Source organism: Devosia algicola, from assembly GCF_028816455.1.
Lineage (GTDB): Bacteria > Pseudomonadota > Alphaproteobacteria > Rhizobiales > Devosiaceae > Devosia > Devosia algicola.
The window spans coordinates 3,115,113-3,170,260 of record NZ_CP118246.1 but is presented as its reverse complement, the minus strand read 5'-3'; the positions used below and the strand labels follow the sequence as shown (position 1 = coordinate 3,170,260).

General features: G+C 58.2%; 57 protein-coding genes, 1 other RNA gene and 6 pseudogenes (2 of these 64 cut by a window edge). 26 read left to right on the top strand and 38 right to left on the bottom strand.

The window, feature by feature from the left end; translation table 11 throughout:
• Positions 1 to 484, top strand: the 3' portion of a protein-coding gene (locus PSQ19_RS16890; protein ID WP_282218692.1) for an N-formylglutamate amidohydrolase. Its footprint begins 338 nt before the window's first position; 484 of the gene's 822 nt are visible here — the last part of the coding sequence; its start codon lies off the left edge, out of view; the stop codon is at positions 482 to 484.
• Positions 485 to 489: 5 nt separating this feature from the next.
• On the opposite strand, the gene PSQ19_RS16885 is transcribed toward PSQ19_RS16890, so the two are convergent.
• On the bottom strand, positions 490 to 1,983 hold the full coding sequence (locus tag PSQ19_RS16885) for a mannitol dehydrogenase family protein (RefSeq protein ID WP_282218691.1): 1,494 nt from the start codon (positions 1,981 to 1,983) through the stop codon (positions 490 to 492).
• Positions 1,984 to 2,141: 158 nt separating this feature from the next.
• On the opposite strand from PSQ19_RS16885, the gene PSQ19_RS16880 reads away from it, so the two are divergent.
• On the top strand, positions 2,142 to 3,020 hold the full coding sequence (locus tag PSQ19_RS16880) for a sugar kinase (protein ID WP_282218690.1): 879 nt from the start codon (positions 2,142 to 2,144) through the stop codon (positions 3,018 to 3,020).
• On the opposite strand, the gene PSQ19_RS16875 is transcribed toward PSQ19_RS16880, so the two are convergent.
• The 3 genes from PSQ19_RS16875 to PSQ19_RS16865 are packed head-to-tail and all read right to left on the bottom strand — an operon-like array spanning position 2,971 to position 4,529.
• Complete coding sequence (locus tag PSQ19_RS16875) at positions 2,971 to 3,312, bottom strand: DUF924 family protein (protein ID WP_282218689.1); 342 nt, start codon at positions 3,310 to 3,312, stop codon at positions 2,971 to 2,973. The two genes, PSQ19_RS16880 and PSQ19_RS16875, sit on opposite strands and share 50 nt — an antisense overlap.
• Entirely contained in the window at positions 3,312 to 3,563 is a 252-nt protein-coding gene (locus tag PSQ19_RS16870) for a DUF924 family protein (protein ID WP_282218688.1), read from the bottom strand. Before PSQ19_RS16870 ends, PSQ19_RS16875 begins: the two co-directional genes overlap by 1 nt.
• A gap of 42 nt (positions 3,564 to 3,605) precedes the next feature.
• Positions 3,606 to 4,529, bottom strand: coding sequence for a VOC family protein (locus PSQ19_RS16865; RefSeq protein WP_282218687.1), 924 nt, complete (start codon positions 4,527 to 4,529; stop codon positions 3,606 to 3,608).
• Between the two features lie 185 nt (positions 4,530 to 4,714).
• Between PSQ19_RS16865 and PSQ19_RS16860 the strand changes: the two genes are divergently transcribed.
• Complete coding sequence (locus tag PSQ19_RS16860) at positions 4,715 to 5,041, top strand: YARHG domain-containing protein (RefSeq protein WP_282218686.1); 327 nt, start codon at positions 4,715 to 4,717, stop codon at positions 5,039 to 5,041.
• 51 nt (positions 5,042 to 5,092) lie between these two features.
• Positions 5,093 to 5,515: an organic hydroperoxide resistance protein gene (locus tag PSQ19_RS16855; protein ID WP_282218685.1), complete on the top strand. Its 423-nt coding sequence runs from the start codon at positions 5,093 to 5,095 to the stop codon at positions 5,513 to 5,515.
• Positions 5,516 to 5,576: 61 nt separating this feature from the next.
• On the opposite strand, the pseudogene PSQ19_RS16850 reads toward PSQ19_RS16855, so the two are convergent.
• A pseudogene (locus PSQ19_RS16850) lies at positions 5,577 to 7,387 on the bottom strand (ABC transporter ATP-binding protein).
• 398 nt (positions 7,388 to 7,785) lie between these two features.
• On the opposite strand from PSQ19_RS16850, the gene PSQ19_RS16845 reads away from it, so the two are divergent.
• A complete protein-coding gene (locus PSQ19_RS16845; RefSeq protein ID WP_282218684.1) occupies positions 7,786 to 9,027 on the top strand; it encodes an aminopeptidase in 1,242 nt (413 codons plus the stop codon).
• Between the two features lie 63 nt (positions 9,028 to 9,090).
• Here PSQ19_RS16845 and PSQ19_RS16840 read toward each other — a convergent pair whose 3' ends face one another.
• Positions 9,091 to 9,822: an SDR family oxidoreductase gene (locus PSQ19_RS16840; protein ID WP_282218683.1), complete on the bottom strand. Its 732-nt coding sequence runs from the start codon at positions 9,820 to 9,822 to the stop codon at positions 9,091 to 9,093.
• 198 nt (positions 9,823 to 10,020) lie between these two features.
• Between PSQ19_RS16840 and PSQ19_RS16835 the strand changes: the two are divergent.
• Both PSQ19_RS16835 and PSQ19_RS16830 read left to right on the top strand, forming a co-directional pair.
• Positions 10,021 to 10,843: pseudogene (locus PSQ19_RS16835) on the top strand (amidohydrolase family protein).
• Between the two features lie 108 nt (positions 10,844 to 10,951).
• Positions 10,952 to 11,809, top strand: coding sequence for a sugar phosphate isomerase/epimerase family protein (locus PSQ19_RS16830; RefSeq protein ID WP_282218682.1), 858 nt, complete (start codon positions 10,952 to 10,954; stop codon positions 11,807 to 11,809).
• Here the strand turns inward: PSQ19_RS16830 and PSQ19_RS16825 are convergent.
• Complete coding sequence (locus PSQ19_RS16825) at positions 11,793 to 13,169, bottom strand: FAD-containing oxidoreductase (RefSeq protein WP_282218681.1); 1,377 nt, start codon at positions 13,167 to 13,169, stop codon at positions 11,793 to 11,795. The genes PSQ19_RS16830 and PSQ19_RS16825 overlap by 17 nt on opposite strands.
• Before the next feature lie 112 nt (positions 13,170 to 13,281).
• Between PSQ19_RS16825 and PSQ19_RS16820 the strand changes: the two genes are divergently transcribed.
• On the top strand, positions 13,282 to 14,205 hold the full coding sequence (locus tag PSQ19_RS16820; protein WP_282218680.1) for a pirin family protein: 924 nt from the start codon (positions 13,282 to 13,284) through the stop codon (positions 14,203 to 14,205).
• A gap of 6 nt (positions 14,206 to 14,211) precedes the next feature.
• On the opposite strand, the gene PSQ19_RS16815 is transcribed toward PSQ19_RS16820, so the two are convergent.
• Complete coding sequence (locus tag PSQ19_RS16815; protein ID WP_407649023.1) at positions 14,212 to 15,114, bottom strand: LOG family protein; 903 nt, start codon at positions 15,112 to 15,114, stop codon at positions 14,212 to 14,214.
• Positions 15,115 to 15,217: 103 nt separating this feature from the next.
• Between PSQ19_RS16815 and dapD the strand changes: the two genes are divergently transcribed.
• From dapD to PSQ19_RS16790, 5 genes are all read left to right on the top strand, one after another.
• Positions 15,218 to 16,060: a 2,3,4,5-tetrahydropyridine-2,6-dicarboxylate N-succinyltransferase gene (dapD, locus tag PSQ19_RS16810; protein ID WP_282218678.1), complete on the top strand. Its 843-nt coding sequence runs from the start codon at positions 15,218 to 15,220 to the stop codon at positions 16,058 to 16,060.
• Positions 16,061 to 16,152: 92 nt separating this feature from the next.
• Positions 16,153 to 16,503 carry a DUF805 domain-containing protein gene (locus tag PSQ19_RS16805; protein WP_282218677.1) on the top strand — a complete coding sequence of 117 codons (351 nt, stop codon included), beginning with the start codon at positions 16,153 to 16,155 and terminating at the stop codon, positions 16,501 to 16,503.
• Positions 16,504 to 16,527: 24 nt separating this feature from the next.
• Entirely contained in the window at positions 16,528 to 17,685 is a 1,158-nt protein-coding gene (gene dapE, locus PSQ19_RS16800) for a succinyl-diaminopimelate desuccinylase (RefSeq protein ID WP_282218676.1), read from the top strand.
• A 3-nt stretch (positions 17,686 to 17,688) separates the two neighbouring features.
• Entirely contained in the window at positions 17,689 to 18,228 is a 540-nt protein-coding gene (locus PSQ19_RS16795; RefSeq protein WP_282218675.1) for a hypothetical protein, read from the top strand.
• Between the two features lie 12 nt (positions 18,229 to 18,240).
• Positions 18,241 to 18,822, top strand: a complete 582-nt coding sequence (locus tag PSQ19_RS16790; RefSeq protein ID WP_282218674.1) for a hypothetical protein — start codon at positions 18,241 to 18,243, stop codon at positions 18,820 to 18,822.
• On the opposite strand, the pseudogene truA reads toward PSQ19_RS16790, so the two are convergent.
• The 3 genes and pseudogenes from truA to def form a co-directional block, all read right to left on the bottom strand.
• Positions 18,819 to 19,557: pseudogene (truA, locus tag PSQ19_RS16785) on the bottom strand (tRNA pseudouridine(38-40) synthase TruA). The gene PSQ19_RS16790 and the pseudogene truA overlap by 4 nt on opposite strands.
• Position 19,558: 1 nt before the next feature.
• Positions 19,559 to 20,485 (bottom strand): methionyl-tRNA formyltransferase, encoded by a 927-nt coding sequence (fmt, locus tag PSQ19_RS16780; RefSeq protein WP_282218673.1) that lies wholly within the window; start codon positions 20,483 to 20,485, stop codon positions 19,559 to 19,561.
• Positions 20,486 to 20,542: 57 nt separating this feature from the next.
• A complete protein-coding gene (def, locus tag PSQ19_RS16775; protein ID WP_282218672.1) occupies positions 20,543 to 21,058 on the bottom strand; it encodes a peptide deformylase in 516 nt (171 codons plus the stop codon).
• A gap of 106 nt (positions 21,059 to 21,164) precedes the next feature.
• Between def and PSQ19_RS16770 the strand changes: the two genes are divergently transcribed.
• The 5 genes from PSQ19_RS16770 to PSQ19_RS16750 all read left to right on the top strand — a co-directional run bounded on the left by PSQ19_RS16770 (position 21,165) and on the right by PSQ19_RS16750 (position 24,498).
• A complete protein-coding gene (locus PSQ19_RS16770) occupies positions 21,165 to 22,313 on the top strand; it encodes a DNA recombination protein RmuC (protein ID WP_328517680.1) in 1,149 nt (382 codons plus the stop codon).
• 186 nt (positions 22,314 to 22,499) lie between these two features.
• Entirely contained in the window at positions 22,500 to 22,784 is a 285-nt protein-coding gene (locus PSQ19_RS16765; protein WP_282218671.1) for a putative quinol monooxygenase, read from the top strand.
• Positions 22,785 to 22,891: 107 nt separating this feature from the next.
• Positions 22,892 to 23,692, top strand: a complete 801-nt coding sequence (locus tag PSQ19_RS16760; RefSeq protein ID WP_282218670.1) for a DUF4037 domain-containing protein — start codon at positions 22,892 to 22,894, stop codon at positions 23,690 to 23,692.
• Positions 23,679 to 23,960, top strand: a complete 282-nt coding sequence (locus tag PSQ19_RS16755; RefSeq protein ID WP_282218669.1) for a hypothetical protein — start codon at positions 23,679 to 23,681, stop codon at positions 23,958 to 23,960. Before PSQ19_RS16760 ends, PSQ19_RS16755 begins: the two co-directional genes overlap by 14 nt.
• 28 nt (positions 23,961 to 23,988) lie before the next feature.
• A complete protein-coding gene (locus PSQ19_RS16750; RefSeq protein WP_282218668.1) occupies positions 23,989 to 24,498 on the top strand; it encodes a hypothetical protein in 510 nt (169 codons plus the stop codon).
• Positions 24,499 to 24,508: 10 nt separating this feature from the next.
• On the opposite strand, the gene recR is transcribed toward PSQ19_RS16750, so the two are convergent.
• The 5 genes from recR to PSQ19_RS16725 form a co-directional block, all read right to left on the bottom strand.
• Complete coding sequence (gene recR, locus PSQ19_RS16745) at positions 24,509 to 25,105, bottom strand: recombination mediator RecR (protein WP_282218667.1); 597 nt, start codon at positions 25,103 to 25,105, stop codon at positions 24,509 to 24,511.
• Positions 25,106 to 25,136: 31 nt separating this feature from the next.
• Positions 25,137 to 25,460 carry a YbaB/EbfC family nucleoid-associated protein gene (locus tag PSQ19_RS16740; protein WP_282218666.1) on the bottom strand — a complete coding sequence of 108 codons (324 nt, stop codon included), beginning with the start codon at positions 25,458 to 25,460 and terminating at the stop codon, positions 25,137 to 25,139.
• Entirely contained in the window at positions 25,457 to 27,187 is a 1,731-nt protein-coding gene (locus PSQ19_RS16735; RefSeq protein WP_282218665.1) for a DNA polymerase III subunit gamma/tau, read from the bottom strand. The genes PSQ19_RS16740 and PSQ19_RS16735 overlap by 4 nt, the downstream gene beginning before the upstream one ends.
• Before the next feature lie 64 nt (positions 27,188 to 27,251).
• Positions 27,252 to 27,347, bottom strand: an RNA gene (gene ffs, locus PSQ19_RS16730) — signal recognition particle sRNA small type.
• Positions 27,348 to 27,397: 50 nt separating this feature from the next.
• Positions 27,398 to 28,228 (bottom strand): prephenate dehydratase, encoded by an 831-nt coding sequence (locus PSQ19_RS16725; protein WP_282218664.1) that lies wholly within the window; start codon positions 28,226 to 28,228, stop codon positions 27,398 to 27,400.
• 256 nt (positions 28,229 to 28,484) lie between these two features.
• On the opposite strand from PSQ19_RS16725, the gene PSQ19_RS16720 reads away from it, so the two are divergent.
• The 3 genes from PSQ19_RS16720 (at position 28,485) to PSQ19_RS16710 (ending at position 30,347) form a co-directional block, all read left to right on the top strand.
• Positions 28,485 to 28,964: a c-type cytochrome gene (locus PSQ19_RS16720; protein ID WP_282218663.1), complete on the top strand. Its 480-nt coding sequence runs from the start codon at positions 28,485 to 28,487 to the stop codon at positions 28,962 to 28,964.
• Between the two features lie 25 nt (positions 28,965 to 28,989).
• Positions 28,990 to 29,331 (top strand): hypothetical protein, encoded by a 342-nt coding sequence (locus PSQ19_RS16715; RefSeq protein ID WP_282218662.1) that lies wholly within the window; start codon positions 28,990 to 28,992, stop codon positions 29,329 to 29,331.
• Positions 29,332 to 29,408: 77 nt separating this feature from the next.
• Positions 29,409 to 30,347, top strand: a complete 939-nt coding sequence (locus tag PSQ19_RS16710) for a 2-hydroxyacid dehydrogenase (RefSeq protein WP_282218661.1) — start codon at positions 29,409 to 29,411, stop codon at positions 30,345 to 30,347.
• Positions 30,348 to 30,357: 10 nt separating this feature from the next.
• On the opposite strand, the gene PSQ19_RS16705 is transcribed toward PSQ19_RS16710, so the two are convergent.
• Entirely contained in the window at positions 30,358 to 31,707 is a 1,350-nt protein-coding gene (locus PSQ19_RS16705; protein ID WP_282218660.1) for a leucyl aminopeptidase family protein, read from the bottom strand.
• A gap of 279 nt (positions 31,708 to 31,986) precedes the next feature.
• On the opposite strand from PSQ19_RS16705, the gene PSQ19_RS16700 reads away from it, so the two are divergent.
• Positions 31,987 to 32,631, top strand: a complete 645-nt coding sequence (locus PSQ19_RS16700) for a tetratricopeptide repeat protein (RefSeq protein ID WP_282218659.1) — start codon at positions 31,987 to 31,989, stop codon at positions 32,629 to 32,631.
• 108 nt (positions 32,632 to 32,739) lie between these two features.
• On the opposite strand, the gene PSQ19_RS16695 is transcribed toward PSQ19_RS16700, so the two are convergent.
• The 9 genes and pseudogenes from PSQ19_RS16695 to PSQ19_RS16655 all read right to left on the bottom strand — a co-directional run bounded on the left by PSQ19_RS16695 (position 32,740) and on the right by PSQ19_RS16655 (position 41,172).
• The gene (locus tag PSQ19_RS16695) at positions 32,740 to 33,744 is read right to left on the bottom strand and encodes a type II secretion system F family protein (protein WP_282218658.1); all 1,005 of its coding nucleotides are present in this window, start codon (positions 33,742 to 33,744) and stop codon (positions 32,740 to 32,742) included.
• 9 nt (positions 33,745 to 33,753) lie between these two features.
• Positions 33,754 to 34,731, bottom strand: a complete 978-nt coding sequence (locus PSQ19_RS16690; protein ID WP_282218657.1) for a type II secretion system F family protein — start codon at positions 34,729 to 34,731, stop codon at positions 33,754 to 33,756.
• A 4-nt stretch (positions 34,732 to 34,735) separates the two neighbouring features.
• Positions 34,736 to 36,227: pseudogene (locus PSQ19_RS16685) on the bottom strand (CpaF family protein).
• 65 nt (positions 36,228 to 36,292) lie between these two features.
• Positions 36,293 to 37,564 carry an AAA family ATPase gene (locus PSQ19_RS16680; protein ID WP_282218656.1) on the bottom strand — a complete coding sequence of 424 codons (1,272 nt, stop codon included), beginning with the start codon at positions 37,562 to 37,564 and terminating at the stop codon, positions 36,293 to 36,295.
• 78 nt (positions 37,565 to 37,642) lie between these two features.
• Positions 37,643 to 37,786 carry a hypothetical protein gene (locus tag PSQ19_RS16675; protein WP_282218655.1) on the bottom strand — a complete coding sequence of 48 codons (144 nt, stop codon included), beginning with the start codon at positions 37,784 to 37,786 and terminating at the stop codon, positions 37,643 to 37,645.
• A complete protein-coding gene (locus PSQ19_RS16670) occupies positions 37,764 to 39,044 on the bottom strand; it encodes a type II and III secretion system protein family protein (protein ID WP_282218654.1) in 1,281 nt (426 codons plus the stop codon). Before PSQ19_RS16670 ends, PSQ19_RS16675 begins: the two co-directional genes overlap by 23 nt.
• A 17-nt stretch (positions 39,045 to 39,061) precedes the next feature.
• On the bottom strand, positions 39,062 to 39,985 hold the full coding sequence (cpaB, locus tag PSQ19_RS16665) for a Flp pilus assembly protein CpaB (RefSeq protein WP_282218653.1): 924 nt from the start codon (positions 39,983 to 39,985) through the stop codon (positions 39,062 to 39,064).
• A 289-nt stretch (positions 39,986 to 40,274) separates the two neighbouring features.
• A complete protein-coding gene (locus PSQ19_RS16660; protein WP_282220728.1) occupies positions 40,275 to 40,829 on the bottom strand; it encodes an A24 family peptidase in 555 nt (184 codons plus the stop codon).
• A 142-nt stretch (positions 40,830 to 40,971) separates the two neighbouring features.
• Positions 40,972 to 41,172 carry a Flp family type IVb pilin gene (locus tag PSQ19_RS16655; RefSeq protein ID WP_282218652.1) on the bottom strand — a complete coding sequence of 67 codons (201 nt, stop codon included), beginning with the start codon at positions 41,170 to 41,172 and terminating at the stop codon, positions 40,972 to 40,974.
• A gap of 391 nt (positions 41,173 to 41,563) precedes the next feature.
• Here PSQ19_RS16655 and PSQ19_RS16650 point away from each other — a divergent pair, with 391 nt between their 5' ends.
• The gene (locus PSQ19_RS16650) at positions 41,564 to 42,013 is read left to right on the top strand and encodes a pilus assembly protein N-terminal domain-containing protein (protein ID WP_282218651.1); all 450 of its coding nucleotides are present in this window, start codon (positions 41,564 to 41,566) and stop codon (positions 42,011 to 42,013) included.
• Positions 42,014 to 42,145: 132 nt separating this feature from the next.
• Here PSQ19_RS16650 and PSQ19_RS16645 read toward each other — a convergent pair whose 3' ends face one another.
• A complete protein-coding gene (locus tag PSQ19_RS16645) occupies positions 42,146 to 42,352 on the bottom strand; it encodes a hypothetical protein (RefSeq protein ID WP_282218650.1) in 207 nt (68 codons plus the stop codon).
• On the opposite strand from PSQ19_RS16645, the gene PSQ19_RS20015 reads away from it, so the two are divergent.
• The 3 genes from PSQ19_RS20015 to PSQ19_RS16630 all read left to right on the top strand — a co-directional run bounded on the left by PSQ19_RS20015 (position 42,257) and on the right by PSQ19_RS16630 (position 43,964).
• Positions 42,257 to 42,625: a hypothetical protein gene (locus PSQ19_RS20015; protein WP_407649173.1), complete on the top strand. Its 369-nt coding sequence runs from the start codon at positions 42,257 to 42,259 to the stop codon at positions 42,623 to 42,625. The genes PSQ19_RS16645 and PSQ19_RS20015 overlap by 96 nt on opposite strands.
• 70 nt (positions 42,626 to 42,695) lie before the next feature.
• Positions 42,696 to 43,277, top strand: coding sequence for a TadE/TadG family type IV pilus assembly protein (locus PSQ19_RS16635; RefSeq protein WP_282218648.1), 582 nt, complete (start codon positions 42,696 to 42,698; stop codon positions 43,275 to 43,277).
• A gap of 66 nt (positions 43,278 to 43,343) precedes the next feature.
• Entirely contained in the window at positions 43,344 to 43,964 is a 621-nt protein-coding gene (locus tag PSQ19_RS16630; protein WP_282218647.1) for an HAD family hydrolase, read from the top strand.
• Positions 43,965 to 43,994: 30 nt separating this feature from the next.
• Here PSQ19_RS16630 and upp read toward each other — a convergent pair whose 3' ends face one another.
• From upp to PSQ19_RS16575, 11 genes and pseudogenes are all read right to left on the bottom strand, one after another.
• Positions 43,995 to 44,624, bottom strand: coding sequence for a uracil phosphoribosyltransferase (gene upp, locus PSQ19_RS16625; RefSeq protein WP_282218646.1), 630 nt, complete (start codon positions 44,622 to 44,624; stop codon positions 43,995 to 43,997).
• Between the two features lie 15 nt (positions 44,625 to 44,639).
• On the bottom strand, positions 44,640 to 45,857 hold the full coding sequence (locus PSQ19_RS16620) for a phosphopentomutase (RefSeq protein ID WP_282218645.1): 1,218 nt from the start codon (positions 45,855 to 45,857) through the stop codon (positions 44,640 to 44,642).
• 2 nt (positions 45,858 to 45,859) lie between these two features.
• Positions 45,860 to 47,197, bottom strand: a complete 1,338-nt coding sequence (gene deoA, locus PSQ19_RS16615; protein ID WP_282218644.1) for a thymidine phosphorylase — start codon at positions 47,195 to 47,197, stop codon at positions 45,860 to 45,862.
• Positions 47,198 to 47,497, bottom strand: coding sequence for a DUF6958 family protein (locus PSQ19_RS16610; RefSeq protein ID WP_282218643.1), 300 nt, complete (start codon positions 47,495 to 47,497; stop codon positions 47,198 to 47,200).
• Positions 47,498 to 47,506: 9 nt separating this feature from the next.
• Positions 47,507 to 49,877, bottom strand: a pseudogene (locus tag PSQ19_RS16605) (aldehyde dehydrogenase family protein).
• A 74-nt stretch (positions 49,878 to 49,951) separates the two neighbouring features.
• The gene (gene deoC, locus PSQ19_RS16600; RefSeq protein ID WP_407649019.1) at positions 49,952 to 50,845 is read right to left on the bottom strand and encodes a deoxyribose-phosphate aldolase; all 894 of its coding nucleotides are present in this window, start codon (positions 50,843 to 50,845) and stop codon (positions 49,952 to 49,954) included.
• Positions 50,842 to 51,744, bottom strand: coding sequence for a purine-nucleoside phosphorylase (locus tag PSQ19_RS16595; protein WP_282218642.1), 903 nt, complete (start codon positions 51,742 to 51,744; stop codon positions 50,842 to 50,844). Before PSQ19_RS16595 ends, deoC begins: the two co-directional genes overlap by 4 nt.
• The gene (locus tag PSQ19_RS16590; protein ID WP_282218641.1) at positions 51,741 to 52,151 is read right to left on the bottom strand and encodes a cytidine deaminase; all 411 of its coding nucleotides are present in this window, start codon (positions 52,149 to 52,151) and stop codon (positions 51,741 to 51,743) included. Before PSQ19_RS16590 ends, PSQ19_RS16595 begins: the two co-directional genes overlap by 4 nt.
• 1 nt (position 52,152) lies before the next feature.
• Positions 52,153 to 53,125, bottom strand: a pseudogene (locus PSQ19_RS16585) (ABC transporter permease).
• A complete protein-coding gene (locus PSQ19_RS16580) occupies positions 53,125 to 54,228 on the bottom strand; it encodes an ABC transporter permease (protein ID WP_282218640.1) in 1,104 nt (367 codons plus the stop codon). The pseudogene PSQ19_RS16585 and the gene PSQ19_RS16580 overlap by 1 nt, the downstream one beginning before the upstream one ends.
• Positions 54,225 to 55,148, bottom strand: partial view of an ABC transporter ATP-binding protein gene (locus PSQ19_RS16575; protein WP_282218639.1) — the 3' portion only. Its footprint extends 690 nt past the window's final position; the window shows 924 of its 1,614 coding nt (coding positions 691-1,614); its start codon lies off the right edge, out of view — the gene reads right to left on this strand; it ends in the stop codon at positions 54,225 to 54,227. The genes PSQ19_RS16580 and PSQ19_RS16575 overlap by 4 nt, the downstream gene beginning before the upstream one ends.

Below are 55,148 nucleotides of genomic sequence, written 5' to 3'. Positions count from 1 at the left end.
CCGCACGCTGTCGGAAGCGACGGAAATCGGCGCCAATGAAAATCTGTCCCCCGAGGAACGGCAAGCCAGAATTGACCAGTTTCATACCCCGTTTCATGATGCAATCGGTGCGCTGCTCAACCGGCGGGCGGCGGCGGGTTTGAAGACCTTGTTGGTGTGCATGCACTCGTTTACGCCATCGTTTCTGGGCATTGAGCGTCCCTGGCCCATCGGACTTATCCATGGCCAAGATCCCAAATATACCAAGGCGCTGTGCGATGCACTCAAGGCCGAGGCGCCGGGGTTGAATGTGGGGTGGAACGAACCCTATGCGGCCCAGAACGGGGTGACGTTCACCCTTGAGGAGCATGGGGACCGACGCGGCATCGATGCAACAATGATCGAGTTGCGCAATGACGAGATTGCCGAGCCGGAGGGCGTCTTGTTCTGGGCAACGCGCTTGGCGCGTTGCCTTGAGGCGGCAAGGCAGACCGTCGCGTCCTAATGGTGCTAGGGCAGCACAAGATCAGGGGTCTGGACGACCAGATCGGCAACGGTTTGGGAAGCACCATGCTCGAAGAGATTTTCGAGGTGGCCAACCACAACTGATTTGAACACCTGCTGATCGATCAGGTCCGAGCCGAAAATTTCGGGCAGCGCCACAAGGCCATCGAACAGAGCCTCAGGGCTCTGTCCGGCCTCAGCGGCAATGGCCATTAAACGCATGGACATCGGGTCCTTGACCTCGATGGATTTGCCATTCTCGTCGATGCCCATGACATAGCGCATCCATGCGGCCACGCCGAGCGCCAACCGGTCGATGGAGTTGCCTGATGCCAAACGGTCGCGAATGGTGCCCAAAAGGCGTTGCGGCAGTTTCTGGCTGCCATCCATGGCAATCTGCCATGTGCGATGCTTGAGGGCCGGATTGGCGAAACGCGCCAGCAATTGATCGCGATAGGTTGGCAGGTCGGTGCCGGGCATATCGAGTGTCGGCATGATCTCGTCGGTCTGCATCTGGTGGACCAGCTTGACAAAATTTTCGTCTTCCATGGCATCAGAGACATGCTCGTATCCCGCCAGATAGCCCAGATAGGAAAGGGTGGAGTGCGAGCCATTGAGCATGCGCAGTTTCATCAATTCGAACGGCTCGACGCTTTCTACCAGCTGCGCACCGACGGTTTCAAACGGCGGGCGGCCTCCAGGAAAATTGTCTTCGATAACCCATTGGGTATAGGGCTCGGTCATGATCGGCCAAGCGTCATCAGCGCCGATCATTTTACTGACCGCTTCGCGGTCCGCATCGGTCGTTGCGGGTACGATACGATCAACCATGGTGCCTGGAAAAGCGACATTATCGGCAACCCACCGGCCCAGATCGGCATCAATGAGACTGGCAAAGCGGGAAACAATACGCTGGCAGGTTACGCCGTTGGAGGGCAAATTATCGCAACTCATCACGGTGAAGGGCGCAACGTCTGCAGCGCGGCGGCGCGCAAGTGCGGCAACAATCAGGCCGGGGGCACTGCGGGCATTTTCGGGATTGGCCAGATCGTGGACAATGTCTGGATGTTTGGCATCCAGTTCGCCAGTGGCGGGATCGTGGCAATACCCCTTTTCGGTAATGGTCAGGGAGACGATGCGAATGTTGGGCGATGCCATCGTCTCGAGCAGTCTTTCGCGTTCGACATTGGCGTCAATAATATCAACGATCGAGCCAATGACGCGCGGTTTGGTGCCTGAGGCATCGCGCACGGCAACAGTATAGAGGCAATCTTGCGGACCCAGCGCCTGTTTGGTGTCGGGTCGACGAAGACTGGCGCCGATAATGGCCCAATCGGCATTATCCTTGAGCAAATCATCAAGATACACCGCCATATGGGCGCGGTGAAATGCACCTATGCCCAAATGAACGATTCCGGCGGTCAGTCCGGTCCGATCATAGGCTGGTAGGACTACACTGGCGGGTGCATTGGAAAGTGAATTGGTTGAAAGTCGGGTCATAGCGGCATCCATTGGTCGATGCGGTTCTTGTATGGTAGAATTTGGAAAAGCGCCACCTCCCGATTGCAGGCTATGGCTAGGTAGGCGATAAGCAAGGCTAATTCGGCGCCGGGGGATAGGATTTGACGCAAAAACGCTTCGTGAGTATTGGCGAGTGCATGATCGAAATGTCGGGGGGTGAGGAGCGCCAATATCGGCTTGGATATGCCGGCGATACGCTCAACACGGCATGGTACATGCGCGCGCTCCTGGGGCCGGACTGGCAGGTCGACTATGTGACCGCGCTCGGCGACGACCGGTATTCGGGCGATATTCGGGGATTTCTGGACAGCCACAAGATCGGCACCGGCCATATTGCCACTGTCGCCAACAAGCGGCCCGGCCTTTACATGATCCATCAGGACAAGGGCGACCGGCACTTTACCTATTGGCGGGAAAATTCTGCGGCACGGCAATTGGCCGACGACAAGGAGGCCCTGGCGCGTGCCGTCGAGGGCGCCGATATTATCTATTTTTCGGGCATTACGCTGGCGATCTTGCAGCCGCGCGCGCGCGGTCGGTTGTTGGGTGCCATTGTCACCGCGCGGGACGCAGGCGCGCGCGTGGTCTTCGATCCCAATTTGCGACCCGCACTTTGGAGTTCACCACGAGTGATGGCCTCGATGCTGACGGCAGCCGCGAGCCTGTGTGACGTTGTATTGCCTACCCACAGCGACGAGGCGCCCCTGTTTGGTGACAAGAACGTCGAAGATACCGCCAATCGTTATCTCGAACTGGGTGTCGAGGAAGTGGCGGTCAAGGATGGCGCCAATCGCGCCGTTATTGCTTCTCGCGCCGAACAGGTCAGCGTCTCGCCGCCAAAAGCAGACAATGTGGTTGATGCGACCGGCGCCGGCGACTCTTTTAATGGGGCCTATCTTTGTGCGCGAATTGCGGGGCGCGGGTTGGATGAAGCCGCGACCGCGGCGCATCGCGTGGCGGGTATCGTCATTGGCCAAAAAGGCGCACTTGTCGATCCGGCCTTGCTGAGGTCCTAAAAGCGCGGTCGCCAATCTCTTTGAGATAGGCGATCTCTTCCGGTGTCGAAATGCGGCCCAGTGCTTTGTTGCGCTTGGGAAAGCGGCCAAAGCGGGCGATAACATCGCGATGCTTTTGCTGGAATTCAAACCAGTTCTCTGTATCAGGCTGGCTGAACAAGGCCATGCCGATTTCCTGGATCACCAGTGATTCCGAATGCATATAGGGCATGAAGACAAATGATTTTTCCGCGCCGGTCAGCGACTTGTCCAGACCTTCGCCCACGATATACTGCGCCAAGGTCAGTGCCATCAAATCCTGCGCGAACGCTTTGGGTGAGCCGCGATTGAGCCTGGCGGGAGAGCCTGGTCCAGCAGGATGATTTCGGCGCGGCGACCATCAAGGCTGTCGCGCCAATGGTAAAGTTCGCCGCGTGAGGCTTGCTCATGGGCAGACCCCAGCCGCGTCGCGCAGGCCCGATCAAATTCCTCGCCGCCGGAAAACCACTGTTCTGGCCCGTGCTCGACAAACCAAAAGTCGATGACGTCGCTCGGTTGGGTCATATTAGTCCTGCTATCCTCTGGATTATTGTGGCTAGGGCGGTCTCAACTATCGGCGAGAATGCGCACGCGATTGCCGGAAGGATCGCGGGTTTCGATCCCCGACGCAAGAGTCTCAACAATTGCACCGGCATTTTCAAGTCGGGTTGCGACCCCGGCCAAACTCGCTTCGTCGGGCACCCGAATGGTGAACCAACGCAAACCGGCGCTATTGGTTGGCGCCAGTTTGGCGCCGGGACCGGCCCAGACATTGAAGGCGATGGTGTGTGGCATGTAGTTCAAGCCCACATCGCCCATGCCGAACGAGCGGATCAGCAGAAAACCGGCAAAACCGATAATGTCACGATAAAAGCGCATGGCGTCGTCCAAATCGTTGACGTGGACATGAACATGGCCGATGCGTGTGCCTTCGGGCATGGTTGCTGGCAGTTGCGGCTGGTCGCCCACCTCGGCAAGCAGCGCCTCGAGATCGATGGGTTCGCGGCCAGAATGCGGTTTGCCCTCGGTCGTTACGGCGTAGTGCCCGTTTTCTGGATCACTCAAAGTACCACGCCAAGGTGTTTCGAAGGTGATTTCAATGCCATTGCCATCAAAGTCCCAGAGATAGATGGCCTCGGAAACCAGATGATCTGTCGGCGAAATGCGGACCTGATGCCGGATGGCGCGCAGGGCCATCGCTGCAAGGTCGGCGCGGGTCGGCACATGGATGGCCACATGGTATAGCCCGATTGAGCGTGGCACGGCAGGTTGGCTGGCGTTGGTCTCGAGCACGATCAGTGGCTGCGCGCCGATCCCGAGTTCGAGCCGATCGGGCAGGTCTGCGACAACGTCCAGTCCGACGACATCACGCCAGATGGATAATGCCCGTGTCCTATCGGTTACGGCAAGATGGACAGGACCAAGCCGGGTGCTCAGAGGCAGCAATGGGGCCGATCGCACGTCTGTCTGCGCTGTTGCGTCGATCATCATTATTCCTCGCTGGCTGAATTTGAAACGTCGCAAGACGACAACTGGCTCTTAATATAGGCCGGACAACGCAGCCTGCTACTGCCCATGGTTGAATGCACTGTTCGCCTGGTGCGCGCAAATGAATGCATCTTCACAGATGGCCCGTTCCGTGGTGAATTTCGTCTAGATTTTTGGAGGAGGCAGACATGGGTATCAAATTATGCGCAATGGCAATTGCCTTGCTGGCCAGTACCAGCGCCGCGTGGGCAAACTGCTATGAAGATCTTGGGTGCGACAATGGGCGCTACTTTACGCGCAGCGAGGTGCGCCATCTTTCGTGCCAGGTGCTTTGGGAATTGCGCAATTCGATGTATCACCAGAACGGCTATTGTTTCAAAACCCAGCGCGCCATCAATAGTTTCGGCAATGATGGATGCTATATCGCCGATCAGGCAGCCGTTAGCCTCAATACCTATGAGCGCGCCAATATCGGCCTGATCGTATCGACTGAAAGAGCCAATGGCTGCCGCTGAAATTGCAACGAGTGCCCTATTGCGCCGTTGTGCCTGACAAGGAGAAATTGAATGAAAATCATGTATACAGCCAAAGCCACAAGCACCGGGGGCCGTCAGGGACATGGCGCAACTGATGATGGGGTGCTCGATGTCACCCTGACCACGCCCAAGGAAATGGGCGGCGACGGCGCGCGCGGCACCAATCCAGAACAATTGTTTGCGGTCGGCTACTCGGCCTGTTTCCTGGGCGCGATCAGGGGCGCGGCGGGCAAGACCAAGACGCCAATAGCGGACGATTCAACGGTTACCGCCGAAGTCAGCTTCCGGGACCGCGAGGATGGCGAAGGGTTCTGGATTCAGGCGGCGCTCAAGGTGCATCTGCCGGGCCTGGACAAGGAAACGGCCGAGGACGTAGTGCGGCGGGCGCATATCATTTGCCCCTATAGCGAAGTGTCGCGCAACGGTTTTGACGTTACGCTTGACGTCGTATAATCGGGCCAGAACGGTTACGAACAACAGATCCGGGGCGCGAGCGCGTCCCGGATTTTTATTGTCAGGCGATCATCAGGCCCTTGGTCAACTCGAGCGCCTGACGTTCGAACAGGCGTCGATAGATGCCGCCCGAAAGCTGGATGAGCCTGCTCGTGCCGACCCTCTTCAACAATTCGTCCCTTGTCGAACACCAACAGGCGATCAAGGGCGCGAACCGTGGACAGGCGGTGGGCAATAACGAGCGTTGTGCGCCCCACCATCAAGCGTTCCATGGCTTCCTGGATCAGCACTTCGCTTTCACTATCTAGGCTCGATGTTGCTTCATCCATAATCAGAATCGGCGCGTCGGCCAGAAATGCCCGCGCGATTGCAACACGCTGACGTTCGCCGCCTGACAGTTTGACGCCACGCTCACCGACCATGGTTTCATAGGCCTTGGGCAGGCCAACAATGAAATCATGAGCGCTAGCCAGACGGGCGGCCCTTTCCACCTCGGCTCGGCTGGCGCCGGGACGGGCATAGGCGATATTGTCGGCCAACGAGCGGTGAAACAGGATTGGCTCCTGCTGCACGATTGCGATCTGGCCGCGCAGGGACGACTGCTGAACCCCAGCAATATCCTGGCCATCAATGCGGATGTCACCCGAGTTGATGTCATAGAGCCGCTGGATCAGCTTGACGAAGGTGGTCTTGCCCGATCCGGAATGTCCCACCAATCCGACGCGCTCGCCGGGCGCGACCGACACGGAAAAATCGCGATAAAGCGGGGTCTGGTGCGAACCATACTGGAAGGTGACGTTGTCAAAGACAATTGCCCCCTCGCCAATGGCAATGGGGCCGGCGTCGGGATTATCCTCCACGCCCAGCGGCTGCTCGTAAAGTTGGACCAGGCTCTTCCATGTCATTGACCGAGCGCTGCAGATTGCGAATATGCTGGCCGACGTCACGGAGGTGACCCGACAGGACGAAGAACATGGTCAGGACGAAGGTGATGTCGCCCGGACTTGCCAGCCCCTGCTGCCACAGCAACAGTGCGGTGCCCAATATGGCGCTTTGCATAATCACCATCATCAGGCCCTGCGCGCCCCCATTGAGCGTGCCGCGCTGCCAGACCCTGCGGGTGCGATGACGCCATTTGTCGACAACGCGCTGCAGCCGCGTTTCTTCGCGGGTTTCGGCGCCGAAGGCCTTGACCACTGTGTTGCAACTGACGGCATCGGCCAGCGCACCGCCCATCTTCGTGTCCCAGGCGTTAGCCAAAGCGCCAGCGGGCGCCACGAAGCCGACCGAGAGCACGACCGTTACACCGACATAGATCAATGAACCGACGCCAACGACCAGGCCCATGACCGGCCACGCTGCGCCAAGGATAAATGTCGCACCGACGAGCATGACCAGCGAGGGGAACAGGGCGATGAGCAGCGTATCATTGAGCAGATCGAGCGCCCCCATGCCACGCGTGATCTTGCGCACGGTGGACCCGGCAAAGCTGTTGGCGTGCCAATCGGTGGAGAACCGCTGGACGCGATGGAAGGCGCTGGTGGTGACTTCACTCATGATGCGCAGGGTGAAGGTGATGAGGCTGAAAAACACCAATTGGCGCAACAGCACGGAGGCCAGATAAAGCGCAGCCATGACCCAGAATGCCGTTGCAGCGGCATCCCAGAACTGCGCGGCCTGACCACTTCCCGAAGCCACCGCATCGACCAGTTTACCGGCAAACAGAGGGCTAAATGCTTCGGCAAGCGTCGCGCCCAAAACCAAGGCTGCAGTGAAAACGGCGCGGATCGGTTGCTGCTTCCAGAAGCCAAAGGTGAAGCCAAGCACCTTGCGGAATGCATCGCCACGAATATTGAGTTTGAAACGAGCCATGAAACGTTCCGGCGCCACCATTACGGCGGACCGGTCCCCTGAACTAAAACGAAAACAGCGCGAGGCAATGCCTTTAAGATCACGCTGTCAGGAAGTGAGAAATTGAGCGCCAACGCTCGGGGCAGAACGGACCTTTAAGGTCGGAACATGCCGATGGGAGTAATCGCAAATGATGCTGTCAACGAACGCCTCCCATATCAGGGGTTTGAAAGCCCATCTATAGATCAAGTTTTTCAATTCGCCAATATGGCTGATCACGGCCTTTTGAGTGATGTTGCCCAAGCGCAACATGTCTTGAGTCCCGGTCCGGAGAAATTTGGCGACTGCCCTCGCAATGTGGGTCAAAGCGCATTAGCTTGAGGCTGTCCTATCTCGATATATTCATTCGGAATTTTCTCATGAGCGCAACGACCCCGATCGATCCCGTCAAACTGGATAAACTCGCCCAAGTGGCCATCAAGGTTGGCCTGCAATTGGCTGAAGGGCAGGATCTGGTGATGACAGCCCCGATGACCGCCGCGCCGCTGGTACGCCGGATCACCGAGCACGCCTATAAAGCCGGCGCGGGTCTGGTTACGACGTTTTATTCAGACGAGGAAGCAACGCTGGCCCGGTACAAGCATGCCAATGACGCCAGTTTCGACAAGGCGGCAGGCTGGCTTTACAAAGGCATGGCCGAAGCCTTTTCCAACAATGCGGCGCGGTTGGCGATTGCCGGCGACAATCCGATGATGCTGGCCGGGCAGGACACCGACAAAGTGTCACGCGCCAACCGCGCCAATTCGGCGGCTTACAAGCCGGCGCTGCAAAAGATCACCGGCTTTGATATCAACTGGAACATTGTCTCCTACCCCAGCCAGGCATGGGCGAAACTGGTGTTTCCCAATGATTCCGAGGACGTTGCCGTGGGCAAGCTGGCGGACGCTATTTTTGCGGCCAGCCGGGTGGATCAGGACGACCCGATCGCGGCGTGGAAGACCCACAATGCCAATCTGAAGCAGCGCTGGACATGGCTCAATGAGATGAATTTTGCCTCGCTGCACTATACTGGTCCCGGCACTGACCTGACGATTGGACTGGCCGATGGGCATCAGTGGAAGGGCGGCGCGTCGGAAGCCAAAAACGGGATTACCTGCAATCCCAATATTCCGACCGAGGAAGTGTTCACCACCCCGCACAAAATGCGCGTCGATGGTCATGTTGCCGCCACCAAGCCGCTGTCGCACAATGGCTCGCTGATTGAGAAGATGCAGGCGCGCTTTGAGGGTGGTCGCCTGGTCGAACTCAAGGCCAGCAAGGGTCAGGATGTGTTCAACAAGGTTTTGGACACCGATGAGGGCGGGCGCCGTCTGGGCGAGGTGGCACTGGTGCCGCACTCATCGCCGATATCGGCATCGGGCCTTTTGTTCTTTAATACGCTTTACGACGAAAACGCGGCCTGCCACATCGCCATGGGCCAGTGCTACGCCGACTGCTTTGTCGGTGGCAAGTCCCTTACCCCCGAGCAGATCGCGGCGAAGGGCGGCAATACCAGCAATATTCACATCGACTGGATGATCGGCTCTGACAAGATCGACATTGATGGGATCAAAGCCGATGGGTCCATCGTGCCGGTTTTCCGCAAGGGCGAATGGGCCTGATTGGCGCATAAAAAACCCTCCCCGACTGGGGAGGGTGAGTGCCAACTGAAGTTGGACAGGAAGTCAACCGGTCCAGCCACCATCAATGACGTGAACCTGACCCGTAGTGTAGCCGGCCCCGGCAAGATAGACCGCAAGGTCGGCGATTTCCTCTGGCCGACCGATGCGACCGATTGGCTGGCGCGCAATAAAGGCGGCCTTGGCTTTCTCGAAATCGCCGGTGTCTTCCCAGCGTTGATGCAGCGACGGGCTATCGACGGTGCCGGGCGCAATGGCGTTACAGCGGATGCCCTTGTCGACATAGTCGGCGGCAACTGACTTGGTCAGCCCGACCACGGCAGCCTTGGTAGCAGTGTAGACAAACCGGTTCGGAATGCCTTTTACCGATGAGGCGACCGAGGCCATGTTGATAATATTACCATCACTGCGCTCGAGCATCTGGGGAAGAATCGCCTTGATAGTGCGCACCTGGGCCCGCACGTTCAGATCAAAAGCAAAATCTAGGTCCTTGTCGGAACTTTCCATTATGCCGCCGCTGTGAACCACGCCGGCGCAATTGAACAGCACATCGATGCGGCCAATCTCGGCGACCGCCTTGTTGACCGCCTCGGTCGAGAGTACATCGAGAACCATGGTCGTCAGATTTGGCGTACCATCCAGTTCGGCCAGCTTTTGTGCATTGATATCGGTGGCGAAGACTTTGGCGCCGGCCTTGAGGAAAGCGTGAACCGAGGCGAGCCCAATGCCTTGGGCCGCAGCCGTGATGAGAACAATTTTGCCGGTTAGATGAGACATTACAAGCCTTTAACGATATGAGTGCCATCAGGAGGGAGCGCATTTGCGATCTGGGATGCTAACATGTTAGCAGTTACGGGACCGGAGTCTACACTCAAAAAGACGTATGGCGCTCCCGGCCATGATTTTTAGCATTGGTGGATTGGTGTGAGCGACCTACCATCCAACCAAATTCCTGATTCAGCGGAGGCCGCCGACATGCGCATTCTCGATACCCACCTGCATCTGGTCTATCCAGATCGTGTTAGCTACCCTTGGCTGGCCAACGCGCCGAAGGCTCAACAAGCCCTGGAGCGTGGACAGTTATTTTGCCGAAGCCTTGCCGCTGGGCATCGAGGCGGCGCTGCACATGGAAGTCGATGTCGCGGAAAGCGATCAGCTGGCCGAAACCGAATTTGTCCTCGGCCTGCCCCGGATTGCCGGGGCCATTGCGGGTTGCCGTCCCGAGAATATGGGTTTTGTCGACCAGATCGAGCAGTTGAGCGAACATGCGCACATCAAGGGCGTGCGGCGCGTGCTGCACGTTGCACCAGATGAGATGTCGCAGTCTGATCTGTTCATCGAAAATATCCGTCACCTGCCCGATTATGATCTGAGCTTTGATCTTTGCCTGCGGGCGGACCAGCTGCCGCTGGGCACCGAACTGATCCAGAAGGCGCCCGACGTGCATTTCATTCTTGATCATTGTGGTGTGCCAGATGTTGCCGCCCAGCAGTTGGACCCCTGGCGGGGTTACATCACCGAGATGGCGCGCATGCCCAATGTTGCCGCCAAGATTTCGGGCGTTGTGGCCTATGCCAAGCCCGATTGGGTGGTGGATGATCTGCGGCCGTTTGTTGAGCATGTCATCGACAGTTTTGGGTGGGATCGCGTTGTGTGGGGCTCGGATCACCCCGTGTGCACGCAGACCGCCAATCTGACGCGGTGGGTCGAGGCCACTCATGCGCTGATCAAGGGCGCCAGTGACGACGAAAAAGCCAAGCTTTTGCATCGGAACGCTGAGCGCATCTATAAGGTTTAAGGACGGGGGTTCAATTTTGGATTCCGAAGGGGTAAGCGATTTTGTCGCCTTGAACAGCGGCGCAGGTCGTTGCAATCTCGCCTCGAACAACAGCAGGAACATATGAGCATGACCACCGCAAACCCGGCCGACCGGATCGCTATTTCAACCTGGTCGCTGCATCGGATGATGGGCACGACCTATCCCCACGATCTGGACACGCTCACTATCCCGGCGGCGCATGAAACCTATGGTGAGGTCAACGAATCCCTGCTGGATATTCCCTCCGCCGTTGCCAATCATGGCATTCACCGCTTGGAAATCTGCTCGTTCCACCTGCCCAGCCGTGACCCGGTCTATCTCGGCGAGTTGCGCGACGCACTGTCGCGTGTCGATGTGCAATTGCAGACATTGCTGATTGAGGCGGGCGACATATCAGACCCCACCACCAGCCAGCGCGACACGGACTGGATTGCCCAGTGGGTGGAAACCGCCAATGCGCTCGGGGCCAAACATGCCCGCGTCATTGCCGGCAAACAACCGCCCAGTAGCGACACGCTTGACCTGTCGGCCCGGGCATTGGCGAGCCTGGCCGAACGCAATGCGGGCTGCTCGACCCGGTTGGTGGTTGAAAACTGGTTCGATCTTCTGGCCGAGCCGGGCCACGTCAATTACCTGCTTGATCGACTCGATGGTCGCGTGGGGTTGAATGCCGATTTTGGCAATTGGAGCGGCCCCAACAAATATGCGGATCTGCGGGCAATTTTCGGGCGTGCCGAACTGTGCCACGCCAAGGCCAGTTTCAATAATGGACAGATGGACGAAGCCGACTACGCCCAATGTTTGTCGGCGGCGGACGAAGCCGGCTATAGCGGCCCCTACACGCTGATTTTTGATGCAGAAACGCCGAGCGAATGGGACGGCATCGCGATTGAAAAGACCTTTGTCGAGGAGCAACTCGCGCTGGCAGCTACTCCAGCGGCTTGAGCGTGCCCAGCAGGGTCGGGATCAATTCACTGACGGTTGGGTGAATATGGACGGCGTGCTGCATGACGGTACAGGGCAATTTGCCAGCCATCAGTTGCAGCAGGCCGTGGATGACCTCATCGCCCTCGATGCCTAGAAAGGCGCCCCCCAACACCTGCTTGGTCTCCGCATCTACCAGCACTTTGAGAACCCCCTGGGTTTCGCTGCGTTCGCGGGCACGGGCGACCTTGGTCATAGGCATGGTGGCGATCAGGGCAGGTTTGCCACTCTTGCGCACTTCGGCTTCGCTCATGCCGACTCGGCCCAGTGGCGGGTCGATGAACAGGCCATAGATCGGGATGCGCGCCCCAATGTTACGATTGCCATCGCCAAGAAGGTTATTGGCGACGATTTCAAAGTCGTTATATGAGGTATGGGTAAAGGCGCCACGACCATTAACGTCGCCCATCGCCCAAATGCCGGGCACATTGGTGCGCAAATGGTCGTCAACATCGATGAAACCGCGCTTGTTGGTGGCGACACCCGCCGCTGTCAAATTGAGCGCCTCGGTATTCGGTAGCCGACCGGTAGCGATCAGCAAGTGCGAGCCGCTCAGGGTTTTGGACTTGCCGTCGGCCTTGAGGGCAATCTCGACGCCGTTTTCTGATTTCGACAATTTTACGTCGCTGGTGTTGAACAGGAATTGGATGCCCTCGGCCTCAAGTATTTCGCGCACCGCCTCGGATATATCGTCGTCCTCGCGCGCAATCGGACGGTCGCCGTTGGTGAAGACGGTGACCCTAGCGCCGAAACGGGCATACATCTGGGCAAACTCGAGCCCGACATAGCTGGCGCCGGCGATGACCAGATGGTCGGGCACGACGTCCAGGTCCATCATCGAGGTGTTGTCGAGGTAGGGGATATCAGACAGGCCGGGCCAGTCGGGGATGCTGGCGCGTCCACCGGTGTTAATGAATATTTTCGGTGCCGTCAGGGCCTGGCCGTTGACGCTAACCTGGTTGGCGGACAAAAAACCGGCTTCCCCCCAAAAGAGCGTCAGATTGTCGAGATTGCCGAGCCAGTCGGTCAGGCTGGAAATGGAGGCGCCGACGATTGTGTCCTTGCGCGCCTTTACCGCCTTCATGTCGACGGTGACATTGCCCGCGTTCACGCCAAAATCGGCGGCACGGCGGGCCATGTGGGCGGCGCGGGCGCTGGCAACCAGTGATTTTGTGGGCGTGCAGCCATCATTGACGCAGGTGCCGCCGAGATGCTCGCGCTCGATCAGTGCGACCTTTGAACCTACCTCAGCCATTTTGGCGGCGAGGAAAGGGCCCGACTGGCCTGCCCCGATTATGATGGCGTCAAATTGCTGGCTCATAAAGTACCTCGGCTATCGTTTGAGTGACTGATGTCCGGTTTGGTATTAACGTTTGATCGAGCCATTTAGTCGGCTTTGAGTGTAATTTGTTTCACCAACCAAGAGAGCGCAAATGACCTGGTTGCCATCCAATGATCCGATATTGGGCGATGCGCAGTCGTGCGAGGCGCTGGAACTGGTCGTTGTGCCGCGAACACGCGACATCGGCAATTTTCCGGTGCGCCGCGCCCTGCCCCATGGCAAACGCCAGATGGTGGGCCCGTTCATTTTCTTTGATCATTTCGGCCCGGTGCAGTTTATCGCCGGTCAGGGCATGGACATCAAACCGCACCCTCATATCGGGCTGTCGACCGTCACCTATCTGTTCGATGGCAAGATTACCCATCGCGACAGCGAGGGCAATGTGCAGGAAATCCAACCGGGCGCGATGAATTTGATGACCGCAGGGCGAGGCATCACCCACTCTGAACGGACGCCCGATGTCGAGCGCCGGGTGGGGCAAAAGATGCTTGGCCTGCAAAGTTGGATCGCCCTGCCCGAAGGGCGCGAAGAGATCGATCCCTCGTTCCAGCATTTTGGCGCAGAGGCGCTGCCGCTGGTGTCCGACGCTGGGCTAAGTGCCCGGGTCATTGCGGGCACCGCCTTTGGCAAGACAGCTAAAGTGGGCATGGTGTCAGACTGGTTTTATGTCGAGGTAACGCTGGCTGCGGGAACAAGTGCGCCGCTAGACGCGGATCATGAGGAGCGTGCCATCTATCTGGTGGACGGCGAGATCGATATTGCCGGGGATCGGTTCGAAGGGCCGCGCCTTTTGGTGTTTCGGCCGGGCGATCCGATAAAGGTCACCGCTGTGCGCGCCACCCGCATGATGTTTCTGGGCGGCACGGCCCTGGGAGGCCCGCGCTACATCTGGTGGAACTTTGTCTCCTCGAGCAAGGAGCGGATTGAACAGGCCAAAGAGGACTGGAAAAACGCCCGGTTCGGCGCGGTGCCGGACGAATCCGAGTTCATCCCCTTGCCCGACAAATCATACTAGACGCTGCTAGTCGGCCTGCCACCCTGGCGCGTTGCCGACATCGGGCAGGTCATAGAATTTACGCACGACATTCCAGCCTTCTTCGGCGCTATCAACGATGGTGAACAGGTCGGGATCGGTCGGCGCGATCGTCCCGGCTGCGGCGAGGGCGTCAAAATTGATGACTTTGCCCCAAAATTCGGCGCCGAACAGCAGCAGTGGCACCGCATCCATGCGGCCCGTCTGGATGAGAGTCAGGGTTTCGAAAAACTCGTCCATGGTGCCAAAGCCGCCGGGGAACACCGCGACCGCCTTGGCCCGCAGCAGGAAATGGATCTTTCGGGTGGCGAAATAGTGGAAATTGAAGCTCAGTTCGGGCGTTACAAAGTGATTGGGCGCCTGCTCATGGGGCAATACGATGTTGAGCCCAATCGACTGAGCGCCAACATCGACAGCGCCGCGATTGCCCGCTTCCATGACGCCGGGGCCGCCCCCGGTAACGACCACGAATTCGCTGCTGTCCTGGGCAAGGGAGGTCAGTGACGCATATTGGGCAAAGCGCCGGGCCACGTCATAATAGATCGAGGCCTTTTCCAGATTGGCCTTCTGGGTATCATTGCGCGCGGCCCATGCCGGTTTGCCGGGTTCAGGAATGCGCGCCCCGCCAAACAGCACGATGGTGGAATTGATCCCATGTTCACTCAGGCGCATTTCGGTCTTGGTATATTCAAGCTGAAAGCGAATGCCGCGCGTTTCCTCGGCAGTCATGAACTCTTCGTCGGAAAAGGCCAGGCGATAAGCCGCCGATTCGGTCTGGGGCGTCTGGGGGGTGCGCTTGGCGGCATCGACGTCCTGCGCGGACGTCCGCAGGGGCGTGTGGCGGCGTTTGGCCATGTCTGGCTCTCCTTGGATTTGGCACCATGGTGTCATCAAGACAGTTAAGGATGAGTTTGGGCGTGCTTCTAGTGATTGACACCGCAAAGCGCCTCGCTATGGTCCCGGCCAAACTGTGTTTGCCCAAGGATTACCCTGCATGTCTCACGCTGATCTCGCCAATACAATTGATACAGCCTTTGAAAACCGCAATGAGATCGACTTTTCCACCACGGGAGCGGTACGCGAGGCGGTCAATGACGCACTGGCATTGCTTGATAGCGGCAAGGCGCGGGTGGCCGAAAAAGTCGATGGGCAATGGCAGGTCAACCAATGGCTGAAAAAGGCGGTGCTGCTGTCGTTCCGGCTCAATGACAACCGACTAATCGAAGGGGCGCCAGGCGGTTCGTCCTTTTGGGACAAGGTGCCGACCAAATTTGAAGGCTGGAGCGAAGCGGATTTCCGCGCTGGCGGATTCCGGGCTGTGCCGGGTGCGGTGGTGCGCCATTCGGCCCATATCAGCAAGGGCGTGGTGTTGATGCCCAGCTTTGTCAATCTTGGCGCTTATGTCGGTGAAGGCACCATGGTGGATACCTGGGTGACCGTTGGCTCCTGCGCGCAGATCGGCAAGAATGTGCATATTTCTGGCGGGGTCGGCATTGGCGGGGTGCTGGAACCCTTGCAGGCCGGTCCGGTGATCATTGAGGACAATTGCTTTATCGGGGCGCGTTCGGAAGTGGTTGAAGGCGTGGTCGTGGGCGAAGGCGCGGTTATTTCGATGGGCGTTTTCATCGGTGCTTCAACCAAGATCATCGACCGGGCGACCGGGGAAGTTCACATTGGCAAAGTGCCGCCCTATTCGGTGGTTGTTTCAGGCACCCTTCCGGGCAAACCACTACCCGGCCAAAACTGGGGACCCTCATTGTATTGCGCGGTAATCGTCAAAACCGTTGACGCGCAGACGCGAAGCAAAACCGGCATCAATGAACTGTTGCGCGATTAACAGCTCCTTGGCCAAGAATTGAAACGCCGTCTAGCCGGGCGTCGCCTGCCGCACTAAACTTTGAGTCGGGCACAACGCCGTTGGAGGGACAAATGGATTTCAATCAGGACTGGAAGTATCTTTTTACGAGTTTTGAGGGACGCATCAATCGAGCGCCTTTCTGGGCCGGTGTCGTCGTACTGTTTTTGGTGAGTCTGGTCGTGACCTTCGTGCTCGGGCTGTTGCACCTTAGTTGGTTAGGCAATTTGTTCGCTCTGGTGATGGTTTATCCCGGGGTTGCGCTTTATGCCAAGCGTTGGCACGACCGCTCAAAATCGGGCTGGTGGTCGCTGGTAATGCTCGTTCCGCTGCTGGGCCTGCTTTATGCGATCTATGAGATCGGCATTCAGGAAGGGGTTCCTGAAGACAATCAATATGGGTCCAACCCATTGGCGCGCGCCTAACTTTGGGCAGGAAACGGACGGGACATGGTTGCCGGTATCGGGGATGATCCCGTCCAATTGCTATCTGACTTGATTGCCTGCGCTTCGGTTACACCCGAGGAAGCGGGCGCGCTTGGTGTGCTGGAAGCAGCCTTGCAGCCGCTGGGTTTTGTCGTCAATCGGCTCCGCTTCGAGGGCGATGGCTCCTACCCTGTCGACAATCTGTTCGCGACGCGGGGCACAGGCGGCAAGCGTCTGCTGTTTGCCGGACATACCGATGTCGTGCCGCCAGGCGATCTGGCTGACTGGACTAGCGATCCGTTCGTGCCCCGGCTTGCCGATGGCAAGATTTTTGGTCGCGGCGCCGCCGACATGAAAAGCGGCATTGCCGCCTTTATCGGGGCGCTTGCCAATATTCCCGCCGAGGCCGGTACCATAGCGCTGGCGATTACCAATGATGAAGAAGCCGATGCGGTCAATGGCACCGCCAAGCTGATGGCATGGGCGCGTGACAATGGCCACGAATTCGATTTCGCCATTGTCGGTGAACCGGGCTCGACAGCCCAATTGGGTGACAGCATCAAGATCGGGCGGCGCGGCTCATTCTCGGGGCGGATAATCGTACACGGTGTTCAGGGCCATGTGGCCTATCCAGACAAGGCCAACAATCCCCTGCCGGTATTGGCCGCCATTGTTACCGCACTTGATCAGCAGCAGATTGACAGTGGCACACCACACTTTCCCGCCAGCAATCTCGAATTTATCAGCATTGACGTTGGCAATCCCACCAGCAACGTCATCCCCGCGACCGGGACGGCGCGGTTCAATATTCGCTATAATGACCTTTGGACGCCCGAGACCCTAACCAATTGGGCGAACGAGCAGATCGCCAGCATTGCGAACTGCGGCTGCGCCATTCAGTTTGAGGTGGCGGCAACGCCATCGCGCGCGTTCCTGTCGCCAATTGGCGCAGAGGTGGAAAGCCTGCGTGAAGCCATTTTGAGTGTGACCGGGCGTCGTCCAGACCTTTCGACCGGCGGTGGCACGTCCGACGCGCGCTTTATCGCAAATTACTGTCCGGTTGTGGAGTGCGGTCTGGTCGGCACGTCGATGCACAAAAGCGACGAACATGTTGCTGTTGCGGACGTTACGGGCCTTAGTGCCATCTATGGCGCCTTTATGGGGCGCTATTTTGGTCTTTAAGCCATGAAAATCTGGCAGGCACTGAGGGGTGCGTTTCGGGGTTGGGCGGGCATTTTGCGGGATGGGGATGAATGGCGATCCAATTTTCGCCTGTCCGCCGCCGGGCTGATCACCGCCCTGGTTATATTTGTCCTCGTTGCGCTGGTCGCCACGCTGGTGAGCACGATGGGCCAATCGATGCCGCAAGACACTATCGCGGGTGCCGTGTTTGCTGAGTGTCTGGGGCTGGTTGCCATCGTTGTGGCAATATTGCTGCTGTGCCTGCTGACGCGGCATGGATCGATGGCGCTTTTGATGATCGTTCCGGCAATTTACGCGCTTGCCGCCTATGTTGTTGCCCGTTCCGCACTGGCGGCGATCAGCGGGTCGCTGGCGGGACTGGCACTGCTAGGACTGGGATATCTGCTCTATCGGCTGGTCCGAACCGCGACCAAATTGAACCCCATCGGGGCGCTGGTATTTGCAATTTTAGCGCTGGCACTGCTTGTGGCAATGCCCGCAAGCCTTTACATGCTCACTATCCCTGCCACTTCGTCTCTCTGATCGGTTTACCCAGTGTCCCAATCGCCAGCCACTTTTCTTGAAGAAGCCCAGGATGCCGCACGCGGTGTTTATGCGCTACTGACCGGCAATCGGGGAGCGTCCCGGTATTTCGAACTGTCGCTAAGCGGGTTGGTAGGCAGTTTCGCCATGGTTCTGGTCGCGGTCACGCTGGCCAGTTTCGCACCATTGCCGTTCGACCCCGAAACCGCGGCACCCCCAACGCCGACGCTCGACATTATCTTGAGCCTTCTGGCCTATGGTATTCAGGCCGGTGCCGCCTACGGGTTCTTTAATCTGATCGGGCGACTGGATGGCTTTATTCCCTATCTGGTCGCCAGCAATTGGGTGACCTTTTTCAGCGCCATCGCGCTACAGATCGCCTTCGCCATCGTCGGCATGGGATTGGCTATACCAGGCCTCATGCTGCTGCTCGCCATCCTGATTGGCAGCCTGATCCTGTTTATCAATGTGGGGCGCTTCATTGCCACGCTGAAGCCATCGCAGATTTTCTTGCTGCTGGTCGTTGATGGCATCGCGCTGTTTATCGGGTTGGCACTGCTGTCGGTATTTATGCCCGCCCCGGTCGCCAGCTAATAGACGACGTGGGTGAGATAGAGCCCGTCGGGCGGCGCCAATGCACCGCAGCGGCTGCGTTGGGCCGCGTCGAGCGCCGCGCGGAAATCCTGCGGCGTCCATTTTCCCTGACCGACCAGCTTGAGTGATCCGACCATTGAACGGACCTGATGGTGCAGGAAACTGCGGGCCCTGGCGGTGATCACAATGTGATCCAGGCTCGCGTCGCACCGACAAATAATCGAGCGATTTAAGCGGTGATTTGGACTGGCAGGCCGCAGCGCGGAAAGTGGTAAAATCGTGTGTGCCTAAAATCAATTGTGCGGCTTCGTGCATTTTATCGGCATCAAGCGGCACGGGCACGTGCCACACATGGTGACGTTCCAATGCCGCCGGTGCGCGCCGATTGAGAATGCGATATTCATAGTGGCGCGCCAGGGCCGAAAAACGCGACTCGAAGGTCTCGGGCACAGCTTCAGCCAGCAGAATGGTGACGGGGTGGCGTCGCAGATGGTGGTTGATTGCTTCGCGGATGCGGAATGGATCCCACTCGCGGCTCAGATCAAAATGGGCCACCTGCCCCAGAGCATGCACGCCAGTGTCGGTGCGCCCAGCCGCCTGGGTGTTGACGGTTTCGCCTGAAAACGCGGTAATTGCGGTTTCCAGTTCCTGCTGCACGGAGGGCTGCTCGACCTGACGTTGCCAACCGCAAAAGGGGGTGCCGTCATATTCGATGGTAAGTTTATAACGGGGCATCTCAGAGCACGGTCGCGGGCAATTGCCCGGCGACGCCACGAAGGAAGGTGGCGGCATCCATCGGGGTCTTTCCCTCGCGCTGCACCTGTATGAGGCGCACGGCGCCAGAGCCGCAGGCAATGATCAGTTCACCCGGCAGCAATGTTCCTGGCGCTCCATTACCAGCGGCCAAAGTCGAGCGCAGCGCCTTGATGCGCACGCGCTTGCCCGCAAGCTCGATTTCAAACCAGGCGCCGGGAAAGGGCGACAAGCCACGAATGTGGTTATGGATATCTTGGGCTGGGCGCGACCAGTCGATACGCGCTTCTGCCTTTTCGATTTTTTTGGCATAGAGCGCGCCTGTTTCGGGCTGCGGGGTAAATTCAAGACTGCCGCGCTCAAGCGCTGCCAGTGCCCGCCCCATCAAATCGGCGCCGGTGCGCATCATGATGTCGTGCAATTCACCCGCCGTCAGGTCGGGTCCGATGGCCATTTCGTCAGCAAGCCCGATGGCGCCGGTGTCCAGCCCCTCATCCATTTGCATGACCATGACGCCGGTGCGAGTATCGCCCTGCATGATGGCGCGCTGGATGGGGGCGGCACCGCGCCAACGCGGCAGAAGCGAGCCGTGAAGATTGAGGCAACCATGGACAGGCACCTCGAGCACCGGCTTTGGCAATAACAGGCCATAGGCGACGACGACGGCCACATCAGCATTGTGGCTGGCAAATTCAGCCTGCTCGTCGGCACCCTTGAGCGATTTTGGCGTATGGACCGGGATGGCGAAATTTTCAGCGGCGAGATGGATGGGCGATTTCCGCTCAACCTGCCCGCGTCCGGCGGGCTTGGGCGCGCGGGTATAGACCGCGACCACTTCATGCCCGGCGGCAACAATTTCGGTCAGCGTCGGTACGGAAAAATCGGGCGTACCCATGAAGATGACGCGCATGGCGGTTGGCTCCTGCTATGCCCGTCGCAAAGGCATCAATATGGCGGGCAAATTAGCTTAGCCGGCGGCGCGTTTGGCGGCCTTGTCAAACTTCTTGATCACCCGGTCGCGCTTGAGGCGGGATAGATAGTCAATATAGAGAACGCCATCGAGGTGATCGAGTTCATGCTGCACGCATATGGCGAGGCGGTCCGAGGCATCCAGATCAACGGCTTCGCCATTAAGATCGGTATAGCGCACGGTAACGGCGGCGGGACGTTCGACGTCATAATAGAGTTCGGGGATCGACAAGCAGCCTTCTTCGGTGATGACCGTCTCATCGGAAAGTTTGAGAATTTCGGGATTGATCATCACCAGTGGGGCGGCGGGCTCATCTTCCTTGGCAAGGTCCATGACGACGACGCGGCGCAAAACCCCGATCTGGGGAGCCGCCAAGCCAATGCCAGGCGCATCGTACATGGTTTCGAGCATGTCCTTGACCAGCGCCTTGATATCATCGTCCACCGCGACAACGGGATCAGCGACGGCGCGCAACCGGGCATCGGGAATGACGAGAATGGGGCGAATGGCCATGGAAAACTTGTCCTTTGCAAAACCTGCCTTTCGATATGGTATTTTCAGCGTCGCGGTCAACCATCTGGAACATTCTAGGAACGCGCGAATCGGTTAGAGTGCGGCGATGGACATAATCGTTTTTTCGCTCGGACAGTACCCGATCAGCCTTTTGACGCTGGCCGTTTGCGGCTTTGGCCTCATCACAATCCTGTTGCTGGGGCTGTTGATCAGCGCCTGGCGCACGAGCAGGGATCGCGCTGCGGAGGTTGCAGCAGCAACCCAGCGGGGTGCTGAGACCGAGAAACATCTGGCCGATCTCATGCGTATTCAGTCCGAAATGACCGGTCGCATGCAGACGATGTCGGAAATTTTTGGCTCGCGCACATCGGATCTGGCGCGGTTGGTCAATGAGCGGCTCGACAATACCAGCCAGCGCGTTGGGCAGGCATTGCAGGAAACGCGCACCAAGACCGATGAAGGGCTGAACAAGCTGCATGAGCGATTGGCAGTGATCGACCGGGCGCAGTCGACCATGACGTCGCTGTCGGGCGAAATCGTCTCGCTACAATCAATATTGGCCAACAAGCAGACGCGTGGCGCTTTTGGGCAGGGGCGGATGGAGGCGATCATTGCTGATGGGCTGGCGCCTAACGCCTATTCGTTTCAGGCAACGCTTTCCAACGGCAAGCGACCGGACTGTCTGGTGCTGATGCCCAATGAGGGTCCGTCGCTGGTGATCGATGCGAAATTTCCGCTCGAAAGCTGGCAACGCATCAATGAAGCGGTTTCTCCTGATGAGATTCGGCAGGCCAGCAGTCAGTTCAAGGCCGATATTGATGTGCATGTGCGCGCCATTGCGGAAAAATATCTGATCAATGGCGAGACGCAGGACACGGCGTTCATGTTCGTGCCCTCGGAATCGATATTTGCCGATATCCATGAAAAATTCGAGGATGTGGTGCAAAAGGCCGTGCGGCAGCGGGTGGTGATTGTGTCCCCTGCCTTACTGATGCTGTCCATTCAGGTCATACAGGCCTTGTTGCGCGATGTTCGGATGCGCGAGCAGGCGCATCTCATTCAAAAGGAAGTGCGCGAACTCTTGGCCGATGTGGGGCGGCTCGACGAGCGGGTCAATAAATTGCAGACCCATTTCACCCAGGCCAACAAGGATATTGGCGATATTCTGATTTCGACCAGCAAGGTCACCAAGCGCAGCGAGCGCATCGATCTGATGGATTTTGAAGAAGAACGCGCGCGGCTGGCGGGGGAGTGATGGGGCGCTGGAGGCACGCTGTGCGGTTATAGAGGGCCAATGCGCGCAATTTCGCTGACCGGACTGTTGCGTCGTTTTGTCACCATAATTGACAGGTCCGCGACATGGCGCATGGAACTTGATTTGTACATCAAAGGTCCATCACGCAGTATGAACCAGAGCCTGTATTCGTGAGCGGGAGTTGAAATGGTCATCATCTCAGGAACAATTGCCTTGCATCCTGGCCAACGCGAGGCCTTCTTAACGGCTTCTCGTACAGCTATCGAAGCGGCGCGCCAAGCTGAGGGATGTAACTGGTTTGTCGTGTCTGCCGATCCTATAGAACCTGACATCGCGAATGTTTATGAGGAATGGGCCTCCGAAGCGGCCCTGCAGTCGTTTCGCAATGAAGGTCCATCCGAGGACATGCAACGCATGGTTGCCACTGCAAATGTTCAACGCCATTTCGTGGCAAAAAGCGCCCCCGCCTGAGGAGAATCTGGACGAAAAAATTTGAGTTTTGCGTTTGCTATCTCCTGTTTGTCCGTTAGCGCGGCGGTGTTGTAATTGTCGTGGCACAAAGGTAGCGGGAAGGCGCGATGAAGGGGATCGAATTATCACGGGGTTTCTATACCGAAATCGTCAGACCCTGGCTAAGCCAGGTTGCGCCCGAGCTCAGCTATTCCGCTGCATTGATCGGCTATGGATCGGAACTAATTGGCTTTGACGACGAGACCTCCAAAGACCACAATTGGGGACCGCGCGTCCACATATACGTATCTCAGGATAGCTTCCGCAACGATGCGCGGTGGCTTGTAGCTGAATTTTCAAAGTCCGCACCAGCTAGCTATCTTGGAGAGCCTATTGGCTGGCGCAGCCGACCGCACCCGCCAGCGAACGGCGTCGAAGCAGCGGGATCCCCTGGACACGGGCTAGAATTTCACACGCTCGAGGCGCGCTTAGAAGAGCATTTCGCCCTTCGTTCGACGGCAAGCCTCAATGCACGTCAATGGCTCGGCTTTGCCGAGCAGAAGCTACTTGCCTTTACATCGGGTGCTGTGTTCCGTGATGACGATGACCGCCTGGGTCAAGCCCGACATCGTTTGGAATACTTTCCGGATGATGTGTGGCTATACAAAATTGCATGTCAGTGGCGGCGCATCGCTGAAGAGCAGGCATTTGTCGGTCGTGCAGGACAAGTTGGAGACGATCTCGGTTCACGTGTTATTGCCGCGCGGCTCGTGCGAGACGTGATGAGAATGGGGTTCCTTCTCGAGCGACGCTACGCCCCTTATTCAAAGTGGCTCGGTAGCAGCTTTGCCGAGTCTCCCGATCGCAAAATCCCTCTCGCCTCACCTTCGGCGTGCCATGCTTTCGAATATGTGGATGGAGCGCGGTGACGCACTCGCTTGTGCTTATCTAGAACTGGCAAATAAGCAGAATTCGATTGGCGTCGCTGACTTTGAGTCAATTGTGGGTGCATACCACGACCGTCCTTTCACCACCATCAACGCTGACGCAGCGGTAGCGGCCGCGCATTCGGCGATAACGGATGCGTGGATAAAAGGACTGCCGATTGTCGGTTCTTTGGATCAAGTCAGCGACCTTACACCCCTGCTTGAAGATGCCAGGCTCTCCCAAAAGATGATGAGTCAGTTGGGTCAATGATCATCTTCGGGTCGCAGCCGCCCCTTATGTGAACCTGTCACGAGTTGGCGCGTTGGTGGAGTTGAACGCCAATTACAAGGACGATCAGATGAGCCAGCAGCACCACAATCCCGGCACGTTGATGTCAGAGGAAACCAGTTTCGACGAGGGCGACGAGCCGGGCATTGCCCAGCCCATCAGCCAGAGTGAAATCGAGGAACTGCTTTATGGTGATGATCGGCCTGCCGAGCAGCGGCTGGAGAGGTTGCACGAAATTCGGCACGAACTTGCGGCGCGGGAATCGGCGGATTTTGGTGGCGAGGACCCGGCAGCATTGTTGGGCGAGGTAGACCGCGCAATAGCAAGCCTTGGCACCGATGCTGACAACGCTGATGAATCCGATGACTATGCGTCGCTTTCTGCACCCGATAGCCGCGACCCATCTGATCACCTTGATTCCCTTTCGCCCGACGATGTCGAAGCCATTGAAGACATTGAGGGGGCTGGAGAGGTCGTGGAAGATGATGTGATCTGGGACGACGGACGCAACGAGCGCTGACGCTGGTCAGCTAAATCTGCGTCCTGGCCCGTAGCGCCTGACTGAGGGTGCCCTCGTCAAGATAATCCAACTCGCCGCCAACCGGTACGCCGTGCGCGAGGCGGGTAATTTTGGTATCGGACTCGGTCAGGCGGTCGGTAATATAGTGGGCGGTTGTTTGCCCTTCCACTGTAGCATTGACCGCCAGCACCACTTCCTTGAAGGTTGGGGCGCGCTCGACCAGTGAGGCGATTGAAATATCGTCGGGGCCGACGCCGTCGAGCGGTGACAATACGCCACCGAGTACGTGGTAGCGCACAGCACCAACGCCAGCGCGTTCCAGCGCCCACAGGTCTGACACATCTTCCACTACGATGAGCATGCCCGATTCAGTGCGCCTGGGGTCGGCGCAGATACCGCACGGGCTGGTCGTGTCGACATTGCCGCACACTTCGCAGGTTTTAACCGCCAGCACTGCGCGATCAAGGGCCGCCGAAAGCGGAATCATCAGCGATTCCTTTTTCTTGATCAGGTGCAGAACGGCGCGCCTGGCCGAGCGCGGGCCGAGCCCGGGCAGGCGCGCCAGCAGTTGGATCAATTGCTCAATTTCTGGTCCGCCGGACGCCAATTTTTTGCCTCAGGGTGCGGGGTGAATGACGCTAAAACGGCAACTTCATGCCCGGAGGGATGGGCAGCCCGGCGGTTACATCGGCCATGCGGTTCTGGGTTTCGGCTTCTACCTTGGTCTTGGCGTCGGCGTGGGCTGCAACGATCAGGTCTTCAAGGATTTCTACATCGTCTTCCTTGAACATGGATGGATCAATCTTGACGCCGCGCAGGTCGCCCTTGCCGTTCAGGGTGATTTTGACCATGCCACCACCAGACTTGCCCTCGACCAAAAGATTGGCAAGCTCGGCCTGCATGGCCTCCATCTTGTCTTTCATTTCGCCGGCAGCCTTCATCATGCCCATGATATCTTTCATAATTCGTCGTCCTCTGGTTCGGGGGGCGCTTCGGTCGCGGCGTCAAATTCAGGGGTGAGCGCATCTTCGCGCACCCGTACATTGACCACCTTGGCACCGGGAAAAGTTTCTATAATTGCCTGGACCAGTGGATCATCATGCGCCTCGTCGGTGGCGGCTTTCTGACGCTGTTCCTTGATCTGGCGCAGTGTCGATCCGGCAGGCGCCTTGTTCGACACCGTCACCAGCCAACGCTGCCCGGTCCATTGCTGCAGACGCGCCGACAGCGTGGCGATAATGCCCGGATCCGCCCCATCACTCAACGCCACCTCGATGCGCCCTTCAGAGAAGGCGACGGGGCGCATATCGGATTCGAGGGCGATTTTTACGATGATATCGCGCTTGTCGTTAGCCAGCGCAATCAGTTCGGCATAGTTGCGTGGCCCAGCAGTAGGTCTGGGCCGAGGCTGGCTTTGTGGGACGGTTTGCTGGGCGCGCGGCGCTTCAACCCGAATGGCTTGATGACCGCCACCATCGGGCCGGTTGAAAGTTTGTGGGGGCATCGGGTTGGCGGGGGCGGGCTGGCTGGCCAGCTTGGCCAGCAATTCGTCGGGACTGGGCAAATCAGCGGCATAGGCCAACCGGACCAGCACCATTTCAGCCGCCTGCAGGCCATTGCCAGCGCGCGAGACTTCGTCATAGCCCTTGAACAATATCTGCCAGCAGCGCGTCAGCGCCCGCATCGGCAGCTTTATTGCCAGTTCGGCGCCGCGTGCGCGCTCATCAGGGGTCAGGGAAACATCATCGGCAGCAGCTGGCACCACCTTGATGCGGGTAACAAGATGGGTGAAATCGGCGAGATCGGCAATCATGGTCTGGGGGTCGGCGCCTGCATCATAAAGCTCACGCATGAGGTTAAGCGCTTTGTCAACCTGCCCGCTCATCAAATGCTCGAACAAATCTATGGTGCGCGCCCGATCCCCAAGTCCCAGCATGGCCTTGACGGTGGCAGCACTGACATGACCGTTACCGTGGGAAATCGCCTGATCCAGCAATGATAGGTTATCGCGCGCCGATCCTTCGCCCGCCCGCACGATCATGGCGATGGCCTCGGCTTCGAAGGCGATATTTTCCTGATCGAGAATATTTTCAAGATAGGCCGTCATTGTCTCGGGGGTGATGCGGCGCAAATCGAAGCGTTGGCACCGCGACAGAATGGTGACCGGCACCTTGCGGATTTCGGTGGTCGCAAAGATAAATTTGACATAGGGCGGCGGCTCTTCGAGCGTTTTGAGCAGGCCATTGAAGGCCTGAGTCGAGAGCATGTGCACTTCGTCGATGATGTAGACTTTATAGGGCGCGGACACCGGCCCGTATTTAACGGAATCGATGATTTCGCGGATATTGTCGATGCCTGTGTTGGAGGCGGCATCCATTTCGATAACATCAATATGGCGACCCTCGATAATGGCGCGGCAGTGCTCGCCCTCGACATCGAGGTCAAGGGTTGGATGCTTGCCCGAGGCGTCTTCATAATTAAAGGCTCGCGCCAAAATGCGGGCAGTCGTGGTTTTGCCAACGCCGCGCACACCGGTCAGCATGAAGGCATGATGGATGCGGTTTTGCTTGAAGGCATTGCCCAGGGTCTGGACCATGGCGTCCTGACCGATGAGCGTTGAAAAACTCACCGGGCGATATTTGCGCGCCAGCACCAGATAGGGGGACGAAGCTGTATCAGGCGATGCCATACTGCCCTTTGTCACCATTGCTTGAGGAGAATCTGCCGTGGGTCATGGCCCCATCACAAGCAGATGTAGGAGGCTGGCAACGACCCGTGAAGGTCTCGTTGGGGCTGCTTCCTTCCGGACCTGACCCGGTTGGCGAGGAACACGTCCGCGCCAACCTCCCGGCTGTCTATATGGCCAAGGTTGGCCGCGATGGCAAGGGGGCAGCAACTATCAACCCGCTTCAGCGGCTTTATAGACACCAAGGACGCGGAAATAGTCGGTGTAAAAGCCAAGTTCCTCGAAAGCGTGCTGCACGCCAATATCATCGGGATGCCCTTCGATATCGGCATAAAACTGGGTGGCGGTAAAATTGCCGTCGACCATATAACTTTCGAGCTTGGTCATATTGACCCCGTTGGTGGCGAAACCACCCATGGCCTTGTAAAGCGCGGCGGGCACGTTTCGCACGCGAAACACGAAGGTGGTCTTGACCCTGCCAACGCTTGCCGGTGCCTCGTCCCTGTCGCGGGCCAGCACCAGAAACCGGGTGGTATTATGGGCCGCGTCCTCGATATTTTCGGCCAGCACCTTGAGACCATAGATTTCGCCGGCAAAACGCGAGGCGATGGCGGCCACGGTTTTGTCGGCCTTGTCCGCAATTTCGCGTGCTGAGCCGGCAGTGTCGACAGCGTTGATGGTTCGGAACTGGTGGGACTGGATGAACTTTCGGCATTGCCCGAGAGCCACGGAGAGCGATTGGACCGCCTTGACGTCAGCCAGAGTAGCGTCGGGAACGCCCAGAAGCGTCATTTCAACGCGCAGAAATGTTTCCCCGGTAATGAACAGGCCGCTTTCCGGCAGCAGGTGGTGAATATCGGTGATGCGGCCATAAAGCGAGTTTTCGACCGGCACCACGCCGAAGGCAGCGCGGCGATTCTGCACGGCGGCAATGGTTTCCTCAAAGGTCACGCAGCCCAGTGGCTCCCCTTGAGGAAACAGGCGATTGGCGGCAGCGTGACTAAAAGCGCCTGGCTCACCCTGGAAAGCGATCTTTTGCGACATTTTACGGTCCCCAACAGAAGTGGCAGCGTTTTGAACCGGGGCGCGTGGGGAGTCAATTGCTGCGGCAAGTGCTCCTCAGGTGACAAAACAAGTGGGGAATTGTCGCACCAAGCAATGGGCGGTTGCGCCATTGATAGCTAACTACTATCGTCCGCGCGCGCTCGGAACCTGTCGCTCAGGGGATTTTCCATTGAGAATCACCTAAAAGTGTCACGGTGCCTTGAGGGGCGCGGGGGTTGACTGGCAGAGAGACCAAATGGATTCGTTCGAGCTAAACAAGATCATTGGCGCCGTTCTCGGCACCCTGTTGTTCGTCATGGGTGTCGGTATTGTGGCCGAGTCCATTTACCATCCCATTGAGGACCGGGGGCCCGGTTATGCCTTGCCTGAAGCCGAGTCCGCTGCAGATGCTGGGCCGGCGGTCGAAGTGGTGGAAACGCCACTACCCGTGCTGCTGGCAAGCGCCGACGTCAAACGGGGGCAGGCAGCGGTTCGCAAATGCCAGTCGTGCCACAATTTTGGCGAGGGCGAGCCCAACAAGCAGGGGCCTTTGCTCTATGATGTGGTCGATCGGCTCGAAGGCAGCCATGAAGGCTTCAGCTATTCCGATGAAATGCTGAAGCACAAGGAGGAGGGCGCCCATTGGACCTATGAAAACCTCAACGCCTTCCTGACCAAGCCCAAGGATTATGTCCCCGGCACCAAAATGAGCCTTCCCCGGCATCAGCAAACCTGAGGAACGCGCCGACGTCCTAGCCTATTTGCAGACCCTGTCGGCGTCGCCCAAGCCCTTCCCCGAACCAGAAGCCGCACCGGCACCAGAGGCCCCAGCCGCTGATGCTACAGTACCGGCGGACGGCGCGGCGCCAGCTGACGGCGCGGGCGCACCCGCAACAGATAGCGCAGCACCTGCTGCCAGCGAACCAGCCCCAGCGGCGACGGAACCTGCGGCGACACCGGCGCCCGCAGCTAGCGAACCTGCTGCGGATCAAACTGACGCACCTGCGGCCGATAGTGGCACTGCAGCGCCGGTCGAAACGCCAACAACGACCCAAACTGAAACGCCCGTCGAGGGCACGCCGACGACTACAACCGGCCAGTAGGCCGGTGGTCGCCATATGACAAGATTGCAAGCCGCGCCCATTGGCGCGGCTTTTGTTTGAGCGAGAGGGAATTCATCATGCTGCTGCTGCACCTATCCGATGTCGACGAAGCCGGTTGGGCAGAAAAGCTGCGAGCGGTGCTGGCGCCCTACCCTGTGGTTGTGCGCACCGACAAGTTTGATCCGGCGGACATTCGCTATATTTTCGTCTGGAAGCCGACCGCCGATGCCTTTGACGGTCTGAGCAATCTAAAGGCGGTGCTGTCGATGGGGGCAGGCGTTGACGCCCTGCTGCGTCATCCCAAGCTACCCGACGCGCCGATCGTGCGCTTCGTCGATGATGATCTGAGCCAGCGCATGAGCGACTATGTGGTTGCCCATGTCGCCATGCATCAACGGCTCTATTCGCGCTTTCATGCTGACCAGCAGGCGCGCCGCTGGACGCAATTATATCCGCCTGCCGCCACCACAGTAACGGTTGGCATCATGGGTATGGGTATTCTGGGGCAGGATGCGGTCAAACGATTGTTGCCGCTGGGTTATGATTTGCGTGGCTGGAGCCGCTCGCCAAAGTATATCGAGGGTGTTGCGGGATTTTCCGGCCCGGAGCAGTTTGACGCGTTTCTGTCCGGCACCGACATCTTGGTGAACCTGTTGCCGCTAACGCCCGACACTGCCGGCATTCTTAACCGCGACACTTTTTCCAAATTGCGGCGCAACGGTCTGACCGATGGACCGGTCATTATCAATGTAGCGCGCGGCGGCCATCAAAAGGAAGCCGACATTGCGGCGGCGCTCAAGGATGGCACGCTGGCGGCGGCGAGTCTTGATGTGTTTGAGGTTGAGCCGCTGCCCGACGACAGTCCCCTGTGGGCTATCGAGAACTGCTACATCACCCCTCATATCGCGGCCATATCGTCGCAGAGTACCGGCATCGATTATTTTTCCAACATCATAATCGAGCATGAAGCGGGCAAGCCGCTGACCAATGTGGTGGATCGATCACGCGGCTATTAGGGCGCCGTGATCAGGCTGGATGTCGCTGTTTGAGCACCCCATAGACGGCACGGATGCCCTGGTCGGTGCCGCCATGGCTGCGGCCGGGGCGGGCCTCGGGCGCCCAGCCATAAATGTCGAGATGCACCCAGGCCGCGGCGCGCTCCACAAAGCGTCTAAGGAACATTGCGGCGGTGATCGAGCCGGCAAATCCGCCGGTACCGGCATTGTTAACGTCGGCAATCCGTGAATTCATCATCGCGTCATACGGCCCCCAGAGCGGCATCTGCCACAATGGGTCGTCGCTGGCGAGGCCCGCGTCCATCAGGGCGCGGGCCAGCGCATCATCGGTGCTGAATAGCGGCGGCAATTCGGGGCCGAGGGCAACGCGGGCCGCGCCGGTCAGCGTGGCCATATCGAGCAGCAAATCCGGCGCTTCCTCGTCAGCTAATGTCAGCGCATCGGCAAGGATCAGGCGGCCCTCGGCATCGGTATTGCCAATTTCCACGCTCAGGCCACGGCGCGAGGGCAGGACGTCACCGGGGCGGAAGGATGCACCGGCAATGGCGTTCTCCACCACCGGGATCAGCACACGGAGCCGCACTTTCAAGCCGGCATCGACGATAGCGTGAGCCAGGCCCAGTACATTGGCAGCGCCACCCATGTCCTTTTTCATCAGCAACATGCCGGCAGCCGGTTTGATATCGAGACCGCCTGTATCGAAGGTCACCCCCTTGCCCACAAGCGTCACCTTGGGCGCGTTGAGGTCGCCCCAACTCAGGTCGAGCAGTCGCGGAGCCTCGGTGCTGGCCCGCCCAACGGCGTGAATCAGTGGCAGTTTGGCGTTGAGCAGATCGTCGCCGACGATGGATCGTAATTCCATCTTGTGCCGGGTGGCAAAGGCGGTAATTTCGCGCTCGAACGCGTCCGGTCCGAGATCATTGGCGGGGGTATTGATCAGATCACGCGCCAGATAGGCGGCGTCAACCAGCCGGGCCACATCCCCCATATCGGCACCTGCTGGCAACGCCAAGACCGGCGCGACGGCACCAGCCTTATAGCGGTCGAATCTATAGGCGCCCAGATTGAAGGCAATGGCGGCCAGCGTTGGGTCACCGATGGCGCCTTCTATGCGATAATGCCCTTCCGGCAGGCTGGTAGCCGCCAGTGCCGCCATCATGGGTGGGCGTCCGGCCGCCTGGCCGGTGCCGAACACATAGGCCGAGAGATTGCCCTCGGCATCGGGTATCGAGAGCAAACGGCCGCGCTGACCGACAAATCCATTGCCTTGTGCCCATCGGCGACCAAAGGCGTCCAGAGCAGCGGCGCCAAGATCGCCCTCTTCGACAAAGATCACGGGCACAGTTGGAGAATCGGACATGTCAGCCTGCATGGTTTTTTGTGTTGGTCCTGTTTAACCGCTCGCCCGGCAAGGAGCAATTGTCCAGCGGCCCGCTTTAACGGGCTGTTAGGGTTAATGATTTATTGCTTGACGTTGAGATGCTGTCGCATCGCCGAGGAGTTGCTGTCGTGCTGCAGGTATCGCGGATAACCCGTTCATTTCGCGCCATCATGCTGGTAAGCGTTGCCGCTGTGGCGCTTTCCGCCTGCGCCTCCAACCGCTCCAGCATGCGGTCTCCCGATTTTGCCGGCATATCCCATGACGCAAGCCAGGCCAATCTGGCCGAGCCTGAGCGCCCGCTACAAGGCCAATCCCAAGGACAAGGGATTGATCATCTATTTTGCCGCCGCGTTACGGGGACAAGGCCAGAGCAAGCAGGCAGTCTCTGTCCTTGAGGCAGGCATGAAATATTACAAGAACGACATCGATATCAGCGTTGCCTATGCCAAGGCGCTTGCCGCCGATGGGCGTTTCGAACAGGGCCTCAATGTCATCGACGATGCTATCCGTCCTGACGCACCGGACTGGAACGCGCTTTCAGTCAAGGGCGCGATCCTGGACCAGATAGGGCGGAACGGTGAAGCCCGCCAACTCTATCAGCAGGCTCAGGCATTTGCGCCGGGCGAAGCCTCCATTGAGGCCAATCTGGGCCTCTCCTACGCGATGACCAAGGATTTGGGGCTGGCCGAGCAGCATTTGCGTCGCGCGGTCTCGATGCCGGGCGCCACAACCCAGATCCGGCAAAACCTGGCGTTGGTCTTCGGGCTCCAGGGTAAATTCGATGCCGCCCGCGCCATCTACGCCGCCGAACTGCCACCCGAGCAAGTCGCGGCCAATATGGCCTATGTCAAGGCGTTGCTGACCCAGCAGAACCGCTGGGATACGGTCGCCAAGGCCAATTAGGCCAATCATTATCCACTAGTTTTCTCGGCTGCCCGACAAGGGTAATGTCGGTGGCTCACAGGCCCCGGCACAAAATGTCGCCGTCACCTTCGCGATTGCCGGGCAACTTTACAGCGAGGTTTTGATCGTCTGTGAGAAGGCGGTGATGATAGCGGGCGTCATGATAACGATGAACAGCACCGGCAGAAAGAACAGGATCAGCGGCACCGTCATTTTTGGTGGCAGGGACGCCGCCTTTTTCTCGGCTTCCATCAGTCGGGATTCCCGGCCTTCCTCGGCCATCACGCGCAGCGCTTGCCCCACCGATGTACCGTAACGGTCGGCCTGGATAAGCGCGGTCATAACCGATTTTACATTGTCGAGACCGGTGCGACGGCCGAGATTGTCATAGGCGCGGCTCCGATCATCAAGGAACGACAATTCGGCAGTCGTCAGGGTGATTTCTTCCGCCAGAGCGGCGCTTTGCTGACCGATTTCCTTGGCCACCCGCTTCATGGCGTGTTCGATAGACATACCCGCCTCGACGCATAATAGCATCAGATCGAGGCAGTCTGGCCACGCCCTGCGAATCTCTTTTTGGCGTTTTACCGTCGCGTTCTTGAGCAGAATATTGGGCAGGAACGAAGCGATAATGCCCGCACCAATGGCATAGACCAGATTGAGGAACAGCGGCTTGTCGGGATACATGAGAAAGATCAGATAGGCAGCAACGAGGGCAAATACGCCCAGCGGCGTTGCAAAGCGCATGAACAGGAACGAGGTCAGGTGCCCCTGCCCGCGATAACCGGCCATAGCCAGCTTGTTGACGGTATTGTCGTCCTTGAACGCCTTTTCCAGGCTCAGGCGCTCGACCATGTTTTTCATCATGGACCCGTTTGACGTTTCCGTCCGCCGCATGCTGCCCCGCCCGTCGCTGGCTACCGGCCCGCGCAGGCGAGACATTTCCTCGGCCCGCATCTTCTCGCGTTCCAGGGCAACGCGCCGAATGCGGTGTTTCATCTCGGATTTTACGACGAATGAGGAGCCAAAGGTAAAGACCACAGCGCCCGCGCAAATGGCGGCCAGGACGGCTATGACAAAATCGCGTTGCGCCAGCAGTTCGAGAATATTCATCTCATGCCTCTAGAAATCAAACTGGATCATGCGATTCATGACAAATACGCCCATTGACAGCATCAACACCGCGACCCCGGCCCATATCTGACCGAGAAACGTCGTCCACAGAGGTGCCAGGTAGCCGGGCGTCACCAGGGAAACGAGCCCGGCCACAACAAAGGGCAGTGAACCGATGATGATGGCGGAGGCCTTGGCTTCTGCCGACATGGCGGCCACCTTTTGCTTCATCTTTTTGCGATTGCGCAACACGCGTGCCAAATTGGTCAGCGCTTCGCTCAAATTACCACCCGATTGTTGCTGGACTGTGATGACCACGACGAAGAAATTGATTTCGGACAGGGGCACACGATCAAGCATCACCGAAACCGCCTCCGTCATCGACATGCCGACCGATTGCTGGTCGAGAACGCGGGCAAATTCGGATCTTACCGGTTCCTTGGCATCCTTGGCCACCACCCGCATGCTGTCGTTGAGTGGCAGGCCGGTCTTGACGCCGCGCACGATGGCTTCCACGGCATTGGGCAGTTCGTCGAGAAACTTGCTCTGATAGCGCTTGCGGCGCCGCGCAACGTACCAGCGCGGCATGAGGTAGGCGATACCGACGGCAAATACCGGTGCAAACACAATTGGCACCTGTACCAGAAACAGGACGATAAAGGCGACAACGCCCAAAATGACGCTGTTACGGATAAAGCCTGCTGGCTTGATGGTCATGCCCGCCTGAAACAACTGCCCCTTTAGCGGTACGCGGCGTTTTTTGCTCTGAAGTGCGTCTGCCTGGGCCTTGAGCGCCTGCTGCACCGACTTGCGGCGCTGGTCGCGGTTCTTGAGTGCGGCGTTTTCCTGCCGAACAACACGAATATCGCCTTGATAGGCCTTGATGCGCTTTTCGGCGCGACCGTTGCCAAGCATCGAGGGTATCAGGGCAAAGCCCACGGCACCGACGCAGATCATGGCGAGAAGGGCAAGAATGAATGGGGTCATGGCGTCAAGAATCCAGCAGTTCGCGGTGCTCGGTATTGGAGTTTTCCAAGGCCTCGACCAGATTGGCTTCCTCGTTGAAATATTTGGCGCGCTCGGTGAATTGCGGTTTGGTGATGCCGGTGGAGCGATGGCGACCCAGCAGGGTGCCGTTCTGGTCCTCACCGGTAATGTCGTAAAGGAAGATATCCTGGGTGACGATGACATCGCCTTCCATGCCCAGGATTTCAGAGATATGGGTGATGCGACGCGACCCATCGCGCAGGCGGGCTGCCTGTACCACCACGTCAATTGATGACGTGATCATTTCGCGAATGGTGCGGCTGGGCAGTGAATAGCCGCCCATGGTGATCATGGATTCAAGACGACTCAGGGCCTCGCGCGGTGAGTTGGCGTGCAGCGTACCCATCGAGCCGTCGTGGCCGGTGTTCATGGCCTGGAGCAGATCGAAACTTTCGGGACCACGCACCTCGCCCACGATAATGCGTTCAGGGCGCATACGCAGGCAGTTCTTGATCAGGTCGCGCATGGTAATCTCGCCTTCGCCCTCAAGGTTGGGCGGACGGGTTTCCAGTCGCACGACATGGGGCTGCTGAAGTTGGAGTTCAGCAGAGTCTTCGCAGGTGATGACGCGCTCATCTTTTTCGATGAAGGCGGTCAGGCAGTTGAGCAGCGTCGTCTTGCCCGAACCGGTACCACCCGAGATCAGGATATTGGCGCGTACCCTGCCCAGGATGCGCAGCACTTCGGCGCCTTCGGGAGAGATCGATCCGTATTTGACCAATTGCTGAAGTGTCAGCTTGTCTTTCTTGAACTTACGAATGGTAAGAGCGGCGCCGTCAATGGCCAGCGGCGGGGCGATGACATTGACACGAGAGCCGTCTGGAAGACGCGCATCGCATATTGGCGAACTTTCATCGACGCGGCGTCCGACCTGGCTCACGATACGCTGGCACACATTCATCAGGTGGGAATCATCGCGGAACCGGACATTGGTCAGCTTCACCTTGCCGGCGACTTCGATGTAGCAACGCTGGGAGCCGTTGACCATGATGTCAGCGATGTCGTCGCGCGCCAGCAGCGGCTCGAGCGGACCATATCCCAGAACGTCGTTACAGATATCGTCGAGCAAGTCTTCCTGCTCGGAAATCGACATGATGATGGATTTGAGCGCAATAATTTCAGCGACGATGTCGCGAATTTCCTCGCGCGCCGCGTCGATCTCCATGGTCGCGAGCCTGGCTTAGGTCGATCGAGTCGATCAAGGCGTTGAAAATGGCGGATTTAGTCTGGAAGTATTCCTTGTCGCGCTGGGCGTCTGCCGGCGCGCGGACATCCACTACCTCCTCGCTGCCACGCAGGCGCTGGGCAGCCTGGCTCGAGTCGGACGCCGCTCGGGCGGGCTCTGGTTTTTCGGCCGGCGCGGCGGCGGGACGTGGCTTCACCGCCTCGTTCACGCCGGGGGTGTTGCCACCAAATGATGTACGCTTGCCAAACATGGACTTCCTACCGTTTCAGTCTGGTTCCGGCCCGATCTTGTTGCCGGGCGGCCCCAGGGATTGGATCAGGCACGCTTTTTCATAAATCCGGGCAGCTTCATCAGACTACCCACCTTGCCAGTGGTTGCCGGCGCCTGACGACCCGTGACATGCATACCGATATTGCGATAAATTTCGTTGATCTTGTTGTTGGCGGCGACCTCGGCGATCATCTGTCCATTGTTGGCCGCGGTACCGAACAGGGCCGCATCAAAGGGAATTTGGCCCAGGAGGTGGCACTCAACAGAACTGGCGAACTCGGCAGCGGCAATTTCTGGACGCCGCGGCATACTCAGCTTGTTGATCACCAACAGGGGCGCGGTTTCGCTGGGGCGCAGCGCCTTGATGGTATCGGCCATGGTCTTGGCATTGCGCAAATTGGCCAGATCGGGCTCGGCCACGATCACCACCTCATCAATGGTGGCAAGGGTTTGGCGCACCCAGGCATTCCAGGCGTGCGGAATATCGAGAACCACGACCGGCATGCTCGCCTGACTCATTTCGATGATCTGCTCGAACTGGCGTTCCTCGAAATCATAGGTTTGATCGAGCGTGATCGGCGCGGTCAACAAGTTGATGTGGTTTGCGGCTTTTGACATCAACCGGTCCAGCATCACCTGATCGACCTTTTGATTGGCCAGAACGGCATCGGCGATCCCGTGGGGTGGATCCTGATTGAAATTCAGTCCCGCGGTGCCGAATGCCAGATCCATATCCAGAATAAGGGCGTCCTGGCGCAAGGACTGGGCAACCGCCCAGGCGACATTGTGCGCAACTGTGGAGGAACCTGCGCCGCCCTTGGCAGAAATGAAGCCGACAGTGCGCCCGATGGGCGCCGAGTTTGAAGAGGCAAAGATTTCGGTGATCGCTGACACAATGGACTGAGCGCTGGTGGGCAGAACAATATATTCGGAGACACCGAATTTGATCAGCTCGCGGTAAAGCACGACGTCGTTGACATGGCCGAGGACGATCAATTTTGTGGTGGCGTCGCACACTTCGGCCAATTGCCCCAACGCCTCGGGAATCTCGGCCGGCGGCAACGTTGTTTCCACCATTATCAGGTTGGGCGTGGGGTTGGACTTATAGGTCTCGACGGCCCCGTCCAGCCCGCCATTATGCGTGGTCAGGGCAACCTTGGACATCCGGCGATCGTGGATGGCACTCTCGACCAATTGGGCGGTTTGAGAATTCTCGCAGAAGGCCTGGATGGTTATGCGCGGGATCAACCGGGCGCCGCCAGCGATATCGGCTGCTGGATCTTCTGCCTTACCGGGCTCAGGGGTCAAAAAGCTCATCGAACCAAGTCTCCAAATTGCCGCCGGAGCGACGCGAACTCACTCAAATTTCGGGGCAGCGCGCCGCCCCGACTACAATCAATCAAGCACAAAACCGACGGAGCCCTTGAAGCCACCGCGCATACCGCCGCTGTGACCAACGCCATACATGGTTTCCATATTGCCCAGGAAGATGGCCTCGGCATCGCCCGCCACCACACTACGATCGGTGGGCAGTGGCACCGCCACGGAGCCTGGGTTGAGCCAGATAGGGGGTGACCAGAATGACCAATTCGGTCTGGTCGTCATTATACTCACGAGAGCGGAACAGTGCGCCAAGGATCGGGATGTTGCCCAGACCGGGCAATTGCTTGATCTGCTGGCCGACATTGCTTTGCAGCAGACCGCCGATCGCCAGCGTATCGCCGGGACGGATCTCGACCGAGGTCTTGGTGTTGCGGCTGGTCAGGGTGAAGCTGCCGGCCTGCAGTTCGGACACACCGGTGTCGATCACCAGCCCGATTGTGCCATTGGAGCGAACCGTGGGGGTAAAGTTGAGTTTGACGCCATAGTCCTTGTATTGGACCGTGGTGCCGCCGTTGCCATCCGACACGGGGATCGGGAACTCGCCGCCAGCCTTGAACTCGGCAGGCTGGCCGGAAATGGCCGTGAGCGTCGGCTTCGCCAGCACCCGCAGCGCATTGCGGTCTTCAAGCGCGGTAATGGCGGCATTGATCTGCAAACCACCGCCAGTAAAGGCGCCGCTGACCATATTGTTGGTCGAGGCAGACATGGTGTTGTTGAAGCCAAAATTGGCGGAGCCGATCGAGAGCGAGCCGGACAGATTGACGCCCAGCTGCTTGGCCACCGTCCGTTTCACTTCGGACACGGTGACCTGCAGCATCACCTGCTGCGGGCCGTTGACGTCGAGAATGTTGGCGACATTTTTAGAATCACCCGCAAACTGTACAGCAACGGCGTCGGCGCGATCGCGATCTTCGGCGGAACGTACCGAGCCAGTGAGCACGACGCGATTTGTGTTGTCGCCGAGGGTGACCGACTCAACGGTGATGTTGGAATTGGGAATAATACGCGCCAACGCTGCTTCCAGCGCTGCGCCTACCTGGGATCGCTCCTTGATAACCTTGAGTTCGAGCACCGAGATGGTACGCCCGGAGGCATCGAGAAACAGGATATTGGTCTCGCCGCCGCCAACGCCCTGAATGATAGCGCGGCGCGAGGTGCGCATAATGGCCCCGGCAACGCCTGGTTGGGAAACAACCACTTCGCTGACATTACCGGGCAGATCGACAATCATCGACTTGTTGAGCGTCAGATCAACGTTCTGGGTTATGCCATACTGGTTGGACGAAATGGTTAGTTGAGACTGGGCCAGAACGGGCGACGCGACCATCGGCGCCAGGGCAAGCGTTGCGCCCAGGAGCATTGCGGTAATGACTGAGCGGGCAGGCACTGGTGTAAAACGGGCTGACTTGGACATGGCGTTCTCCTCACTCATCACTGCACCACGATTTCGGGCAGGACAGGTGCCGCTGAGGTCACTGGTGGCACGCCGATATCTGGCGGCGTCGGGTTGATTGTTGGGGGCTGGACGAGGTCGGACGGCGCTGCGCTGGCCGACATCACGCTTGACTGCCTGCCATAGCGAACCATCCGCACAGCCTGCGAGGAATTGGTTCGAACCGCACTATTGTCATTGAAGTCGGCGATCGAGCGCAATGTCAGCGACAGGGAACCCTGCGATTTGGCGTTCATCAGGGTTTCGGCCTGCGAGGGATCGAGTTCGAGCGTCGCAATGGTCTTGTCATCAAAGACCTGCGCCTGGGGTCCACCGTCGGGGGTTGTTTCTGCCTCGCCGGCTGTAGCGCCCACCTCGCCTAAACGCTTACCGATCGCGAGGATTCGTACATTGGTCAAAACAGCTTCGGAGGTCTGACCGCCCGAGGTCAGGCGAGTCAACAAAACATCGACATGATCATTGGGGACGATAAACCCGCCGGCGCTTGAGGCGGCGTCTACCGGCACCGAAACGCCGCGCATGCCCTTGCTCAACACCGCCGACAGATACCCCTGATCGGTGCGTACCAGTTTGGCCTCGCGAATGGGCTCACCAGGAAAGAATTCAAAGCGTGCAACCGTGTCGGTGAGTTGATCGGGCGCGTCGGGTGTTGTTTCATTTGTTACATATTCGGGACGAACGGCCCCTGCGGGCCAATCCTGCCAGGTGACCGATTGCCTGGTCAGGCGCTCGCCAACGCCAATCGTATCCCTTGCCACCAGCACCTGCACCTTGGCTTCCTGCCGTGTCACTTCGGTTACCACCGTCTGCGGTGCCGGTGCGCCACCGCGCATCAATAAGAAAAATGCCAAACCGCCAGTCAGAACTGCGACGGACAATAATATGATCTGCGCCGGTTTCATCACTCAACTCCACTGCGTCACAATGCCAGTACCGGGCACCCGAACCGCGAACTGGGCAGCTGTTCGGGACCTTGTTCGGTCCTGACGCGCCAGTTCCATTGTTCAAACTATGATGGAAAAGGGTCAAAGTTTGGTTAACCGGAGATTTGCAAAGTCGGTTAACGAGCTGTGTAACGATTTGGAAATGAAAATCGCGCCTGACTTGGCCGTCGACAAAAAGAATATATGAGCACAATTTGATTGGCGTCAAATTGTTGCGCGATTCGGATCTAACGATTTACCGGTTATTTCAGGCCGTCAATTGCTGAAAAATTGGCGAGGCCGAATATGTGACCATGCCCGCAATCGCCAGGGCAATGCCATATGGAATGCCGCTCTTGCGATCATGGAGCCGTTCGAGCCAGACAAAACGCGCCAGTAGCGGGCTTAACGGCAGGGTACGAAGTGCCAGAATCAGCAATGTCAGACCGCCGCCGAGTAAGCCAGCGTAGACAAGATAGGGTAAGGTGAGTCCAAAGCCGAGCCACAAGGTCGTGGCCGCAGCCAGTTTGGCATCGCCTCCCCCGATCCAGCGCAGAGCAAACATGCAAAACGCCACGACCAGAACAATAGTGGCACACGCAATGTGCATGGCGACCTGTTGAAGCGGTATATTGGTCACCCATGCCAACGTGAAGGACCTAAAATCTCCGCCAGTACCGTTCAATGCTGTACTCAAAGGAATGATAATCAGCGCCGACACGAAGAATCCGGCAACCAGCGCCAGCACCAGCTTGTTGGATATCTTCATGGTCAGCAGGTCCGAGGATGCGGCCAGCGCCATGGCAAATGGAAAAAACAACATGGCTATCGTGGACACAATATCCCCCTTGAACCCGGCAACAATGCAATTCGCGCCGGTCCAATCTGGACGAAAGCGGTTAACAATATGCAAAACAAAGGGGAGAGCGCGGTGCTCCCCCTCGGTCATAGATTTGACTGATCGCTTAAGGCGTGGTTGTCGTGGTCCCTGATGGAACGCTAACACCACCCAGACGGTTCGAAATACCGTTAAACAGATTGCCCAGGTTTCCACCGAGCGCGGATGCTGCAGCGATGATGCCGACAGCGATCAGAGCGGCGATCAGGCCATATTCGATTGCGGTAGCGCCGGATTCGTCCTGCGCAAAGCTTGCAATAATCTTCATTCCCATACTCCTTGCTCACGTCATTAAGTGACGCCATCGTTCGACACGTCACACATCGAACTTGGCGCTGAAGTTATCGGGCAGTTCTTGAAATTGCGTTAATTGAGTTCGCTTCCGGACGTTGATTCAAAATGAAATAAAATATGAATATCAATATCTTAATCAAAAAAGTGGCATTTTATCGACTGTGCAATAGCTAGGGGATCGCCCATAGAAGGCTCCTCAATATTATAGAAACACCCAACAATTACCGCGTTGACAGCATATCCTCCGGTCTGCCCCCGATTTGCTTTAACAATGACTTGGCGAGACTATTTTGATCATGTTTGCCAATTGTTCACCATTATCAGTGAAAGTCATTGGTGCCCATTCAGTTCGTCGAGGCCCAATCATGTCGCGTTTCATAGCTATAGCCGCTGCCACCATTATGATGAGTCTGGTCAATCCCGTGGCCACCATGGCAGAACAGGGCGCCCCGATCAGCGTCAATGCCAATATGGCGCGGGTGTTGCGGATCAATGCACCGGCTGCGACTGTCATCGTTGGCAATCCTGCTGTCGCAGACGTTACCATACAGGATCCGCAAACACTGATCCTGACAGGCAAGAGTTATGGGCAGACCAATCTGATCGTACTTGACAGCATCGGCAATCCGATTGCGGACACCTTGATTGAGGTGGTTCAAAAGCAGGCTGGCACCATGACCGTTTATCAAGGCTTGCAGCGTTCTAGCTTGTCGTGTGCGCCTGTATGCCAGCCTACGATCATGCTTGGCGATGACCCCGCCTATCTGGCCAATAGCATCTCCGGCTCCAACATGGTCAGCAGCGCCGCAAACTAGTTGCTGCGTTAAGCCCCTGTTTACCACAATTGCGAATGCATTGTGGCGGGGGCATTTCATAAGATTTACTTAGCCATGTCCGACTAGATTTGCCTGATGAATTGGGCGAGGTCCATGGTCAAGTCACTGTCATCAGCGCGGCGAGGCGTGTTTGCGAGACTGGTTCGCCGCTCCTTTGTGCGCGACACGCGCGGCGCGGCGGCAATCGAGTTCGGTATTCTCGCATTGCCGTTTTTCGCCATCATGGGCGCCATCCTCGAGACATCGCTGGTATTTCTGTCCGGCCAGATGCTTGATAGCGCGGTCAGCGATGCCAGCCGTCAGATCCGGACTGGCCAAGCGGTCAACGCAACGTTCAATGTTGCGGATTTTCGCAATCTGATCTGCAGCGAGCCTTTATGGCCTTTTCGATTGCAGCCAGGCTCAATATCAGGGTCAGCACCATCAGCGACTTTTCCTCGGCTGTGGTTACACCGCCGGTCAATACCGCCTGCACCTCCAACTGCACATGGACGACACCCGACTCCTATGTGCCCGGCGCAGGCTCGAGCACGATCATGGTGCAGGTCTATTACAAATGGCCGATTATACTCGATTTTGGCGGCGGTCTGAGCCTTGCCGACCTGCCCGACCGTACGCGGCTGCTGGCAACGGTGCGGGTGTTTAGAAATGAGCCGTTCTGATGGCTAGTATTCGCACCAGGTTTCAAACAGCAATTCGCAACTTCCGCGAGGCCAGCGAAGCAGTGGCTGCGGTCGAGTTTGCATTGATCCTGCCGGTGATGCTGCTGGTTTATATCGGTGGCGTCGAGGCCAGTTCACTGATTACCACTGACCGACGCGTGCAGACGATTACCGGCACGCTGGGCGATCTGGTGGCCCGTTCCAATGAAAAAATTCCGGTTGCCAGCCTCACCAATTACTTTGAGGCAGCCGAAGGGATCATGGTGCCGTTCTCAACGGTGAGTCTTGTGCAGGTTGTAACCTCGGTTCGGGTCAATAATGATGGCACGACAAAAGTGTTGTGGAGCCGTCAATACCAGAACAGCACGATGTCATCGGGCGGTCGCGCACATACCGTCAATCAGCCCTATGACCTGCCCAGCGCGATTACCGATATTTCGCTGGGGGAATCGGTGATCGTGTCCGAAACCTTCTATAGTTTCGTGCCCTCGTTCAACATCGTCTATAATGGTACAATTCCGCTCTATCGCGAGAATTTCTATCTGCCACGGTTTGAAACCGACATTGACCTTGTGCCCTAGGGTCGGCACGCTTGCGCCCTGAGAATGGCTGTGCCATAGCCGGGTCAGTCCAACGGTGGTGCACCCATGAGCGAATCCCTGATCCCAGTCTTTGACATCGGCAATGTTTTTGTCGACTGGAACCCTCTGTATCTGTTTCGAAAACTGTTCGAAACCGAAGAGGAAGCGCGCTGGTTTGCCGACAATGTCTGTACCCCCGACTGGAACCTGGAATTTGATGCGGGTGAAATCTATGCAGAGGGCGTGGCCAAGCTGATCTCTCGATTTCCACGTTACTGGCGCGAAATACAGGCCTATGATCTGCGCTGGAAGGAGACGTTCAGCGGCCTGATCCAGGGCACTGTCGACATACATGACGAACTGATCGAACAGGAAGTCCCCACATTCGCCATCACCAATTTTTCCTGGGAAAAATGGGTGTCATGCCTCGGCGAATGGCCGTTTCTCGAAAAGTTCGATGGCGTGATCGTTTCTGGCCTCGAAGGGCTGGTCAAGCCTGACACCCGGCTTTACCGCGTCTTTTGCGAGCGCTACGGCTTGGCCCCGGAAAGCTGCGTATTTATTGACGACAGCGAGCCCAATGTGATTGCTGCGCGCAAATATGGCATGAACGCCATTCACTTCACCTCGCCGGAGCAGGCGCGCAAGGAGCTTATCGGCTTCGGTTTGCCGCTTACCAGTAAATAGCAGCCTCTAGCGTATGACGATTGTTTAGCGTTATTTGGTGCCATACATCCGGTCACCAGCATCGCCGAGCCCGGGCATGATATAGCCGAGCTCATTGAGATGGCTATCGATCGAGGCGGTAAAAACCGGGACGTCCGGATGCGCCTCGGTGAACCGTGCCACCCCTTCAGGTGCCGCCAACAAGCACAGAAAGCGGATATTGTTGGCACCGCGCTCCTTGAGCTTGTCGATGGCGGCGGTCGCCGAATTGGCCGTTGCCAGCATCGGATCGACTACAATGATCAACCGGTCCTGCAGGTTGGACGGGGCCTTGAAATAATATTCAACCGGCTCCAGCGTCGCGTGGTCGCGATACATGCCGATATGGGCAACGCGGGCGGCAGGCACCAGATCGAGCATGCCCTCGAGCAGCCCGTTGCCGGCGCGCAGGATCGAGGCAAAGACCAGTTTCTTGCCCTTGATGGCTGGCGCCATCATTTCGGACATCGGCGTTTCAATCGGGATCATTTCCAATTCGAGGTCGCGTGTCACCTCATAACAAAGCAGATGGGCGATCTCGCGCAGCAGGCGGCGGAACCCGGCGATCGAGGTTTCCTTGTTGCGCATGATGGTCAGCTTGTGCTGGATCAGCGGGTGATCGACGACCGTAACATTGTTCATTGGATCATCTTCATTCTAGAGAAAACTCTTGCCATGCGCGCCCGGCGGCAAGCCAAGCCAATGGGCGATACTTTCTCCAATATCGGCGAAGGTTGAGCGAATGCCAATCTCGCCAGGCGTCACGCCTGGGGAAAACATCAGAATTGGTATCTGTTCGCGGGTGTGATCGCTCCCGGGCCAGGTTGGATCATTGCCGTGGTCGGCGGTCAGCACCAGCAAATCGTCGGGCTGCATGGCCACGATCAGTTCCGGCAGCCTGGCGTCGAACTGTTCGAGCGCATGAGCATAACCCGGCACGTCGCGGCGATGGCCATATTCAGAGTCGAAATCGACAAAATTGGTCATGATGAAAGCGCCGTCGGGCGCCATTTCCAGGGCCTCGAGTGTCTTGTCAAACAGCGCCATGTTGCCAGTTGCCTTGAGCTTGTGGGTCACGCCCATGGTGGCATAAATGTCGGAAATCTTACCGATGGCAAATACCTGGCGCCCGGCGGCCTTGGCACGGTCAAGCAATGTTGGTTCGGGCGGGGCAATGGCAAAGTCGCGCCGGTTGCCGGTGCGCTTGAAATTTTCGGGATCGTCGCCAACAAACGGCCGGGCAATGACGCGGCCAATCATCAAGGGCTTGGTCAGTTTAAAGGCGCTCTGACACACCTCATAGAGCCGGTCGAGACCAAAATGGGTTTCATGGGCGGCAATCTGGAAAACACTGTCAATCGAGGTGTAGCAGATAGGCTTGCCGGTGCGGATGGATTCCTGGCCCAGTTCGGCAATAATAGTGGTGCCTGAGGCGTGCTTGTTGCCCAAAATGCCGGGCAATCCGGCTTCGCGCACCAGCGTGTCGATGAGTTTTGGTGGAAAGGCTGGCTCGGTCTGGGGGAAATAGCCCCAGTCAAACGGCACCGGTACCCCGGCAATCTCCCAATGGCCCGATGGTGTATCCTTGCCCTTGGATATTTCGCGGCCCACGCCAAACCGTCCGCCCTTCGGCTTGTCTGAAAACCCTTCTGGCACGGTACCGCTCGACAGGCCCAGAGCGGCGCCCAGGCCGATGGCATCCATATTGGGCAGATATAGTGGCCCACCGCGCAGGCCAGCGCGATCAGCCTTGCCGGCGGCGGCATACTCAGCAATATGGCCCAATGTATTGGCGCCCTCGTCGCCATAGCTTGCCGCATCCGGCGCACCGCCAATGCCCACGCTATCGAGAACGCACAAGATGGCCCGAGGCATGGCTATTCCTTTTGATCGTTGGCGTTGGGTGCGACAGTCGCGGGGATCAGCGGTTGCCGCTCGGTAAAATCGGCCAGCCCATAGGCTGCCAGCAACCGGTTTTCGGCGTCAGCCGCGCTGGTCTCATCATTGGCATGCAGACGCGCAATCGGGACATTGGCATCGAGTTTGGTACCCAGCCCGACCAGACGGTCGAACCCGACACCATAATCAATGGCATCGTCGGGGGTAGTGCGCCCGCCGCCCAGAGCCACGACGGCCATGCCCACGGCGCGAGTGTCGATTGTCGCGACCGTTCCCGCCTGGCGCGCATACACGTCCCGAATGATATTGGCTTTGGGCAAATGGGCATCCATTTGGTCAATGAAATCAGCCGGACCGCCCAACGCTGCCACCATTTTGGCAAACCGTTCGGCGGCGCTACCATTATCCAGTGCGTTCTGCACCATGTCCCGGGCAGCTTCGGCGCTGGTCGCAATACCGGTCATTGCCGCCACGGTGGCGCAGAGCGATAAAGTCACTTTCAGCAGGCGCTCGTCGCGATGAGCACCGGTCAGGAAATCAACGGCGTTGCGCACTTCAAGTCCGTTGCCAGCGGCGCTGGCAAGCGGTTCGTTCATGTCGGTTATCAAGGCCGCGGTGTTGAGGCCAGCGCCATTGGCAACGTCGACAAGACTTTGGGCGAGCGCTTTTGATTTTTCCAGTGTTGGCATGAATGCACCCGAGCCGGTTTTGACATCAAGCACCAGCGCGTCCAGTCCCGCCGCCAGCTTTTTGGCAAGGATCGAGGCGGTGATCAGGGGAATTGACTCAACAGTCGCGGTGACGTCGCGAATGGCATAGAGCCGTTTGTCGGCGGGGGCGAGATCGACCGTTTGCCCGATGATTGCACAGCCGGCGCCCGCAACAACCTGTCGAAACAGCGCATTGTCGGGGCTGGTTGTATAGCCCGGAATGGCATCGAACTTGTCCAGCGTGCCGCCAGTGTGGCCCAGCCCGCGTCCGGAAATCATTGGCACATAGACCCCGATGGCCGCCAGCATCGGGGCGAGCATCAACGATACATTATCGCCCACGCCACCAGTGGAATGTTTATCGGCGACCGGCCCATCAAGATCACGCCAATCGAGCACGGTGCCGCTATCGCGCATGGCCAGTGTCAGCGCAATGCGCTCCTCCATCTCCATGTCGTTGAAATAGACCGCCATGGCAAAAGCGGCGGCCTGGGTATCGGCAACACTGCCATCTGCAAAGCCGGCGATGAACGCCGCGATCTCGTCATTTGTCAGGGCATGGCCGTCGCGCTTGCGAGCGATGACTTCCTGGGGCAGAAATACCATTCAATTTCCTGACGTCACGCGATAGAGCCGAACCGGGGATGGCGTGCGGGCAATTGTCTTCTTTGCTTCGAGATCAAGTTGCACGCTCTTGACCCACCAGCCCGCCGTCTCGCCGCCGGGGAACAGGTCTTGCGGCAAATCTGGTTTGACCGCCGCAATGATATCCGCCACAGCCATCCCCGGTGGCTCGCTGGGCAGCACTTTGAGAACGGCGGCGCGCATGGCGGTAAATTTGGCCGCGTCGACCTGGTAGGTCTTGCCGGGCTGGCCAACATTTTCAACGGTAATCTTTTCGCTCATGATGCTCCCTCAAGCGCCATATGGCACCCACACATTCTTGATCTGGGTGGCGCGAGGCTAGCAGATAATTGCCCTCGAACAGCTGCCTGTCAGCCAGATCATAGGCCAACCCACGACTGGTCCATGTCTGCTTGAGATTGCCGATCGAGGCTTTTTCCACCATGGCTGAGTCCTCGGCCGACCCCATGAACCACAGGACGTCGACGCCATCATGTTCAGCCAGCGTTTTTGCCAGCGTCACGCTGTCGCCGGTAACGATATTGATCACGCCCTTGGGCACGTCAGAGGTTTCTATAACCTGATAGAAATCGGTCATCGACAAAGGCGCCGTGGCACTGGGCACCAGCACCACCGGATTGCCCATTGCTAGGGCCGGGGCGAGTAGCGCAACAGCGCCGAGCAGCGGCGTGTCGTCTGGTGCCACAATGCCCATCACACCGATGGGTTCAACCATGGCCGCAGCAATCGTGCGCTGGGGCGGATTATGGATTGCTCCATCATATTTATCGGCCCAGCCAGCAAAGGCAAACAGGCGTTCAACGGCGGCGGCGACCTCTTTTGCGCCATCCTTGCCGGTTTGCGCCTTGAGTCGGTCGGCGAATTCCTCACGACGATAATCGAGGTTTTCAGCAAGAAAATACAAGATTTGAGCGCGGGTGTGGGCGGGGGTCGTTGTCCAGCTCAGGGCACCGCGCGCCGCTTCCACCGCATTACGAATATCCTTGCGATTGCCTTGACCAACCTCGCCGATCAATTGGCCAGAGGCGTTCAGCACCTGCCGGTCATAACCGCTATCTGGCCGTGCCTGCTTGCCGCCAATATACATTTTGGCGGTCTGGTCGAGATGGCCAGCGTCAAGCGGGTTTGTCGGCCTGGCGGACATGGCTTTGGGCTTTGGCGTGGCCTTCAGCGCCTTTTCCCAAGCAGGTTTCAAATAGGCGGCAAGCCCTTCCCTGCCCCCTTCGCGGCCAAAGCCGCTTTCCTTGTAGCCGCCAAAACCGACCGCCGCGTCGAAATTATTGGTGCCGTTGATCCAGACGACACCGGCCTTGATCTTTGGGGCGATATCGAGCGCCAGATTGATATTTTCACTCCAGATGGTCGCAGCCAGACCATATTTGGTATTGTTAGCCAAGGCCACCGCTTCCTCGGGCGTGCGGAAGGCTCATGGCGACCAGCACCGGCCCGAAAATTTCCTCGCTTACAAGCGAATTGGCGGGCGACACATTGGTTACGAGCGTTGGTTTGAGAAAACACCCCTGCCCAGGCACGTCCATGTCCGGCTCATAAATTACCGCGCCTTCGCTGGCACCGGCCTTGAGCAAATCCTTGACCCGCGTCACCTGAATTTGGGCCACAAGCGCGCCAATATCGACGGATTTATCGAGCGGATCGCCGACCCGCAGATTGGCCATACGCTTTTTCAACTTGTCGATAAAACGCTCTTCGATGCTTTCCTGCACCAGGAGGCGCGATCCAGCGCAACAGACCTGCCCCTGATTGAACCAGATGGCGTCGACCAGCCCTTCGATTGCGCTATCGATATCGGCATCTTCAAACACCAGATAGGGCGATTTCCCCCCAGTTCGAGCGACAGGCCCTTGCCTGTACCGGCGGTTGCGGCGCGAATGGCCTTGCCGACCTCGGTCGAACCGGTAAAGGCGATCTTATCGATCCCCTCATGCTCAACAATAGCCTGACCGGTTTCGCCCTCGCCGGTGACGATATTGACGACGCCCTTGGGCAAGCCGATCCGGTCGCAGATCTCGGCAAACAGCAGCGCGGTCAACGAGGTAAATTCTGCGGGTTTGAGGATGACTGTATTGCCCGCGGCCAGCGCCGGGGCAATTTTCCAGGCCAGCATCAGAAGCGGGAAGTTCCACGGGATGATCTGCCCGCACACCCCATAGGGCACATGATCGGGGAACGTCCGGTTCAGGTGCTGAGCCCACCCGGCATGATGGTAGAAGTGGCGCGCCACCAATGGAATGTCGATGTCGCGGCTTTCCCGGATCGGCTTGCCATTATCAAGGCTTTCGAGGACGGCGAACAGGCGCGAATGTTTCTGGACCGCGCGCGCGATGGCATAAAGATATTTGCTGCGCTCGTAGCCCGATAGTCCGCTCCACCCTTTGAACGCGGCGCGCGCAGCCTTTACAGCGGCGTCGACATCGGCCGGTGTACCCTTGCTGACCTTGGCCAATACTTTGCCGTTGGCCGGATTTTCCGAGGCGAAGGTTTCGCCCGGCTTGGTCCATTTGCCATCGATATAATGGCCAAAGGACTTGGTGTGGCTATCGAGCCAGTCGAGTGCCGGTTGCGGTGCCTCGGGCGCCGGGCCGTAGTCGAGACTGTCAAATATTTGGGTAATCTTGTTCATGCCTGGCCTCCTTCAGAGTGCCGCTTGTCTTGCCGATACCGCATAGGCCTCCAACCCCGCAATGGGGCGGCGGCCTAAACCATCGGTTGGCGATAGTCCGCCGAATAGCGCCCGGTCAGCCCGTGTTCGAGTTGCCGCTCGATATCGGTCAGCAGCGATGACGCGCCGAAGCGGAACAGGTGTGGTTGCAGCCAATGGACACCCAGTTCCTCTTTCATCAACGCCATATAATTGAGCGCATCCTTGGCGTGGGAAATGCCGCCCGCGGGCTTATAGCCGATCTCGATACCGGTCTCTTCGTGGAACCAGCGGATCATGCGGATCATGGCAAGTGAGGTGGGCAGATTGGCGTTGACCTTTTCCTTGCCGGTCGAGGTCTTAATAAAGTCGGCGCCGGCCAGCATGCACACCAGCGACGCCTTGGCGACATTGGTCAGGGTTGCCAGTTCGCCGGTGCCCAGAATGGTTTTCATATGCGCATCGCCGCAGGCCTTTCGGAAGGCCCTGACCTGATCATACAGCGCCTGCCAGTCGCCGCGCAGCACCATGCCGCGCTCGATGACAATATCAATCTCGCTGGCCCCATCGGCGACTGAGCTTTCGATTTCCTTGAGCTTGGTTTCCACGGGCGCCAGGCCATGTGGAAAGGCGGTCGAAACTGCGGCGACAGGAATGTTGGAGCCTTGGAGTGCCGCAACAGCGGTCGCGACAAAACTATGATAGATGCAGACCGCACCTGGCTTGATATCGAGCTTGGCAATACCCAGCGCCTCGACGATATCGGAGCGCAGCGGGTGGCGCGCCTTGGCGCAGAGCCGCTCGACACGTCCGGCGGTATCGTCGGCGTTGAGCGTGGTCAGGTCGATCATGGTGATCGCCTTGAGGAGCCACGCCAATTGATAGTCTTTCTTGACGGTGCGGCGCGCGCCGATGGTGGCAGCACGCCGTTCCAGCGCCGAGCGGTTCATGCGAACGCGCCCGACCCAATCAAGATCAAGCGGAAAACCGGGATTGCGCTTGTGCCCCGTTTCTGTGGGGCTGTGATCGACGACTCGTAAGGCTCATTTGGGCTCAAAGGCTCCTCCACGAGGGCGGGAATGAGTTTGCTCAATTTTTCCGCGCCCTGCACAGCCATGGTCTTGGTGTGCGCGTGGCTAATGTTTTCACTCGACAGACCCGCGCCCATATTGGTGATAGACGAACAGGCCCAGACTTTCATGCCCAGAAACCGCCCGATAATCACCTCGGGGACAGTGGACATGCCGACGGCATTGGCACCCAGCCTGATCGCCATCTGAATTTCGGCGGGTGTTTCAAAACTGGGACCGGCGTACCAAAAATAGACGCCCTCGCGCAGGCCGATCCCCAATCTGTCGGCAATCAGCCCGGCCTTGGTGCGCAGGTCGGGAGCATAGCAATCGACCATGTTCACAAAACGGCGGTCGGTGGCCTCGCCAATCAATGGATTCATGCCCGCGTAATTGATGTGGTCGGCAATCATCATCAGCTGGCCGGGTGGATTTTCGGTCTCCAGAGAACCAGCAGAATTGGTCAATAGCAGGGTTTGCGCGCCGAGGTCCGCCATGGCCGAGAGGGCTGGTCGCATCGCGGCGGCATTGCCATGTTCGTAATAATGCTCGCGTCCGGTCAGCACCGCCACGCGCTTGCCGCCCATAGCGCCGATCAGCAGATCGCGTCCGTGCCCCGATACGCCACCGCCGGGAAATCCCTTGAGTTCGGAAAAGGGAATGGTAACGGTTTCGGCCATCAGATCGCCGACAGCTGACAGACCCGACCCCAAAACCAATGCCGCCGAAATCGGCTCTTGTCCGGCAATCTTGTGGATGGTTTTGACGGCCTTGCTCATTTGTCCAGAAATTCCGGGCCAAAGGAATGGGGCAGCAATTGTTCAAGCGTGCTGGTCAGCGGTTTGCCCTCAACGCCATGGGAAATGACCACCGAATCGAGATCGGCAAATTCGCGGATGCGCTGGCGACATCCACCGCAGGGCGTCACCGGGGTCGCGCCGGGCCCGGTAACATAAATCGCCTTGATGCGCTTGGCACCACCCGCGATCATCGCGGCAATAGCCGAGGCCTCGGCGCAATTGCCTTGTGGGTATGCTGCGTTTTCGATGTTGCAACCCGCGTAGATCTGCCCGTCGTCGGCCAGAATTGCCGCGCCCACCGAAAACCCCGAATAGGGTGCATATGCCTTGGCACGAATGGCTTCGGCCGCCGCAAATAACGCCTCGCCCAATTTAGGCTCCGCCATTTTAGCGCTCCTTGGTGTAGGGTTGACCGGCAGCTTTGGGGGCGACGGCGCGCCCGATAAAGCCTGCGAGCAACACTACGGTCAGGATATAGGGCAGCACCTGAATGGCCTGCACCGGTACTTCGCCAATAATAGGAAACTGGATGCCCTGCAAACGGAACTGCAGCGCATCAAGAAAGCCGAACAGCAGGCAGGTGGCCAGGGCCGGCCACGGCTTCCATTTGGCAAAAATCAGTGCCGCCAGCGCGATATAGCCACGTCCCGCCGACATATTGTTATTAAATCCGGCTGACTGGGCAATGGACAGATAGGTGCCGCCAATACCCACCAGCACGGCGGTAATGATCAATGCCTGATAGCGCAGCAGCGTAACCGACATGCCGGCGGTGTCGAGCGCCTTGGGATTTTCGCCCACGGCGCGCAATCGCAAGCCGAACCGGGTTGAAAACAGCACCCAGGCGGTAACGGGAACCGCAATGAACGCCACATAGGCCAAAATATTATGACCAGAGATCAATTCAGAATAGAGCCCGCCCAGAATGGGCACATCCTTGACCTGATCGGCGAAGGGCAAGGTGATCGGGCCAAAACGCTGGCTTTGGCTCAATTGCGGGGTAAAGCCGCCGCGATGGAACCAGGCTCTGCCCCAGAAATGTAGTCAACCCGGCTGCCAGAAAATTCAGCGCGACGCCGGAAATGATCTGATTGCCCTTAAGATTGATCGAGGCCAATCCGTGAATGCCCGACATGCCCAACGCCACGCCAACACCAGCAAGCAAGCCCAGCCAGGGGGAGCCGGTGACCGCCGACATTGCCGCTGCACCAAAGGCGGCGCCGAGCAGCTTGCCTTCCAATCCGATATCGACAATACCGGCGCGCTCCGAATAGAGCCCGGCCAGACAGGCCAGAATCAATGGAATGGCGAGGCGAACCGTGGAATCAAGAATGAGGATGAGATCTGTGTAAAAATGCATCAGCCGCCCTCCGCCGATGAAGGGTTGGGCGGTTTGAAAAACACCCGTTCCAATGGGGGGCGCAACATGTCGCCCATGGCGCCTGTAAACAGGATGACCAGTGCCTGGATGGTCACGATCATTTCACGGGTAATGCCGGGCATGGAAAAGGCCAGTTCCTGCCCGCCCTGATAGAGCGCGCCAAACAATAGCGCCGACAGGGCCACACCGAACGGATGCCCCTTGCCCATGAAGGCAACGGCAACACCAACAAAGCCGGCGCCGCTAACGAAATTGAGGATCAATCGTCCCTGCACGCCGCCAACATTATTAACCGCAACCATGCCCGCCAACGCGCCCGCCAGCGCCATGGTGATCATGATCATGCGTGAATTGGAAATACCGGCATAGCGCGCCGCTGTCGGATTTTGCCCCAGCACGCGCATGGCAAAGCCGAATTTGGTCCGCCAGACCAGCCAATAGACGCCGACCAAGGCCAGAAGCGCCAGAATGAAGCTGATATTGACCGGGGAATGTTTGAACAGATCCCAAAAGACATTGAGTTGCGGCACGCGGCTGACGGCGTCGATGGGCGCGGATTCGTCAGAATTGACCCCAACTGGTTTCAAGTGCTTGGAGATGATGTAGCCCATCATCGAGACGGCAATGAAGTTGAACAGGATGGTGGTGATAACGATGTGACTGCCACGCTTGGCCTGAAGATAGCCGGGAATAAAGGCCCAGGCCGCACCAAACAGGCCACCGGCGACAATCATGGCGGGTACGGTGATCAGCCAGGGCAGGCCATTGAGCGCCAGTGCCACGAGTATGACACCGAGTCCGGCGACATAGGCTTGTCCCTCGGGGCCGATATTGAACAATCCGGCCTGGTAGGCCACCGACACTGCAAGTCCGGCGAAAATGAAATCGGTGGTGTAATAGAGTGTGTAGCCAAAGCCGCTGCCGTAGCCGAAGGCGCCGTATATCATGATGCCCACGGCATCGAGCGGATTTTGCCCGACCAGCATCACAACAATACCGCCGATCAGGAAAGCCAGCATAACGTTGAGCACCGGCAGCAGTGCGACATCAACCCAGCGGGGCAACGGTACGCGCGTGCTCATTGAGAATTGTCCTTTTCCACGCGCGGGCTCATTTCCGTCAGTGTTTTTTCGATCGGGGTGACATGCTCGGGCAGTCGGGCCTCGGTTTCGGCTTCGTTTTTCGGGGTGGTGCTCTCGTGAACGCCCGCCATGAGCAGGCCCAAGGTGCCTTCATCGGCTGTTGCTGGATCGGCCTCGCCGACAATTTCGCCATCGAACAGCACCAGGATGCGGTCTGACAGTGATCGGATTTCATCGAGTTCCACCGAGACCAGCAAGATCGCCTTGCCGGCATCGCGCATGGCGATAATCTGCTTGTGGATGAACTCGATGGCGCCGATATCGACGCCGCGCGTTGGCTGCCCTACGATCAATACGTCCGGGTTGCGTTCCATCTCGCGCGCCAGCACGATTTTCTGCTGATTGCCGCCAGAAAAATTGGCGGTCTTGAGCGCGGTATTGGCGGGACGAATATCAAATTTTTCTATGCGCTCAGCGGCTTCGGCCTTGGCTTTGCCAACATCGAGACCCAAGCCAGTGCCGTAAGAATTATGATAGCCGAGGATCGAATTTTCCCATTCCAGCAGGGTGGTAACCAGCCCTTCGCGCAGCCGGTCCTCGGGCACATGGGCAAGGCCCGCATCGCGCAGCCGCGCGGCGCCGTCATCGCCGAAGGCCGATATTGACTCGCCATTGACCTTGACGCTGCCAAGGGTCTGGTCGCGCATGCCTGAAATTGCCTCCAGCAACTCCGACTGGCCGTTGCCGGCAACGCCGGCGACGCCAACAATCTCGCCGGCGCGCACCTGAAAACTGATATTCTTGACCCTGGGAATGCCAAAATCGTCGGTCACCACAAGATTTTCGACCTCGAGCATGACCTTGCCGGGCGAGGCCGGCTTTTTGTCGACTTCGAGCAGCACACGCCGCCCCACCATGAG

Excerpts from the sequence above, each read along its gene's own strand:
- PSQ19_RS16885 (WP_282218691.1), bottom strand. The coding sequence starts at position 1,983 with ATGACCCGACTTTCAACCAATTCACTTTCCAATGCACCCGCCAGTGTA.
- PSQ19_RS16880 (WP_282218690.1), top strand. The coding sequence starts at position 2,142 with ATGATCGAAATGTCGGGGGGTGAGGAGCGCCAATATCGGCTTGGATAT.
- PSQ19_RS16875 (WP_282218689.1), bottom strand. The coding sequence starts at position 3,312 with ATGGCACTGACCTTGGCGCAGTATATCGTGGGCGAAGGTCTGGACAAG.
- PSQ19_RS16870 (WP_282218688.1), bottom strand. The coding sequence starts at position 3,563 with ATGACCCAACCGAGCGACGTCATCGACTTTTGGTTTGTCGAGCACGGG.
- PSQ19_RS16865 (WP_282218687.1), bottom strand. The coding sequence starts at position 4,529 with ATGATGATCGACGCAACAGCGCAGACAGACGTGCGATCGGCCCCATTG.
- PSQ19_RS16860 (WP_282218686.1), top strand. The coding sequence starts at position 4,715 with ATGGGTATCAAATTATGCGCAATGGCAATTGCCTTGCTGGCCAGTACC.
- PSQ19_RS16855 (WP_282218685.1), top strand. The coding sequence starts at position 5,093 with ATGAAAATCATGTATACAGCCAAAGCCACAAGCACCGGGGGCCGTCAG.
- PSQ19_RS16845 (WP_282218684.1), top strand. The coding sequence starts at position 7,786 with ATGAGCGCAACGACCCCGATCGATCCCGTCAAACTGGATAAACTCGCC.
- PSQ19_RS16840 (WP_282218683.1), bottom strand. The coding sequence starts at position 9,822 with ATGTCTCATCTAACCGGCAAAATTGTTCTCATCACGGCTGCGGCCCAA.
- PSQ19_RS16830 (WP_282218682.1), top strand. The coding sequence starts at position 10,952 with ATGACCACCGCAAACCCGGCCGACCGGATCGCTATTTCAACCTGGTCG.
- PSQ19_RS16825 (WP_282218681.1), bottom strand. The coding sequence starts at position 13,169 with ATGAGCCAGCAATTTGACGCCATCATAATCGGGGCAGGCCAGTCGGGC.
- PSQ19_RS16820 (WP_282218680.1), top strand. The coding sequence starts at position 13,282 with ATGACCTGGTTGCCATCCAATGATCCGATATTGGGCGATGCGCAGTCG.
- PSQ19_RS16815 (WP_407649023.1), bottom strand. The coding sequence starts at position 15,114 with ATGACACCATGGTGCCAAATCCAAGGAGAGCCAGACATGGCCAAACGC.
- dapD (WP_282218678.1), top strand. The coding sequence starts at position 15,218 with ATGTCTCACGCTGATCTCGCCAATACAATTGATACAGCCTTTGAAAAC.
- PSQ19_RS16805 (WP_282218677.1), top strand. The coding sequence starts at position 16,153 with ATGGATTTCAATCAGGACTGGAAGTATCTTTTTACGAGTTTTGAGGGA.
- dapE (WP_282218676.1), top strand. The coding sequence starts at position 16,528 with ATGGTTGCCGGTATCGGGGATGATCCCGTCCAATTGCTATCTGACTTG.
- PSQ19_RS16795 (WP_282218675.1), top strand. The coding sequence starts at position 17,689 with ATGAAAATCTGGCAGGCACTGAGGGGTGCGTTTCGGGGTTGGGCGGGC.
- fmt (WP_282218673.1), bottom strand. The coding sequence starts at position 20,485 with ATGCGCGTCATCTTCATGGGTACGCCCGATTTTTCCGTACCGACGCTG.
- def (WP_282218672.1), bottom strand. The coding sequence starts at position 21,058 with ATGGCCATTCGCCCCATTCTCGTCATTCCCGATGCCCGGTTGCGCGCC.
- PSQ19_RS16770 (WP_328517680.1), top strand. The coding sequence starts at position 21,165 with ATGGACATAATCGTTTTTTCGCTCGGACAGTACCCGATCAGCCTTTTG.
- PSQ19_RS16765 (WP_282218671.1), top strand. The coding sequence starts at position 22,500 with ATGGTCATCATCTCAGGAACAATTGCCTTGCATCCTGGCCAACGCGAG.
- PSQ19_RS16760 (WP_282218670.1), top strand. The coding sequence starts at position 22,892 with ATGAAGGGGATCGAATTATCACGGGGTTTCTATACCGAAATCGTCAGA.
- PSQ19_RS16755 (WP_282218669.1), top strand. The coding sequence starts at position 23,679 with ATGGAGCGCGGTGACGCACTCGCTTGTGCTTATCTAGAACTGGCAAAT.
- PSQ19_RS16740 (WP_282218666.1), bottom strand. The coding sequence starts at position 25,460 with ATGAAAGATATCATGGGCATGATGAAGGCTGCCGGCGAAATGAAAGAC.
- PSQ19_RS16735 (WP_282218665.1), bottom strand. The coding sequence starts at position 27,187 with ATGGCATCGCCTGATACAGCTTCGTCCCCCTATCTGGTGCTGGCGCGC.
- PSQ19_RS16725 (WP_282218664.1), bottom strand. The coding sequence starts at position 28,228 with ATGTCGCAAAAGATCGCTTTCCAGGGTGAGCCAGGCGCTTTTAGTCAC.
- PSQ19_RS16720 (WP_282218663.1), top strand. The coding sequence starts at position 28,485 with ATGGATTCGTTCGAGCTAAACAAGATCATTGGCGCCGTTCTCGGCACC.
- PSQ19_RS16710 (WP_282218661.1), top strand. The coding sequence starts at position 29,409 with ATGCTGCTGCTGCACCTATCCGATGTCGACGAAGCCGGTTGGGCAGAA.
- PSQ19_RS16705 (WP_282218660.1), bottom strand. The coding sequence starts at position 31,707 with ATGTCCGATTCTCCAACTGTGCCCGTGATCTTTGTCGAAGAGGGCGAT.
- PSQ19_RS16700 (WP_282218659.1), top strand. The coding sequence starts at position 31,987 with ATGACGCAAGCCAGGCCAATCTGGCCGAGCCTGAGCGCCCGCTACAAG.
- PSQ19_RS16695 (WP_282218658.1), bottom strand. The coding sequence starts at position 33,744 with ATGAATATTCTCGAACTGCTGGCGCAACGCGATTTTGTCATAGCCGTC.
- PSQ19_RS16690 (WP_282218657.1), bottom strand. The coding sequence starts at position 34,731 with ATGACCCCATTCATTCTTGCCCTTCTCGCCATGATCTGCGTCGGTGCC.
- PSQ19_RS16680 (WP_282218656.1), bottom strand. The coding sequence starts at position 37,564 with ATGAGCTTTTTGACCCCTGAGCCCGGTAAGGCAGAAGATCCAGCAGCC.
- PSQ19_RS16670 (WP_282218654.1), bottom strand. The coding sequence starts at position 39,044 with ATGTCCAAGTCAGCCCGTTTTACACCAGTGCCTGCCCGCTCAGTCATT.
- cpaB (WP_282218653.1), bottom strand. The coding sequence starts at position 39,985 with ATGAAACCGGCGCAGATCATATTATTGTCCGTCGCAGTTCTGACTGGC.
- PSQ19_RS16660 (WP_282220728.1), bottom strand. The coding sequence starts at position 40,829 with ATGTTGTTTTTTCCATTTGCCATGGCGCTGGCCGCATCCTCGGACCTG.
- PSQ19_RS16655 (WP_282218652.1), bottom strand. The coding sequence starts at position 41,172 with ATGAAGATTATTGCAAGCTTTGCGCAGGACGAATCCGGCGCTACCGCA.
- PSQ19_RS16650 (WP_282218651.1), top strand. The coding sequence starts at position 41,564 with ATGTCGCGTTTCATAGCTATAGCCGCTGCCACCATTATGATGAGTCTG.
- PSQ19_RS20015 (WP_407649173.1), top strand. The coding sequence starts at position 42,257 with ATGGGCGCCATCCTCGAGACATCGCTGGTATTTCTGTCCGGCCAGATG.
- PSQ19_RS16635 (WP_282218648.1), top strand. The coding sequence starts at position 42,696 with ATGGCTAGTATTCGCACCAGGTTTCAAACAGCAATTCGCAACTTCCGC.
- PSQ19_RS16630 (WP_282218647.1), top strand. The coding sequence starts at position 43,344 with ATGAGCGAATCCCTGATCCCAGTCTTTGACATCGGCAATGTTTTTGTC.
- upp (WP_282218646.1), bottom strand. The coding sequence starts at position 44,624 with ATGAACAATGTTACGGTCGTCGATCACCCGCTGATCCAGCACAAGCTG.
- PSQ19_RS16620 (WP_282218645.1), bottom strand. The coding sequence starts at position 45,857 with ATGCCTCGGGCCATCTTGTGCGTTCTCGATAGCGTGGGCATTGGCGGT.
- deoA (WP_282218644.1), bottom strand. The coding sequence starts at position 47,197 with ATGGTATTTCTGCCCCAGGAAGTCATCGCTCGCAAGCGCGACGGCCAT.
- PSQ19_RS16610 (WP_282218643.1), bottom strand. The coding sequence starts at position 47,497 with ATGAGCGAAAAGATTACCGTTGAAAATGTTGGCCAGCCCGGCAAGACC.
- deoC (WP_407649019.1), bottom strand. The coding sequence starts at position 50,845 with ATGAACCGCTCGGCGCTGGAACGGCGTGCTGCCACCATCGGCGCGCGC.
- PSQ19_RS16595 (WP_282218642.1), bottom strand. The coding sequence starts at position 51,744 with ATGAGCAAGGCCGTCAAAACCATCCACAAGATTGCCGGACAAGAGCCG.
- PSQ19_RS16590 (WP_282218641.1), bottom strand. The coding sequence starts at position 52,151 with ATGGCGGAGCCTAAATTGGGCGAGGCGTTATTTGCGGCGGCCGAAGCC.
- PSQ19_RS16580 (WP_282218640.1), bottom strand. The coding sequence starts at position 54,228 with ATGAGCACGCGCGTACCGTTGCCCCGCTGGGTTGATGTCGCACTGCTG.